This is a genomic window from Mesorhizobium sp. KR2-14, from assembly GCF_040049255.1.
Lineage (GTDB): Bacteria > Pseudomonadota > Alphaproteobacteria > Rhizobiales > Rhizobiaceae > Pseudaminobacter.
The window spans coordinates 112,032-169,702 of the sequence record NZ_JBDZDR010000006.1 but is presented as its reverse complement, the minus strand read 5'-3'; the positions used below and the strand labels follow the sequence as shown (position 1 = coordinate 169,702).

Here is a 57,671-nt window from a genome sequence, read left to right as displayed (position 1 = left end):
TTGCGGCGCGTCGGTTACCGCCCAGGGCGCCTGGCGGGTGCCCTCATGAAGATTGGTGAGGCGGGTTACGACGTCGAGCAGCCGTTCGGCATCACTGAAGAATTCGACTGGTCCGCTTGCTTGCACGGCCATGTAATTCCAGGTGGGGACCACCTTTCCATGTTCAGCCTTGGATGCGTACCAGGAAGGCGAGACATAGGCGTCCGGGCCCATGAAAACCGCCAGCCCATGACCGATGACATCAGCCTGCCACTGCGGGTTCGGCCGCGCGAGATGCGCGTAGAGGACGCCGCTTTCTCCCTCATTCGCATCGAGAAGCATCGGCAGCGGAGTGGCCATCGGGCCCTCTGGCGTTGCGGTGATGAAGCTTGCGAGCGGACATTGCCGGATCATTCCGTAAAGTTCGGCCGCGTCGGTCACAGCGAAGGCAGGCGGGGTATACATTTGCGCTCCTTGATTTGAACGCATCATTCCAGTCAACCGCCACAAAAGATGCAGCCAGTTTCGGAGGGTTTCGTTGGGCCACTTCGAGCGGCGCATCTGCCTGTCTTGGCGCTACATGGCGCGAAGCTCCCGTCCAGCCGGCCGAGGCAGAGTGTTGGCGGCGGCTGGCCTTGAGCCGGTCCTGGCCTATTTTTCCGGGTCAACCATGGACGCGACCGGAGGCAAGTCATGAACGGGAAGCAAATGGCAATCCTGGCTGCCCTTGCAGCAACAACGATGGTCCTGCCGGTGGTGCCCGCCGAGGCGGCCCGGGCAGTCGTTACACGCAGTGTCGATGTCCGCTCCGGACCCGGCCCCAAGTACCGTGTCGTCGGGCGTCTGCGCAGCGGGGAGAGAGTGAACGTTACCCGATGTGCCTCCTCGCGCCGCTGGTGTCATGTCGAGTCCCGGCGCACCCGCGATGGCTGGGTCAATTCGCGGTTCCTGGACCGTGTGCGTGGCGCCCCTAGGCGCTCCGGTGGCATTTGCTTCTTCGGCGCGCATGGGCAAATCTGCCTCGGCCGATAGCACCGCCGGGCGTTCGGAACTTCATCTGTCGCATCCGCGCTTCGGCGAGCGGCTGCCGGCCGTCTCAAAGCTGCAAGATCGCTCTGCCGGCAATATCGGGCGCTGGCCACCTTTCCGCGCCGGGCGGCTCCCCTAGTTTTAACTGAACATCACCGCGAGCCCGTTGGCCGCCTACGTTGGATCAAACTCCAACCAATCCAAGCTTCACATGGCGGAGGAGACCCGAGGATGGATCCTATTCACGCCCAAACCGGTGTAGCTCAGCCGAGCGCGAAAAGAGGCCGCCGGGCAGGCGCGGGCACTGGGGCTCCAAACCTGGCGATGGAAGGCGAGCCGAGCGCCAGGTCCATCGAACTGCTTTGCATCAACACCATCCGCACATTGTCGATGGATGCCGTGCAGCAGGCCAATTCCGGTCATCCCGGCACGCCGATGGCCCTGGCGCCGCTGGTCTACACGATCTGGCAGCACTTCCTGCGCTTCGATCCGCAAGACCCGATCTGGCCGAACCGCGACCGCTTCGTGCTCTCCAACGGGCATGCCTCGATGCTGCTCTATTCGATGCTGTTCCTGACCGGCGTGAAGGCCGTGGATGCGGAATATGAAGAGCTCGGCCGGCCCTCGGTTTCGCTCGAGGACATCGAGCGGTTTCGCGAGATCGGCAGCAAGTGTCCCGGACATCCCGAATATCACCTGACCACGGGCGTCGAGACCACGACGGGCCCGCTGGGGCAGGGCTGCGCCAACAGCGTGGGCATGGCGATCGCGGGGGACTGGCTGGCAAAGCATTTCAACCGGCCCGACTTCACCATGTTCGACTACGACGTCTACACGGTCTGCGGCGACGGCGACATGATGGAAGGCGTCTCCAGCGAGGCCGCCTCGCTGGCGGGGCACCTGATGCTGGGAAACCTGTGCTGGATCTATGACAGCAACCGGGTGACGATCGAGGGCCACACCGACCTCGCCTTCACCGAAGACGTGGCGGCGCGCTTCCTCGCCTATGGCTGGAACGTGCGCCGGGTGGGAGACGCCAACGACACGGAGCGCATCGCCCAGGCGCTCGAGGCGTTCCGGCACACCAAGGACGTGCCTACGCTGATCATCCTGGAAAGCCATATCGGCTACGGCGCCCCGCACAAGCAGGACACCGCCGCCGCCCATGGCGAGCCGCTCGGCGTGGAAGAGATGCGTCTCGCCAAGCGAACCTATGGCTGGCCGGAGGACGCCCATTTCCTGGTGCCAGACGGCGTGCGCGAGCATTTCCGCGCCGGCATCGGCAGGCGGGGCAAGGAGCTCCGCAAGGCGTGGCAGGAGAGGTTCAAGGCGTATCGCGAACACTATCCGCAGCTGGCCGACGAGCTCGACCGGATGCAGAAGCGCAAGCTTCCCGAGGGGTGGGACGCCGACCTCCCCGTCTTTCCGGCCGATGCCAAGGGTCTCGCCACCCGCGACTCTTCGGGCAAGGCGCTCAACGCCATCGCGCCGCGCTATCCCTGGCTGATCGGCGGCTCGGCCGACCTCGCGCCATCCACCAAGACGCTTCTCAAATTCGAACAGGCGGGAGACTTCGAGGCGCACGAATATGGCGGCCGCAACTTCCACTTCGGCATTCGCGAGCATGTCATGGGCGCGGTGCTCAACGGGCTGGCGCAGTGCAAGCTGCGTCCCTACGGATCCACCTTCCTCATCTTTTCCGACTACATGAAGCCGCCGATCCGGCTGAGCGCGCTCATGCAGCTGCCGGTGATCTTCATTTTCACGCATGACTCGATCGGCGTCGGCCAGGATGGCCCGACGCATCAGCCGATCGAGCAACTCGTCGCCTTGCGCAGCATTCCCGGCCTGATCACGCTGCGGCCGGCCGACGCCAACGAGGTCGTCGAGGCCTGGCGCGTCATTATCGCGCAGAAGCATCAGCCCGCCAGCCTCGTGCTGACCCGTCAGGCGGTGCCGACTTTCGACCGTACCCGCTACGCCTCGGCCAAGGGCGTCGCGCGCGGCGCCTATGTCATGGCAGACGCCGGGAAGGGCAAGCCGGACGTGATCCTCATGGGCACGGGCAGCGAGGTCGCGCTCTGCATCCAGGCCTACGAAAAGCTGAGGCAGGAGGGCGTTGCGGCGCGCGTCGTCAGCATGCCGTCATGGGAACTCTTCGAGCAGCAGGATCAGGCCTACCGCGACAGCGTGCTGCCGCCCGACGTCAAGGCGCGCGTGTCGGTGGAGGCGGGCTCCAAGATCGGCTGGGACCGCTATGTCGGCGAAACAGGGACCAAGATCGGCATGCACACATTCGGGTCTTCGGCGCCGCTAAAGGACTTGCTCAAGAAGTTCGGCTTCACGCCCGACGAGGTGCTTGCCGCCGCCAGGGAGCAGATGGAGGGCCGAGGAGACAGAGACCATGAATAACCCGCTCATCCAACTCGAAGCTTGCGGCCAGTCGCCATGGCTGGACTACATGAAACGCAGCCTGATCGACAAAGGCAAGCTGGCAGCGCTCATCCGGAAGGACGGGCTGAAGGGCGTCACCTCCAATCCCACCATCTTCGAGAAGGCGATCGGCGAAACCGACGAATATGCCGACTCGCTCAAGCGGTTCCTGGCCAATTCCGACCACAGCGTTTCCGCCATCTACGAGCATCTGGCGGTGGCCGACATACGCGCCGGCGCGGATGTGCTGCGCCCGGTCTACGACCAGACGCGGGGCCGGGACGGCTATATCAGTCTGGAGTGCTCGCCCTACCTTGCCAATGACACCGAGGCGACCATCGAGGAAGCCATGCGGCTGTGGGCGGCGGTGAACCGCCCCAACCTGATGATCAAGGTGCCGGCGACCCCGGCGGGCATTCCGGCCATCCGGACCCTGACCGGCAGGGGCCTGAACATCAACATCACCCTGCTGTTTTCGGTGAAGGTCTATGAGCAGGTGGCCGAGGCCTATATTTCGGGGCTCGAGGACCTGCAGCGCGCCGGTGGCGATATTTCCAGGATAGGTTCGGTCGCCAGCTTCTTCGTCAGCCGCATCGACACCGCGGTGGACAAGCGGCTGGACGGGCTGGCGGACAAGGAAGCGGCTCAGCGCCTGCACGGCAAGGTGGCAATCGCCAACGCCAAGCTCGCCTATTCCCTCTACAAGTCGATTTTTGCCGAAGAGCGCTGGCGCCGCCTGGCTTCGGCCGGGGCCATGACGCAACGCCTGCTCTGGGCGTCGACCAGCACCAAGAACCCGGCCTATCCGGACACCATGTATGTCGAAGCGCTCGTGGGCCGCGATACGGTGGACACCATCCCGCCCGCGACCATGACCGCCTTCCGCGACCACGGCAAGGTGACGCCCGACGCCATCGAGCAGGACGTTGCCGGCGCCCGCGCAATGCTCGCCAGGCTGGAGGCGCTCGGCATTTCGCTGGACGAGGTCACGTCGGAACTGGTCAAGGACGGCGTCCAGCAGTTCGCCGATTCCTTCGACAAGCTGTTTGGCACCATCGCACGCCGTCGTCGCATGCTTCTGGAGGGCGACACGCCAAGCCTGGAGATCACGGCGGGTTCGGCAGAGATGACTGCCGCCTTGCGGGAGGAGACCGAAAAGTGGCGCAAGTCCGGGCGCATGCGCAAGCTCTGGGCCGGCGACAAGTCGCTGTGGGACAATACCGACGAGGACCGATGGGTCGGCTGGCTGCATGTCGCCGAGCGCGAACTGGCAGGCATCAAGCGGCTGCAGGATTTCGCGGACGGGGTGAAGCGGCGCGGGTTCAGCGACGTCGTTCTGCTGGGCATGGGCGGCTCGAGCCTTGGGCCGGAGGTTCTTGCCCAGACATTCGGGCCGCAGCCCGGCTGGCCGCGCTTCCACATGCTCGACAGCACCGACCCCGCGCAGATCAAGGCGGTGGAGCGCGCGATCGATCTCGGGAAAACGCTGTTCATCGTCTCGTCCAAGTCCGGCAGCACGCTGGAGCCCAACATCTTCCTCGATTATTTCCTCGACCGCGTCGCGGCGCTTCGCGGCATGGACAGGGCGGGCGAGCACTTCGTCGCCGTGACCGACCCGCGTTCGCCTCTGGAACGTCGCGCCAGGCGCATGAATTTCGCCCACATCTTCCACGGCGTGACCTCCATCGGCGGGCGCTATTCGGTGCTGTCGAAGTTCGGGCTGGTGCCGGCAGCCGCGATGGGTCTCGACATCAGGCGCCTGCTCGAGACGGCGTTGCACATGGAGCGGGCTTGCGGTGCCGACGTGCCGCCGGCGGAGAACCCAGGCGCACGGCTGGGCATCGCCATGGGCGTCGCCGCCACCCGCTTCGGGCGCGACAAGGTGACCATCATCGCGTCACCTCAGATCGACGGTCTCGGCGCCTGGCTGGAGCAGCTTCTGGCGGAGAGCACCGGCAAGCACGACCGTGGGCTGATCCCGGTGGCCGACGAGCCCCTGGCCGAGCCGCGGCGTTATGGGCGCGATCGCTTCTTCGTGCATATCGAACTGGAGGCGCAGGCCGATCCGGCCCAGCGCGAGATGATGAGGGCGCTGGAGCGGGCGGGCCATCCCGTCGTGCGCATCAGGCTGAAGGATCGCTGGCATGTCGCCCAGGAGTTCTTCCGCTGGGAGGTCGCGACCGCCGTGGCCGGCGCGATCATCGGCATCGACCCGTTCGACCAGCCGGACGTGGAGTCGAGCAAGAAGAAGACGAGCGAGCTAACCGCGGCCTACGAGAAATCACACCGTCTGCCGGAGCAGGAGCCTGTGTTCCGCCAGAACGGTGTGGCCATCTATGCCGACCCGCGCGACGCCAGGGAAATCGGCACGCACCGGACGCTGTCCGGCTATCTGCGCAGCCACTTCCGGCGGGCGCGCTCGGGCGCGAAGGCCGGCGACTACATCGCGCTGCTGGCCTACATGCAGCGCAACGAAGCACACAAGCAGGCATTGACGGCGATGCGCACGCGCATTCGCGACAGGACCCACGCCGCCACCTGCCTCGGCTTCGGTCCGCGGTTCCAGCATTCCACCGGCCAGGCCTACAAGGGCGGGCCGAATTCCGGCGTGTTCCTGCAGATCACCTGCGACGATCCCGCCGACATCGAGGTGCCCGGCCATGCCTACAGCTTCGGCGTTGTGAAGGCCGCCCAGGCGCGGGGCGACCTCGAGGCGATGGTGGAGCGCGGCCGCCGCGCATTGCGCGTTCACCTGAAAGACGTCGACACCGGGCTGGCGGAACTGAAGCACGCAATGGAGTCGGCGCTCAGATAAGGAGCGAGACGGATGCAGATCGGCGTAGTGGGACTTGGCCGCATGGGCGGCAACATTTCGCGCCGCCTCATGCGGGCGGGGCATCGCTGCGTGGTGTTCGACACCAATGCTCAGCCGCGCGAGGCGCTGGCGAGGGAAGGGGCGACCGCCGCGGGCTCGCTGCCGGAACTGGTGCAGGCACTGAAGGAGAGGCCGCGCGCGGTCTGGCTCATGCTGCCCGCCGGCCAGATCACGGAGGAGACGGTGACCGCGCTGGGCGGTCTGCTGGGGGCCGGCGACATCGTGGTCGACGGCGGCAACTCGTTCTACAAGGACGACATCCGCCGTGCGAAGCAGCTGGCGAGCAAGCATATCCAGTATGTCGACTGCGGCACCTCCGGCGGCATCTGGGGCATCGATCGCGGCTATTGCATGATGATCGGCGGCCCGAAGGAGGCCGTGGATCATCTCGATCCGATCTTCTCGGCGCTGGCCCCGGGCCTGGGCGACATTCCGCGCACCCCCGGGCGCGGCGAGCGCGATAGCCGCGCCGAGCGCGGCTATATCCATGCCGGTCCCTGCGGCGCCGGGCATTTCGTCAAGATGGTGCATAACGGCATCGAATACGGCCTGATGCAGGCCTATGCCGAAGGTTTCGACATATTGCGCGGCAAGGATTCGGCCGACCTGCCGGAGGACGAACGCTACGAGCTGAACGTGGCAGATATCGCCGAGGTCTGGCGGCGCGGCAGCGTGATTTCCTCGTGGCTCCTGGATCTCAGTGCGGCGGCGCTGGCGAAGGATCCTCAACTTGGCAAGTTCTCCGGCTATGTCCAGGATTCCGGCGAGGGCCGCTGGACGCTGGATGCAGCCATCGAGGAAGCGGTGCCGGCCAGCGTGCTCAGCGCCGCGCTGTTTGCCCGCTTCCGCTCGCGGGAGAAGCACACTTTCGGAGAGAAGCTGCTCTCGGCCATGCGATTCGGTTTCGGCGGGCATGTCGAGGGCGCCGAGCCCATCGACCCCGAACCTCGCGCGGCGGAGTAGGGGCGTGGCCAACCACCGGCCGGCGCCGGAAAGCGCGCCCGCATTTGCGGTCGAAGCCGGGCCGCGCCGCTCGCCGAAACCCGCAGACCCATGCGCCATGGTGATCTTCGGGGCCAGCGGCGACCTCACCAAGCGCCTGATGGTGCCGGCGCTGTACAATCTCTCCCGCACCGGCCTGCTGCCGCAGCACTTCGCGCTGATCGGCGTGGACAGGGCGCAGGGAACCGCTGAAAGCTGGCGTGCGCATCTGCTCGACATGCTCAAGAGCTTCGTCGGCAATGCCGATGCCGGGTTCGAGATAGACCGGATCGACGAGGAAGCCTGGACCCGGCTTGCCGACAGGATGTCCTATGTCCAGGGCGACCTGACCACGGCCGATGTGTACCAGAAGGTCCGCGCCTCGCTTGATGAGGCCGAAAGCTCCCAGGGCACGCAGGGCAACGCGATGTTCTATCTCGCCGTCGCCAGCCAGCTGTTCGGGACCGTGGTCGATCGGCTGGGCGAGGCAGGGCTCACCGACGAGGAAGTTGGCGAGGGAAAGCGTTCCCATTGGCGCCGCGTGGTTATCGAAAAGCCGTTCGGCCATGACCTGGAGTCCGCACGCGAACTCAACGCCCGCATCCTGCGCACCCTGACGGAGGACCAGATCTACCGGATCGACCATTTCCTGGGCAAGGATACGGTGCAGAGCATCATGGCGTTCCGCTTCGCCAATGGGCTGTTCGAGCCGATCTGGAACCGCGACCGGATCGATCATGTGCAGATCACCGTTGCCGAGACGGTGGGCGTGGAGCGGCGGGGCAAATTCTACGAGCAGACCGGAGCGCTGCGCGACATGGTGCCGAACCATGTCTTCGCGCTGCTTTCGATGGTGGCAATGGAACCGCCGACCGGCTTCGGCGCCGCGTCGGTCCGCGACAAGAAGGCGGAGGTCTTTGCCGCCATGCCGGCCGCCAGTCCGGAATGGGCGGTGCGTGGCCAGTATCGCGCCGGGACGGTGCTGAGCAAGCCGGTGAGGGCCTATCGCGACGAGCCGGACGTGGCGCCGGGCTCCAACGTCGAAACCTATGTCGCCATGCGGCTCGAGATCGACAACTGGCGCTGGGCCGGCGTGCCTTTCTATCTGCGGACGGGCAAGCACATGCCGCAGCGGATCACCGAAATCGCGCTGCGCTTCAAGCAGGCGCCCTCGGCGGTGTTCCAGGACACGCCGATCACCTCGCTGCGCCCCAACTGGCTGGTGCTGAGCATCGCGCCAGAGGAGGGGATTTCGCTGCAGTTCGAAGTGAAGTGCCCCGGTCCGGTGGTGGATCTCGCCGCCGTGAAGATGGACTTCCGCTACAACGACTGGTTCCCGAAGGAGCCGAATGTCGGATACGAGACGCTGATCTATGACGTCATGATCGGCGACCAGACCTTGTTCGTGCGGGCCGACACGGTGGAGCAGACATGGCGCATCGTGCAGCCGGTGCTCGACGCCTGGGCGGCGCAGAAGCCCGATTTCCCGAACTACGATTCCGGCGATGAGGGGCCGAAGGCAGCTGACGAATTGCTGAGGCGTGACGGGAACTGCGTCTGGCGGCCGGTGAAGTCATCACCTGCCCGCAAGGCGTGAAGGATGAGCGGGGCTGCCCGTTGTCGCGGGCCCTTTTGGAAACGCCCGGCAGGCACTGGCACTGCCGGGCGTCGTAGTTCTGCAACCGGGCCAAAACCCGGCGGCCGCTTACCAGGACGGGATCAGCGCGCCCTTGAACTCTTCGTTGATGAAGGCCTTGATGGTGTCGTCGTTATAGGATTCGACAAGCGTCTTGGCCCACGGCGCATCCTTGTCGGCGCTGCGCACGACGATCACGTTGGCGTAGGGCGATTCCTGGCCTTCGATGGCGATGGCGTCGGTCTTCGGATGCAGGCCGGCTTCCAGCGCGTAGTTGGTGTTGATGACCGCCGCATCGACGTCGTCGAGCGAGCGGGGAAGCTGGGCGGCGTCGAGTTCGGAGAACTGGATGTTCTTCGGGTTCTCGGTGACGTCGGCGGGACCCGCCTTCAGACCGGCTTCCGGATTGACCTTGATGAGGCCTTCCTTGGCCAGCACCAGAAGCGCGCGGCCGCCATTGGTCGGGTCGTTCGGGATGGCGACGGTGGCGCCTTCGGCGAGTTCGCCGAGGTTCTTCACCTTCTTCGAATAGACGCCCATCGGCGTGGTGATGGTCTTGCCGATGCTGACGAGATCGAAACCGCGATCGGCGATCTGGTTGTCGAGATAGGGCTGGTGCTGGAAGGAGTTGGCGTTGAGGTCGCCGTCGGCGAGCGCCTGGTTGGGCACCACATAGTCGGAGAATTCCATGATCTCGATGTTGAGGCCCTTGGTGGCGGCGATCTCCTTGACCTTTTCCATGATCTGCGCGTGCTCGCCCGGCGTGACGCCGACCTTGATGTCTTCGGCCAGCGCCGGAACGCTGATGAGGGCGGCGAGTGCCACTGAGGCGAGGAACTTCATCATGTGTATCTCCTTGATGTTACACGACTTGGGAGGGAGGGTTTGAAATCAGCTCTTGCGGTTGCGCTTGTCGAAGCGGCGGGCAAGCGCATCGCCCGCGCTCTGGACCAACTGCACGAGAACGATCAGCACGATCACCACGGCCAGCATCACTTCCGGCATGAAGCGCTGATAGCCATAGCGGATGCCCAGATCGCCGAGACCGCCGCCGCCGACCGCGCCGACCATGGCCGAATAGCCGATCAGGCTGACGATGGTCATGGTGAAGGCAAGCAGGATGGCCGGCCGGGCCTCGGCCAGCAGCACCTTGAACACGATCTGCATCGGCGTCGCGCCCATGGCGCGGGCAGCCTCGATCAGCCCCTTGTCGATCTCGCGGATCGCCGCTTCAACCAGGCGGGCAAAGAAGGGAATGGTGGCGATGGTCAGCGGCACGATGGCCGCCGTGGTGCCGATCGAAGTGCCGGTCAGAAGCCGGGTGAACGGGATGATTGCCACGACCAGGATGATGAACGGCGTTGACCGCGCGGCGTTGACGACAAGCCCGATCACGTAATTGAGCTTTGGTGCCGGGAAAAGCTCGTCCTTGCCGCTGGTGGCCAGGAAGATGCCGATCGGCAGGCCGATCAGCGCCCCGACCAGGCCGGACACGGCCACCATGTGCAGCGTCTGCAGCAGCGACTTCCACAGCAGGCCGAAAAGCATTTCAGGCGACATAGCCGAGCACCTCCGTGGACAGGCCGGTTGCGGCATAGAAGCGGTTGGCGCGGTCGAGAATCTCGGGCGCAGCCGGATAGGCGACGACGAGGGTGCCGAAAGGCTCGCCGGCGATCTCCTCGATGGACCCGGCGAGAATGTTGACCTCGCCGCCGATCTCGGTGACCAGCCGCGCCGTGAGCGGCTGGAAGGCCGTCGCGCCGAAGAAGGTGAGCCGCACGAGGATGCGGTCGCCGGCGGAAGGCTCGGCCCTCAGGCCGGAGCGCAGCCATTCCGGCAGGCTGGTGCCCAGCGTGGACGACAGCAGGATCTTCGTCGTCTCGTGTTGCGGGGCGGTGAAGACGTCGAATGTGCGCCCCTGCTCGACGATGCGGCCGCGGTCGATGACCGCGACATGCGAGGCGATGGCCTTCACCACTTCCATCTCATGCGTGATCAGCAGGACCGTCAGGCCGAGTTCGGCATTGATCTGCTTCAGCAGCGCCAGGATCGACTGCGTCGTTTCCGGGTCGAGCGCCGAGGTGGCCTCGTCGGAGAGCAGCAGCTTCGGCGACGTGGCGAGCGCCCGGGCGATGCCGACGCGCTGCTTCTGCCCGCCCGACAGTTCGGACGGATATCGCGCCGCCTTGTCGCCGAGGCCGACGAGATCGAGAAGCGGCTCGACCTTCTTCCTGATCGCGGTGCGATCAAGACCGGCAATCTCCAGCGGCAGCGCGACATTGTCGAATGCGGTGCGCGAGGACAGCAGGTTGAAATGCTGGAAGATCATCCCGACCTGCCGCCGCAGGCCGCGAAGCCCCGCCTCGGTCAGCCCGCCGACCTCGGTGCCGTCGACGACGACCCGGCCCGAGCTTGCCTTTTCGAGCCCGTTGACGAGCCGGACGAGGGTGGACTTGCCGGCGCCGGAGCGGCCGATGATGCCGGTGATCTCGCCGCGGCCGACGGCCATGTCGACGCCATCAAGCGCGGTGAAGGATTTCGCGTCATTGCCGAAGCGTTTGGTCACGCGCTCGAACGTGACCATGGGGGAGGCTTCCGCGGGCTCGTGCCGGACGGCATCGGCCGCGACAGTGGGGAGTATCATTTTCAGCTCAAGGGTTCAGTCAGGTCACCATGGCGAATAGCATCGCCGCCGCGTCATGCGAAGACGCTGCACATTCGTTGAGCCGTGACTTTCCGTAGCATGCTGTCGCCCTTGGTCTGGTCGGGGTGGTTCCTATGGGATGCACCATTGCCCCGCCGCGCCGGGATTTGACAGGAATGAAATTTCCAAAACCGACAAATTGGGGAAATGTTTTCTCGGAGGCCTCGAAATCGGGCGGGTTGCGATGCCGCAGCGGTCCGACGTGGGCAACAGCCCACGGGGACCGCGAAATCGCTGACGTGCGATTATTCCCTGCCGGCCGACACCGCCTCGAACGTCTCCTCCAGGATCGCGACCAGATGGTCGGCATTGGCGCGCGTGAAGATCATGGGCGGGCGCATCTTCAGCACGTTGTCATGCGGCCCTTCGGTGCCGATCAGCGCGCCGCGCCGACGCACGCCATCGCAGATCTTCTTGGCCAGCGCGGTCGCAGGAACCTTGCTGCGCCGGTCCTCCACCAGTTCGATGCCGAGGAACAGGCCCATGCCGCGCACGTCGCCGATGGCCTCATGGCGTGCCTGCATGTCGCGGAAGCGTTCGAGCAGATAGGCGCCGATCTCCGCCGCGTTGCGGCGCAGGTCGCCCTGCTCGATGACGTCGAGCACCGCCAGGCCGGCGGCGCAGGACACCGGATTGCCGCCGAAGGTGTTGAAATATTCCATGCCGTTGTTGAACGACGCCGCCACCTCGCGCGTCGTCACCAGTGCTGCCATCGGATGGCCATTGCCGATCGGCTTGCCCATGGTGACGATGTCGGGCACCACGCCTTGCGTCTCGAACGCCCACCAGTGGCTGCCGACGCGGCCGAAGCCGACCTGCACCTCGTCGGCCACGCACAGGCCGCCGGCCGCGCGCACCATGGCGTAGACTTCCTTCAGATAGCCCTGCGGCAGGAAGACCTGGCCGGCCACGCTGGGGATGGATTCGGCAAGGAACAGCGCCGGCGCGCGGCCCTGGCCGCGCATCGCCTCGATCTGCTCGGCCACGCTCGCGGCAAAGCGCCTGGCGTGCTCCTCGACCGGCCAGTCGGCCGGGGCGCGGTAGCTGTCGGGAATGGCCGCCTCGAACACATGCGGCATGCGGCCATTGCCGCCCTTGCGCTTGTACTTGTAGGGGCTGAGATCGATCAGCTCCTGGGTGGTGCCGTGATAGGCCCAGTCGAGCACGATCGCTTCTTCGCGGCCGGTGTGGTTGCGCGCCATGCGCAGCATCAGGCTGTTGGCCTCGCTGCCGGAACAGGCGAAGGAAGCGACGCACAATTCCGGCGGCAAGGTCGCCGTCAGCCGCTCGGCATAGGCGACGATGTTATCGTGCAGATAGCGCGTGTTGGTGTTTAGCCTGGCGGCTTGCGTGGCGATCGCCTCGACCACATGCGGATGCGCATGGCCGACATGGCAGACATTGTTGAAGCAGTCGAGATAGGCGCGGCCGCGGTCGTCTATCAGCCAGGCGCCGTCGCCGCGCACGAACTTGATCGGCTCGGAATAGGAGATGGAGAGGTTGGGCAGCAGGCTGGCCTTGCGCGCAGCCACGATTTCCGGGCGGCTGCGGCCCGTCTGCGCGAATGTCTCGGGCGGCAGGCCGGCGAGTGTTGCGGCATCGGGGAACAGGCTGCGCCAGACGTCGAGATAGCGCGCCTCGCCCACACCCAGTATGTCGCGTGCGGCAAGCTCCGGATCGGCCGAAATCTGCAGGTGCAGGTGCGGCGCCCAGCCGCCGTTTTCGGCATGGTTGCCCATTTCGCCCACCAGCGCGCCCGCCTCCAGCCTGTCGCCGGGCTTCAGCCTTGCCGCCGCTTCATGGGCAAGATGCCCCCACAGGGTGACGAAGGGCGGGCAGCCTTCAGGCTCGTGCAGCAAGGCCACCAGCCCGCCATAGCCGAGCGGGTCCTCTTCGATCTCGACGCTTTTGACCACAGCGGCCAGCGGCGTGTGGAGCTTCGTGCCGGCCGGCATGAACAGGTCGAGACCGAGATGGTGGATGCGCCGCTCGCCCTCCACGAAGCGCGAACGGAACATGTCGCCCGAATAGACGGTGCGCGCCTCGCCCCAGGGGCCGATGCCCAGCGTTATGCCATGTTCGGCCGCATGGGCGTCCCACCACGCCGAGGCCGCTTGCGGCTCGGCCGCGGCGGAGGCCACCGTCATGGGATGATCCGCCTCGCCATAGGGCACCAGCGCCTTGGCCAGCGTGGCCGGGTGCGGGCGGACTATCGGCGCGAAATTCCTGGCATTGCGGTCGATCCAATCGATGATCGCGCCTGCGCCGACTGCTGCGTCGAAGCCGCAGGCCTGGCGCAGGATTGCGGTCGCGAAGCGCGGATTCATCGCGTCCAGCCGCCGAAGCAGCCGCCAGGCCGGCGCCTCGCTGATCGCCAGGTAGGGATTGTCGGCAGTCCGCTCCCGGCGCTGCGCCGAAAGCGTGACGCTGATCGCCAGCCGCGCGGCGATCAGGTCGAACAGCAGGTCGACCTCCTCCTCGCGCAGCGGATATTCGGCATGGAAGCCGGCTGCGATGCTTGCCGCAGCGCCAATCGGGTCGTCCTGGTCGAGCATCGCATAGGCGCAGGCCACGGCGACCTCGGCGATGACGACCGTGTGCAGCGCGTCGCCGAAATCGATCACGCCCGCCACCTCGCCGGGCTGCTGCGGATCCACCAGCACGTTCCAGTCGTTGGCGTCGTTGTGGATCACCTGCGCGCGCAGCGCCGGCAAGCGTGGCGCCACGGTCGCGTCGAACCGGTCGAGGAAGCGCGCCAGCAGCGCCCGATCGGCGGCATCGGCGACATGATGCAGCCGCGCGCGGGATTGGTCGGCGCGGCGCACGTCCCAGTCGAGCACCCGCAGGGCGCCGGGATGGATGAAGCCCTGCAGGGCGCGGTCCATGCGGCCGAGCATGCGGCCAAGCGAATGAAGCACCTCGGACGTGCGCTCGCTTTCGGCCAGGGGGCTGCCGGGAAGCCACGAGACCATGCGCAGCGCGTGGCGGGTACCTGCCGCCGTGGTGACGGTGGCAAGTGCTGCACCCGAAGCGGCCTTGCGCAGGCGCGGCAGGGCAAGCTGCGGCGCGACCGCTCCGAGATGCTCGAGCAATGCGGCCTGGAACTCGCTCTCGACGGCGGGCTCGCTGGCGTTGATGATCTTGAGCGTCCACTCCCCCGCATCTGAGACGAGCCGGAAATTCTGGTCGCGTTCGCTGTCGAGGCGGCTCAGCTCGCCCGCGAGGCCAAAGTGCTCGCTGGCCAGCCGGCCGGCCTGTTCGCGCGAAAATTCGGGTGCCGGATGGTCGAGATCGGTCATGGAAGCCTGAATCAAAGTGAGGATGTCGGATAGTTTGGCACGGGCGTGCAAATCAGTCAGGTAAAACCCTTCAGGCCACGGGCGCCAGCCGCACGCAATGGTCGCCGGCCATCGTCATGAGTCGCGAGGGCTGCGGCGCGCTGTAGACGTCTTGCCTGTCGAATTCCTTCGGATAATAGTCGTAGCCCGAAGGCGGCCGGGGCGCCTGCGCCTCGTCGACCAGGTTCTTGCCGGAAAGCTCGGCGAAGGGGTCGGGAATGGCCCCGAGCAAACGTCGCGTATAGGGATGCATCGGGTTGGCGAAGATGCTCTCCCAGCGCCCAGTCTCGACGATCTGGCCGAAATACATCACCGCCACGCGGTCGCTCATATGCTCGACCACGCTGAGATCGTGGCTGATCATGATGTAGGAAAGCTCCAGCCGCTCCTTCAGCTCCAAGAGCAGGTTGATGATCTGCGCGCGGATCGACACGTCGAGCGCCGAGACCGGCTCGTCGAGAACGACCACCTTGGGATTGAGTATGAGCGCCCGAGCAATTCCGATACGCTGGCGCTGGCCGCCGGAAAACTCGTGCGGAAAGCGCTTGGCCTGATCCGGCTTCAGGCCGACCAGCCGCATCATCTCCTCCACGCGGCCCTCGACCTCGCTTCCACCCATGCCGTGCAGCCGGAGCGGCGCGGCAAGCGAGGTGAAAACCGTCTGGCGCGGATTGAGCGAGGCATAGGGATCCTGGAAAACGATCTGCGCCATGCGCGCACGCTCGATGCGGGAGGGCTGCACCTTGCCGGTGATCGGGCTGCTCTCGAAATGGATGCTTCCCGACGTCGGCGCCTGCAGGCCGACGATGGACAGCGCCAGCGTGGACTTGCCGCAGCCGGATTCCCCCACCACAGACAGGCACTCGCCCTTGTTCAGCGTCAGGCTGACATTGTTGACCGCTCGAACAAGCCTGCCAGAGCGGCTGAAGACGCCGCCCTGTACCGGGAAATGGACGCTGAGGTCCTCGACCCGCAGCAGCGGTTCTGGCGCGCTATTCATGATGGAAGCACCTGACGAAACCGTTGTTCCCGAGATCGACCTGGGCCGGCTGGGTGCTGGCGCAGATCGCGGTGGCCCGCTCGCAGCGCGGTTCGAAGCGGCAGCCCTTTGGGAAATCAGCGATGGAGGGCACGACGCCCTCGATCTCCTGCAGGCGCTTGCGGCCATGGGCGCCGCGCGAGCCGAGCCGCGGCAAGGAGCCGAGCAGGCCCCTCGTATAGGGATGCGCCGGCGTGCGGAACAGATCCGCCACCGCCCGCTCCTCGGCCATGTGGCCGGCATACATGACGCCCACGCGCCTGCACATCTTCGCAATGACGCCGAGATCGTGGCTGATCATCAGCACGGCGGTGCCGCGCGCATCGCAAAGCTCCTGCATCAGTTTCAAGATTTCGGCCTGCACCGTCACGTCGAGTGCGGTGGTCGGCTCGTCGGCGATCAGCAGATCGGGATCGCAGGCGAGCGCAATGGCGATCATCACGCGCTGGCGCATGCCGCCCGACATCTGGTGCGGATAGTTCTTCACCCGCTGGTCGGGCGCGGGCACCTGCACGCTCGCCAGCGCCTCGACGGCCTTTTTCTCGGCCTCATGCCAGGTCGCGCCCTGATGCAGCACGAACATTTCCGCTATCTGCCGGCCAACCGGAGAGAGCGGGTTCAGCGCGGTCATCGGCTCCTGGAAGATCATGGCGATGCGGTTGCCCCTGAGCTTGCGCATCTCGCGCGCCGAAAGGCTGCGCAGATCCTGACCCTTGAACCGGATCGAGCCGCCGGTGACGGCCAGCGGCCGCCGCAGCAGGCCGATAACGGCAAGCGCGGTGATGCTCTTGCCGCAGCCGGATTCGCCCACCAGCCCGAAGGTCTCGCCCCGGTCGATCGAGAAGGAGACATCTTCCACCGCATTGTGCCGGCTGTCGCCCGACCCGATGTCGATCCGGAGGTCCTGTACTTCCAGCAATGCCCCGCTCATGCCCGCCTCGTCCTCATCTGCGGGTCCAGCCAGTCGCGCAGGCCGTCGCCTAGAAGATTGAGCCCAAGCACGGTGAGGAAGATTGCGACGCCGGGGAAGACGGCCGCCCATGGCGCGATCACGATCAGCTCGCGCGCATCGGTCAGCATGTTGCCCCAGCTCGGTTGCGGCGGGCGGATGCCGAGGCCGAGATAGGAAAGCGCCGCCTCGGCGAGGATGGCGTCGCCCATGCCCAGCGTGGCGATGACCAGCACAGGTCCGATCAGGTTGGGCAGTATCTGGGTGGCCATGATGCGGGCATCGCCATAGCCAAGCGTCTTGGCCGCCTGCACATAGCCCTGGCTTTTCAGCGACAGCGTCGAGCTCCTTGCAATGCGACAGGTCCATGACCAGTTGGTAAGGCCGAGCGCGATCAGCAGGCTGACCAGACCGGGGCCGAGGATCGCCATGATCGCCAGCGCGAAGATCAGCGAGGGGATCGACAGCATCAGATTGGTCAGGCCATTGACGAGATCGTCCCACCAGCCGCCGAAATAGCCGGCCGAAATGCCGAATATCAGTCCGATCATGGTGTTGATGAGCTGCGAGCCGATGCCGACGGTGAGCGACACCTGCGCGCCGTAGAGAATGCGGGTGAAGACGTCGCGCCCTTGCGCATCGGTGCCGAACCAGAACTGCGCATCGGGCGGCAGTTCCGCATTCATCAGGTCCGCGTCCATGACCGGGTTGTAGCTCGCCAGCCACGGGGCCAGCACCGCCGCGGTGATGATGAGGGCGCACAGCACGCCGCCGATGACGAGATTGAGTCTCAGGCCCATCGCGCTCACCCGTGGCTGATGCGCGGATCGATGACCGCATAGAGGACGTCGACCAGCGTGTTGACGAGAAGGAAGCAGAGCACCAGCACGAGGATGCTGCCCTGCACCACCGGTATGTCGCGCAGGCTCACGCTGTCGATCAGCAGCGAGCCGAGGCCGGGCCACGAGAACAGTTTCTCCACCACCACGGCCTGGCCCATCATCGAGCCGAACTGCAGGCCGAGCGTGGTGATGACCAGCACCAGCGCATTGCGCACCACATGCCATTTCACCAGCCGGAAGCTGTTCATGCCCTTGGAGCGCGCGGTGCGGATGAAGTCGGCGTTCATCACCTCCAGCACGGCCGCCCGCGTGGTGCGCGCCAGCAGCGCCAGCGGCGCCACGCCGAGCGTAAGGGCGGGCAGGATGAGATTGCGCAAACCTCCATCGCCATAGCCGAAGCTGGGCAGCCAGCCGAGCGTCAGCGCAAACAGGTACATGAGCAGAAGGCCAAGCCAGAACTGCGGCAGGGACAGGCCCGAGATCGCCCCCACCATGGTGACGCTGTCGAGGACGGAGCCGGGCCGGAGTGCGGCGATGAAGCCGAGCGGCAGGCCGATGAAGATCGCCACGCACATGGCGGCGAAGGCAAGCTTGAGCGTCGGCCACAGCCGCTCGCCGATCATCGCCGATACCGGCTGGCGCGTGCGGAAGGAGGTGCCGAGATCGAACTTGGCGAGGCTCCACGCATAGTTGCCGAACCGCACATGGACAGGCTGGTCGAGGCCGAATTCCTGATTGATCCGTTCGACCAGCTTGGGGTCGTTTCTGCCGCGCCCGTCTGCGAACATGCTGGAAGCGATGCTTCCGGGCACAATGCTGAAAATCACGAATATCAGCAGCGACACCGCGATAATCGTCGGGATCATCTGCAGCAGGCGGCGCAAGGCGAAACGTAGCACCGGTATTGTTCTCCTCCACCTGCGATGCGGCGGGCGCGAACCCTGGCGGGAATCCGGGCCGTCGCATCGGGGGTTTCATGGGCACCGAAGTATGGCGCCCTGACCCGCCGCGCGCGGCGGGTGCGAGGCGGCGAAAGCCGGCAATGGATCTTGCCGGCCCCGCCAGTTCAGCCGCGCTTACCGGGCCGGCGCGGTGTCATCGACCCAGAGCTTTTCATAGGACTGGATCGCCATTTCCATCGCATTGGGCTGCACGCCATGCAGCCAGGGCTGATAGGCCATGACTGCCTTGTTGTAGTTGAAGAACCACACCGGCGCCTCTTCCTGCAGAAGGTTGTTGGCCTTGCGCAGAAGTTCGTTCTTCTCGTCTTCCGTCGCAGCCTGACGCGCGGCCTCGATCAGCTTGTCGTAGTCCGGGTTGTTGAACTTCGTGTAGTTGCAGGAAGCCTGCGGCATCTTGGAATAGAAGCAGCGCAGCGCCGTAAGCGAATCCGGCCCACTTTCAGACGACCACATATAGGCCTGGAAATCGCCGCCCGGCACGGCTTCCGACAGAACCGAGCTTTCCACCGGCTTGGCCTTCACCTTGATGCCAACCTTGTCGAGCATCGGAATGATGGCTTCCACGATGGTCAGGCCCCAGCTTTCGTTCTGGGTGGCGGTCAGCTCGAACTCGAAGCCGTCCGGATAGCCGGCCTCGGCCAGCAGCGCCTTGGCCTTTTCGGGATTATACGGATAGGGCTTGGCATCCTTGTCGTAGGCCGGCGAGGACACAGGCAACCAGCCCGAAGCCCGGTAGGCCTTGTCCTTGGCCAGCCGCTTGATGATCAGGTCGGAATCGATGGCGTAGTTGATCGCCTGGCGCACCCGCTTGTCCTGGAACGGCTTGAAGTCGGGATTGAAGCCGACATGGCGCGTATAGACTTCCGCCACCTCGATGATGTTCTTGGCCAGTTCCGGGTCGGCCTTGTAGGCGACATACTGCGCCGGCCCGAGAACCGAAACGTCGACCTCCTTGTTGCGGAAGGCCACGTCGCGCGCCGAGGCGTCGCCCATGATCATGATGTTGATCTTGTCGGCATAGGGCTTGCCCGCGTCGTAATACTTGTCGTTCTTCACGACGGTAAGGCGCGAACCCGGCACATATTCGGAGAACTTGTAGGGCCCGAGGCCGACCGGATTGGTGAAGTAACCTTCCTTCTCCGCCGCGCCGGCCGGATAGATGGCGGTGTAGTTGGTCATGAGCGCGTAGCCCGGGTCGATCGGGTCGGTCAGCGTGATCGCCAGCGTGAAATCGTCGATCTTCTTGAGGCCGGAAATCTCCTTGGCCTTGCCTTCGTTGTATTCGGTCGCGCCAGCGATGTTGCTGACGTATTGCGCGGCCGGATAGGCCTTCGCAGGGTCCATGATCCGGGTGTAGGTGTAGATGATGTCGTCGGCGGTCAGCTGCTTGCCGTCGTGGAAAAAGGCATCCTGGCGCAGCTTGTAGGTGTAGGTAAGCCTGTCGTCGGAAACCGAGGCGTCGGTCGCCAGCCCCAGCACAGGCTTGCTGTCATTGGCGTCCCAGTCGTAGAGCGAGCGATGGATGGCCTTGGTCCAGAATTCGTCCTGAACCTGCGCCGACGCATGGATGTCCAGCGACGAGAAGCTGGAGCCATAGGGCGCGACGAAGTTGATGACCCCGCCCGAACGCGGTTCTTCGGCCGTCGCAAAGGATGCGGCTCCGGCGAGCAAGGATGCCGAGAGCGTCGAAATGATTGCCAGTTTCTTGAGCATGTTCCCTCCTTTGTTTTTCTTCACGCGGGCGGCTTCTGCCGGCGCGCGATTCTCCCTTCCCATGCGGCGCATCTTTCTCCCTTCGATGCGCCGGCATTCCTGCGGCCATTCGGCCCTGTCGCTATTGTCTTTCGAAAACCACCTCGCCGCCGCGCAGCGTCATCACGCACTGCGTATCGTTCAATATTTCCTCCGGCTTGGCGGTCAGCATGTTGCGTGAGAACACGGCGATATCCGCCACCTGCCCGGACACGAGCCTGCCCTTCACATGCTCCAGCTTCTGCGAGAAGGCGCCGTATTCGGTATAGACCTGCAACGCTTCCTCGATGGAGACGCGCTCGCGCGCATCCATCACCGTGCCCTTCCAGGTTTCGCGCGTCACCATGCTGTAGATGTTGGGGAACGGGTTGGGGTGGCAGACGGGCGAGTCGCTGCCCGTGGCCGGCTTGAAGCCGAGATCCTTCCAGGTCTTGAGCGGGTAGCTCGACAGTGCCCGCTCTTCGCCCAGCACCGAGACATAGGCATCGCCGAAATCGTAGATGAACACCTGTTGCGGGCAGGGATATATGCCCGCCGTCAGCATGCGCCGGTGCTGCTCGTCGGTGGAAAAGCCGCAATGCTCGATGCGATGGCGGCGATCCGGATCGGGCCTAGCTGCCAGCGCCTTCTCATAGGCCGTGATGAGCTGGCCGATCGCCGCGTCGCCGATGGCGTGGCAGGCAAGCTGGTAGCCCTTGGCATGCGCATCCATGACCAGTTCTTCCAGATGCTCGTCGGTGAGGATCTGCACGCCGGTGTTGTCGTCGTCGCCGAGATAGGGCCTGCTCATCCAGGCGGTGCGGCCGCCGGCTGAACCGTCGAGGAAGATTTTCACGGCACCGACCTTGAGCATGTCGTCGCCGACCCCCGACACCAGCCCCGCTTCGTAGCACTGAGGCACGATCGAGGTGCCCGGGTCGCCCAGCAGCACCAGCCAGGTACGCACCGGCAGCCGGCCGTTCAGCTTGGCGAGATTGTAGGCCCTGATCTCGTCGAAGCCGCCGACATGGCCGACTGCCGCATCCATGACGCTGGTTATGCCGTAGGAAAGCAGCATGTTGCCGGCCGCCTCGATGGCGTCGATCATCTCCTCGGTGGTGGCCTGCGGGATCGCCTTGCGGATCAGCCCTTGCGCGTTTTCGGCAACCATGCCGGTCAGCACGCCGTTCTTCTGTTCCAGCAGCCCGCCTTCGGGCACCGGCGTGCTCTCATCCACGCCGGCAAGCTCGAAAGCCCGTGAATTGAAGATCGAGACATGGCCGCAGGCGCGCACCAGCATGACCGGATGGTCGGGTGCGGCCGCGTCCAGTTCCGATTTGTGCGGATGGCGGCCGACGTCGAGCTTGGTCTGGTCGTATCCGCGCGCGCGGATCCAGGTGCCGGGCGGAACAGTGGCGGCCCGCTCCCTGATCTGCTGCAGAAGGCTGTCCAGCGTCGGCGCCTTCTGCGGCGTGGCGTCGAGCCAGCCGAGCGTCAGGCCCACCGAGATCAGATGCAGATGCGCGTCGTTGAGGCCCGGCATGGCGAACCGGCCGTCGAGATCGATGAGGCGGGTGCCACTGCCCTTGAGCTTGAGGATTTCATCCGCCGGTCCGGCGGCAAGCACCTTGCCTTGCCAGATCGCCAGGGCCCCGACCACGCCCTCCTCATAGCCGCACCAGATCGAGCCATTGTGCAGAATTGTATCGGCCTGCAAAAACTGCGCTGCTGACATTCAGCAGTTCCCCCCGAAGTCATGCCGTGTTGTACGAAGAGCAACCTTCCATCATAACCAAATACAATCAAGCCGTTGAATCGCCCAAACTAGGGCAAAATTTTTCGGGACCGCGCCGCACGGTCCTGGTGCGGCGCAGCCGCCCCTGCCATCAAACGACGAACCTGATCGCGCGCTGGATGTCGAAGAAGTTGGTTGCTCCGAAGCGAAGCGTGCGCGGCGCCGGATGCTCCATTCCCGGATACCAGCTTCCCCGATAGGCTTCGACGGGATTGGTGTACTCGACGACGAGTTCGAAGCTTTCCGCCAGTTTTGGCAGGCACTTCGACAGGTCTCGCGACAGGGCGGCCTCGACGCCTTCGCGAATGGCCTTCACCGCAGCCTGCGGCGAGAGGGAGGACGTGGCGGGGCCGAAACCTTGGCTCGTGGCGACTGTAGCTATGGCCGGCACCAGCGCCTTCGCTTCCTCGCACATGCCTGCATCGCCGGCGAGGAACACCGAAGGCACGCCATAGCGCGCCGCGCAAAGCGCGTTCAGCGTGTATTCGGACGCGACCTCGCCATTGATCAGGAGCCTGGAGACAGTTCCGGTCATCGTGTGCGCGAGCGGATTGGTGTCGGTACCTGCCTTGTTGTGATAGCCGGTATAGAGAGCCGCATCGAAACTCTCATCGATGCCGAACATCATGGAATCCGGATGCCCGCTCCAGCCGCGGACAATGCGCACATAGTCAGGTAGCCTTGAAAGAATGAGGTTGCGCGCGGTCGAATGGGCATCCTTGACCACCACCTCGGAAGCGCCCGCCGCCCTGGCCCCCTCGCAGGCCGCGACCAGCTCGTCGGTCATGTATTCCCGGAACTCGGCATATTCGGGATGCCCCTTCTTCGCTTCGTCCCAGTTGGTGATGCCTGCCGTGCCCTCAATATCGGCACTGATGAAAACCTTCATGATATTGCTTTCCCTAATCTCAAATAGATGCCCGCCCCTTGATCACAGCAGCCTGTCGACCCTCTGCGGCGTGACCTTCACAATGGTGACGTGTTGGTGGAATTCAGCACGGATTCGCTTCGCGTGAAATGGGTAATCGATTGGCACTGACTCCGGGGGCACGACCGATCGGAGTCCGAAGCTAAATCCGTTGGCGGGCCGCACTAATCCTCCTGGCGGGGCATATCGGCTGACCCTGTGCCGGCTTCAGGTTCCGGGGGCGCTGTCTCCTGTGGCTCCACTTCGATGGTCGCGGTCATGCCTATGACAAGGCGCACGTCCGGCGGAATGTCGTCGATATGCACGCGCACCGGCACCCTCTGGGCCAGGCGAACCCAGGTGAAGATCGGATTGACCGTGGCAAGTCCGCTCTTGCCGGGCGTCGCGTTCGACACGACGATGCCGTGCGCCACGCTGTCGACATGGCCGCGCAGCATCTCCTTGTATCCGAGCAGCCAGATATTTGCCGGATCGCCGTTCCGGATGAGCGGAATTGCCGTTTCCTCGAAATAGCCGTCGACCCAGAACGAATCCGCGTCGACGATCGAAAGAGCTGTCTGGCCCGTGGTGGCGTAGTCCCCCTGCCGGACCAGCAGGTTGGTGACCCATCCGTTCACCGGCGAGCGAATTTCCGTGCGCGCCAGATTGAGCTTGGCGCGGTCCAGGTCGGCCTTCGCCTTTTCGATGTTTGCCGAGGCCATGTTGGCGCTGGCGACAAAGGTTTGCTTCTCCTCGGCCGTCGCTGCCAGATCGCTCAGTTTGAGCCGGCGGGCGGCCTGTGCCTTCTTGTTTTCGAAATCTGCCTGCGCCTGATCAACGGCCGCATTGCCCATTTCAACGGCCAGCTGATAGTCGCGCGGATCGATCTTCATCAGCAGGTCGCCCTTCCAGACCCGCTGGTTGTCCTTCACGGCAAGCTCGGTGATGTTGCCCGACACCTCCGGCGCCAGCGTGACCACATAGGCTCTGACCGTTCCGTCCCGCGTCCACGGGCTCTCCATATAGTTCTGCCATAGAAGCCACACGGCTACGGCCGCGACTGCCGCAACGGCCAGGGTTGCCAGTATGGGCAGCAGCCGCAGCCGGCGGCGCAACGACTTGCGTTCGTCGGCAACAGGCGGCGACGGTTCCAGGCGCAGCGATTGCGCTGGTCGTTCGGAAGGTGATGGGGAGCCGTGCAACATGCCATTGCGCCTCAAGCATAAACCTTCAGATTGCCCAGGATCAGCACGGCCGCCGTCAGCAAGATGAGGAAGATGGAGAATTCGAAAAGGGCCGGGTGCCAGATGCGGCGCATCAATCCGGCCTCGGTCATGATGATGCGCAATGCGATCGTAACGGCGGCGGCGAGCGCCATCAGCGGCACCAGCGGCGATATCAGAACGCCGAACACGTCGATTTCCACGAAGCTCACGACAGTCGGTCCCAATGATATTCGCGCTGGCGATCGACGGCCTCGACGATCGCAAGCAGCGCCGCCCGCACCCGCATCCGCCCCGCTGCCCCCGGCTGCGTGTCCGGAATGGCCGCCAGCTCTGCATCCGTCCTTTCGATGACGGCTCGCAGCTTCGCCAGGTCGTCGGCGGCAACGCATATCTGCACGTCCGACAGCTCGACACCGATGCGGCCATGCCGCGAAAGCCGCTGCAGCCGGATGAGCTGCAACCCCGCCGACAGCATCGAGACGAGGTAGGAGCGCAGGACCGGCTCGGCGTCGCCCGGCATCGCCGTCAAGCGCGTATAGACGCGGTTCTGCCACTGGCTGAGCGTCCATTTGCGGCGGCCCATCGCAAGGCGCCTCAGGTCGCGGATGGTGAGGTCGCACAGCCGTTGCGCTCTCAGACGCGTGGAAACGGGCGGAACGAGCGCCAGCGCCAGCACGCCGAAGCCGCAGCCGCCCAGCAGGCCCATCGCGTTGTTGAGATAGGCGATCGTGTCGTAAGAGGTCTGGTTCGTCGGCGCCAGCAGCGGAATGAAGTTCAGCGTGGCCGGCATGAAATAGGGCGAGAGGGTCGGCACGGTCGACAGGGCGCCGAGAGGCGCGAGGCCCAGCGACATGGCGAGGACGAGGCCAGGAAAGGTTTCCAGGCCCGGCAGCACCGAAAACTTGATGATCGCGGCGATAACGGCAGCCATCAGCGTGCCGATGCCCTGGCCCATGGCTGCCCTCCGGGACCGCTCCTGCATCGGCGAAAACACCATGATCGTGATCGCCGCGAAGGTTATGGCCTGCGGCCCGTTGGGCCACTCGGAAAAGATCCAGAACAGAACCGCGGCGCCGACGCCCAGAAAAACGCGAAACGCATTGACCAGGGCGGGAAGATAATCGGGCACGACGAAGCCGGAGGGCAGCCGGTCCCGAGCGCGGGCCGGATCGTTCAGCAGCGCAAGGCCGTTGTTGGCGGCCGCGAGGCCTGTGGCCGCGTCGGCGGTGCCGCGGGCGGTGAGGTAGAGCGAAAGGTCGTCGGCCCCGAGCCGAAGCAGGTTGCGCACCACCGGAACGCTGCCGTCGGCGCCGAGGCCCCCGCGCGCAGTACTCGTTCCCTCTTGCGGGCCCGCTCGCCAGCTTGGGGGCAATTGATCGAGCACGATGCGCGCGCTTCGGCGAGCTACGGCCTCGGGCGCGCTGCGCAGGTGCGTCTCCACGATCCGCACGCCTGAAAGCGCCTCGAACAGGCCGTTAAGCGCCGACCGCAGAACGGATCTTCTCTGCAGCAGCTCCGGCGCTTCCCCGACCGCCTGTTCGATGATGGGGTCGAGGGCCGCCGCGCGTCGGATCAGAGCACGCCTGGTCTCCACGCCGCGGCTATTCCGGGTGCCGGCCGAGCCAAGCACATCGGCAAGATGGCCGGCCGTTTCCGCGATCAGCTGCGAGAGCATGGCGGCTAGGCGCCGCGGTGCATCGCCGGGAGTCGTCAGAGCCACGACCAGGGTTCCGGAGACAATCCCGATGCTGATCTCGGAGGCGCGGCTCAGCGCGATCTCGAACACCCGGTCGGGCGCGGCGATAGACGTGCCGGCGATAATTATGAGCGTATAGCCGGCCAGCATGGCGGCATAAGCGGCATAGTTGCGCAACATCGTGGACAGGAAGGAGCAGGCCGCCACCCACAGCAGCATCGCAAACAGGAACGCGCTCCTTTCCTGCGGGAAAACCGCCGTCAATGCCACGGCGGCGACGGCGCCGACGGCCGTGCCGACCATGCGGAACAGGCCCTTGCGCAGCGTCGAGCCCAGAACTGGCTGGCAGACGATGCAGGCAGAGGTGCCGGCCCAGTAAGGCGTCTCCAGTTCGAGATAGAACGCCAGGTAAAGCGCCAGCGAGACCGCGACCGTCAGCCGGGCGGCCTGCAGCAACGCGGGGCCGCTCCTTGCAACCAGTCCTGCGAAGGGAGCCTGTGCGCGTGCGGCTGAGGCCACGGTGAGCATCGAACAGTCCAGGCCACGGTACAACGAGGATCATAGTCGTCCCGGCGCTCCCCACTGTCCAGCAACAAATTGGTGCTTCGGCACCGCGAGCCGAGGCGCTGCGAAGGGCGGTGTGCAGCGCCTGAGCGTCGGACGCCTGCAACTGGGCGCGACGTTCCGAAGGACAAAGATCATGACGAATTTGCATGGACTAATCCGATTGTTTTCATTGCTCCACCTTGGCCATGCTCTTGACTCCTTAGCCTAATTGGGGATCGCTGGCTGGCTCAGGGGAAGAGGAGGACTACTTGAAAAAGCTCATCGCACGACTGGCCGTCGGGGCCGCATTCGTCGCCTTCGCGGCTTCCGCCCATGCCGGGCAGACGCTCGACCGCGTCATGGAAAAGAAGGCGATGGTCGTCGCCACCAACAGCGGCTGGCCGCCGCAGAGCTATCTCGACGACAATAACGAGATGGTCGGCTTCGACATCGACGTCTCGCGGGAGATCGGCAAGCGCCTCGGGGTTGAGGTGAGCTTCGAGACGCCCGAATGGGCGACGCTGACCGGCGGCCGCTGGCAGGGGCGCTACGATCTCGGCGTCGGTTCCGTGACGCCGACCAAATCCCGTGCCCAGGTGATCGATTTCGTCGGCATCTACTATTACAGCCCCTACGTCTATGCCGTGCACAAGGACAGCAAGGCGCAGTCGGTCGAGGACCTCAATGGAAAGGTCATCGGCGTCGAGACGGCAACGACGTCGGAAGACTTCATCAACCGCCGGCTCGAGATCGACGCGCCGGGCCAGCCGCCGATCGAGTACAAGCTCGAGCCGGGCGAGGTCCGCACGTTTGCCGATTCCATGCTGCCCTTCGACGATCTGCGCCTCGGCGACGGTGTGCGCCTCGATGCGGTGATCGCGCCCGAGCAGACGGCGCTCAACGCAATGAAGAACGGCTACCCGATCCGCGTGATCGAAGGCGAATACGCCTTCCGCGAGCCGCTCGTGGTCATCGCGGAGAAGGTCGATCCGGACTGGACGGCCAAGGTCGGCGGCCTCATCGAGGAGATGAAGAAGGACGGCACGCTCGCCGAGCTCACCATGAAGTGGTACGGAAAGGACTACAGCGCAGACTGAGTCGACAGGCACGGGCCGATTCTGTGCCCGTGCCGTTCCCTTTCAAGAGACCAGGCGCGCGATGACCTATCCAGACACATACTACAAGCGGACCATGTCCGATCCCAGGCAGCGCGCGGCGCTCGCCGGCCTGGAAGAGTGCGACACCGTGATCGTCGGCGGCGGCCTGGCAGGCCTCACGACGGCGCTGCAGCTTGCAAGGGCGGGGCAGGCGGTGACGGTTCTTGAGGCCGAGAGCGTCGGCTTCGGCGCTTCCGGCCGCAATGGCGGGTTCGTCGGCCCGGGCTACGCCACTGGCACCGAGCAGATTGCGCGGATCGCCGGAGAGGATGCCGCAAGGCGTCTCCACCTGATGTCGCTCGAGGGCGTGGATTTCGTGCGCGAAACCATCCGCGCGCTGTCGATCGACGAGGCGAAGCCGCAAACCGGGCTGATGAGCGTGCTGCGCCACGACGATGGCGCCAGCCTCAAGGCCTATGTCGAGCAGACCCGCCGGGCCTATGGCAATGAGCTGGAATTTCTGGACCGCGACCAGGTTCGGTCGGTCCTGAAATCGGACCGCTACTTCCAGGCGGTGCGCGACGGCCGGTCGTTCCACATGCATCCCCTCAATTACCTGCGCGGCGTCGCCCGCGAGATCGAGCGGCTTGGCGGCCGTATCTTCGAAGCCTCGCCCGCGAAAGCCATCGACCTGCAGGGCGCGCAGAAGCGCGTCACGACGCCCGGCGGCGAGGTGCGGGCACGCAATGTCGTCTTCACCACCGGCGGCTACACCGGCTCGCTGCATGGCAGGCTGAAGCGCTCCTTCCTGCCCATCGCAACCTATGTGATGGTCAGCGAGGAAGCGCCGGATCTGATCGCTTCCGCAATCGCGACGACCGATGCCATCGGCGACAATCGCCGCGCCGGCGACTATTACCGCGTCGTCGACGGCGGCAGGCGCCTGCTCTGGGGCGGACGCATCACCACGCGCGCCGCCTCCACGCAAGCGCTGGTGCGCGAGCTGCGTGCCGAGATGGTGGGAACCTATCCCCAGCTTGCCGGCCTCAAGACCGAGCTCGCCTGGTCCGGCCTCATGTCCTATGCGCGCCATCTCATGCCCCAGATCGGGCGCATGAGCCCCGGTGTCTGGTATTGCACCGCCTTTGGCGGACACGGGCTCAACACCACGGCAATCGGCGGCAAGGTGGTCGCGGAAGGCATTCTTGGAGAGACTGACCGCTACAGGCTGTTCGAGCCCTTCGGCCTGGTCTGGGCCGGTGGCCTTGCCGGCCTTGCAGTCGCGCAGCTCACCTATTGGAAACTCCAGGCCCAGGACTGGTGGCGCGAGCGCGCTGCCTAACAGGCGGAAAGATCGAAAGCCATGCTCGGCCGATTGATACTCACCTACCCGGAAGCGTCACGGCGGGCCGCCGGCCTGTTCGTTCTCGCCGTCGTGACGCTCGTGCTCTACCAGCTTGGCATCAGTGCCGCCTGGATCGGCCACGTGCTGCCCTCTGCCGAAGCCTGGCTCGGCGAAAATCCGGCCGCCGGCAGGCTCGTCTCGGCGCTTTTGATCGCGCTCATCGTCGCCGCCAACTGGAAGGCGCTGCGGCAGCTTTCGCGCCGCCAGCAGGTGGTGGCGGTGTGGGTTGAGCTCTTCGCGCTCTTGATGCTGTTCTTCTATTCGTTCGACCTGTCTTTTGCCTTCATCGCCAAGAAGATCGGCTTCCTGATCTCGCAGGGCGTGGTCACCACGCTCTACATTTCCGCCATCTCCATCGTGATCGCCACGATCATCGCGCTTGCCGGCGCCATCGCCAAGCTGTCGACCAACGGCGTCGTCTACGGACTTGCCACCTTCTACACGTCGCTGTTTCGCGGCCTGCCGCTGCTGATGCAGATCTACATCATCTATCTCGGGCTGCCGCAGGTGGGCTATGTCATCGGCGCCGTGCCGGCCGGCATCATGGCGCTTTCGCTGTGCTACGGCGCCTATATGACCGAGATCTTCCGCGCCGGGATCCAGAGCATCCCGCGCGGCCAGTCGGAGGGCGCGACGGCGCTCGGTCTCAGCCCGTCCCAGACGATGGCGCTGGTGATCCTGCCGCAGGCGATGCGTGTCATCATCCCGCCCACCGGCAACCAGTTCATCGCCATGCTGAAGGACTCTTCGCTGGTGTCGGTCGTCGGCGTATGGGAGATCATGTATCTCGCGCGCACCCAGGGCCAGACCGAGTTCCGCCACATCGAGATGCTGATTACGGCCTCCATGATCTACTGGATTCTCTCGATCTGCCTGGAATACGCCCAGTCGCTCATCGAAGAACGCTTCGGCCGCTTCAATGCCCGCTGAACTTGACCTCTGACGCCCAGGAGTTCGCGCCAGCGGCGGGCGAGACCCGTTCCCTGTAGCTGCTGCCCTCGCGGGTAGCGGACCAGAAGCCGATTATCGACTACAATGTCTTCGTAGGCTTCGCGCGGCGTCTGATCCGGACGCCCCAACACAGGAGCAGAAGGCCATGAGCAAGAAGATCTATTGCGCATTCGGCACCGACATCGACTCGGTGGCAGGCTGGATCGGGTCCTATGGCGGGGGCGACAGCCCCTCCGACATCCAGCGCGGCATCTTCGCGACCGAAGTCGGCGTGCCGCGCTTGCTGCGCCTGTTCAGGAAATACGACCTGCGCACGTCCTTCTTCATTCCGGGACATTCGCTGGAGACCTTTCCGAAGGAGATGCAGATGATTGTGGATGCCGGCCACGAGATCGGCGCGCACGGCTATCTTCACGAAAACCCCGTGGCCATGACACCCCAGCAGGAAGAGGACGTGCTGGTGAAGTCGATCGAGCTGATCGAGAAGCTGACCGGCAGGGCGCCGCGCGGCTATGTGGCGCCATGGTGGGAGATGTCCTCCTCGACCGCGGCGCTCCTCAAGAAATACGGTTTCAGCTACGATCACAGCCAGGGCTATCGCGACTTCCAGCCCTTCTATGCGCGCGTCGGCGACGAATGGAACGTCATCGATTACACCAAGAAGGCCAGGGACTGGATGCACCCGCTGAAGCACGGCAAGGAGATCGACCTCGTCGATATCGCGGCGAACTGGTACGTCGATGACCTGCCGCCGATGATGTTCATCAAGAAGTCCCCGAACAGCCACGGCTTCGTCAATCCGAGGGATATCGAGGAACTGTGGCGCGACCAGTTCGACTGGGTGTATCGTGAGATGGATTATGGTGTCTTCGCCTTCACCATCCATCCCGATGTGTCGGGCCGTCCGCAGGTGCTGCTGATGCTCGAACGGCTCATCGAGTACATCAACGGTCATGAAGGCGTCGAATGGGCGACCTTCGAGGAAATCGCCGATGATTTCCGCAAGCGCTATCCGTTCGAGAGCGACAAGCGTCCGGAGGTGATCTGATCCGTGTGCAGCGCCTGTGGTTTTCCATCGCTGCCGGGCCACTGGACCGATGCCGGGGCATTGCACCCCGGCAGTCGGCTGCGACTTCGCTTCACGCGTCTGGCCATCATCAACAGGCTGCTGGCGCCCTATCGGCTGACCGCCCATGACGATGGCGCGACGCCGGGGCTTCAACTGATGGCGCCCGGCGGCGAACGCGTGCTGGTGGCAGATCTCGAGGCACTGTGGATGGAGGCGGCGCGGCTGGCCGGAACCCCCATCGATCCGCTGTCAGTCCGCGCGCTCGGCGATGAATGAACAGCGACGCCGCGACGGCCGCCTGCCGCTGACCATCATCGGCGGATTTCTGGGTGCCGGCAAAAGCACCTGGCTGCGACATCAGTTGCATGAGGAGCGTTTCGGGACGGTGCACCTGATCGTCAACGAGGCGGCGGAAACCCCGGTCGACAATCTGCTGCTGGGAAAAGCCGAGCAGGTCGAGGTGCTGGCGGGAGGGTGTGCCTGTTGCGAAGGCCGCGAGGCGCTGATAGCCGCGCTTCGGAACATTTGCGGCAATCAGGATGCGCTCGACAGCCGGAGAATCGATCGCATCCTGCTCGAAACCAGCGGACTTGCCGATCCGGGCGCGATTGCCTTGGCCTTGTCCGAAGACCCGATCCTGGCACGCCGTCTGGCTGTCGACGGCGTGATCGTGCTGGTGGACGCCCTGCACGGGGCGCAGCAGCTTGCAGGAGAAGAACTCAGCCGGCGGCAGGTGGAGGCAGCCGAAAGGATCGTCATCACCAAGTCGCGTGGCATCCCGCCCGGGCAGGTTGCGCGGCTGACGCGCACGCTTCGTCTGATCAACCCGGCAGTCGCCGTGGAAGGCGCTGAGCTTGGCGTGCCGCTGGAGCTGCCCGCAGACCTCGATGCCCAGCCCTACGAACTCCCTGAAATAGCCGCGCGCGCGGAGCCGATAAAACCCTATCGCCTGAGCATTGCCGAGGGCGGCGGCTGGGCGAGCCTTTCGGTGTGGCTCTCGGCATTGCTGGCCGCACGCGGCAACGACATCGTACGGGTGAAGGGCGTGGTGACGAGCCCCGATGGTCGCCTGCTGCTGCAGTCGGTGCGCCGTGTCGTCCAGGCGCCGGAAATACTGCCCGAGCCGGAAGGCGCCGACAGGGGTCCCGCTCCACAAGACGATATCATCGTGTTGATCGGGCGCGGCATGGACGAAAAGCTGCTCGCGCGTTCATGGGAGAGGTTTGTGCTGGGGTAATCGTCCCGTCAGGCTGCCCATGAACACGGGGGGAACCTCGATGAGGGGTGTCTGGCTCGAACCCCGGTCGATGATGTCGAACACGGCATTGAGCATGCCCGGCACATCCTGGCGGACCATCTCGATGTCGTCGCCCAGCAGCGCGGCGAAAGGGTCCCAGTCGAAGCAGCCGATGATCGGCGGCCGGCCGTCATAGCGGCCCGATCGCCTGATCCAGCGCATTACCCCTTCCAGCGATATGGTCGAGTTGACGAACATGCCCGCTGGCAGGTGCCCCTCCCGACTTGCCAGGGCATCCAGAGCATTTTCCGCTTTTTCCGGCGCATAGCCGCAGGTCAGGATGTGGCTTTCGTCGACTTCGACGCCCGCTTCCGCATGGGCGGCGCGGAAGCCGCGCACGCGCTCGGCGGTGTTGTGGTCGCTGCCGCGCCCGCCGATGAACAGGAGCGGCGAGGCCTTGCCCAGCTTGCGCTCGCAATTGGCCAGAATGCGCCGGGTCAGTTCCCTGGCGCCGGCGAAATTGTCCGAGATCACCGAGGGCGCCCGCGATCCGGGCAGGTCGAGGTTGAGGCTTCTGGCGCCGGATGCGGTGCAGATATCGGTTATCCGGTCGGGGTCCGTGGCGCCGGTCGCGACCAGCCATTCGACCTGGTAGGAAAGCATGGTGCGCGCTGCCTCGATTTCGAGTTCCGGGTCGCGGCGCGTGCAGGTGATGATCGGAAACAGCCCCCGCTCGCGCGCCATGCTTTCGAAGGTCTCCACGATCGAGCCGAAATAGCGGTTGTCGTATTTGGGGACGATCATGCCGATGATCTTCGACTTCTCCCGTCGAAGCAGGCTCGCCTGCATGTTGATGGCATAGCCCTGTTCTTCCGCCAGCCGCGTGATCTTGTCTGCGAGCTGGCTGCTGATCCTGCGCTTCTTCCAGTTGCCGTTCAGAACTGCGCTGACTGCGCTGGCCGACGTGCCGGCCAGCGCGGCCAGGTCATAAATGGTCGTTTTCTTGGTCTGCTTGTCTCGATTCACGAATACCCGCCTCCGGTTCGAACGCTAGCTTGACATCATTGGGGGAAGGTGGCAATTTTTTGCTACATCGATTGAGCGGCGTAGCTCAATCGATGTAGTTGGTTGGCTGTTGAGGGTCGACCGGGAGGCGTTCAGGAAGAGTTCACGATCATGGCCTGGTCGGTAACGCGTCGACCTGGCCAGGTGGTCTGCGCTCTTTTCACCGATCGAAAGGTGGCCGAAGCTTGGGCACGAAACCGGAAAAGCCTCTCCCGACACGGGTTTTCGCTCTTTCAAGGAGGACATTATGAAATTTCGCACTTTGTTGATGGCAACGGCAGCCGCCGGCGTCATGTTCGCGGGCTCGGCCCAGGCTCAGGAAACGGCGACGGTCGCGTTCCTGATGCCCGACCAGGCATCGACGCGCTATGAGGAGCACGACTATCCGGGCTTCAAGGCCGAGATGGAAAAGCTCTGCGCCAGCTGCACCGTCATCTACCAGAACGCAAATGCCGATGCGTCCCTGCAGCAGCAGCAGTTCAACTCGGTGATCGCCCAGGGCGCCAAGGTCATCGTGCTCGATCCGGTCGATTCCGCGGCTGCCGCCGGCCTCGTCGAGATCGCCCATTCCCAGGACGTGAAGGTCATCGCCTATGACCGCCCGATCCCGGAAAAGGCCGCCGACTTCTACGTTTCCTTCGACAATGAAGGTCTCGGCTACGAGATCGCCAAGTCGCTGGTGGACCATCTTAAGGCAAGCGGCGTGGCCGAAGGTTCGGGCGTGCTGCAGATCAATGGTTCCCCGACCGACGCGGCCGCCGGCCTCATCCGCGACGGCATTCATCGCGGCCTGAAGGACTCGGGCTTCGAGACGCTCGCCGAGTTCGACACCCCGGAATGGGCCCCGCCGAAGGCACAGGAATGGACCGCCGGCCAGATCACCCGCTTCGGCGATCAGATCAAGGGCGTGGTCGCTGCCAACGACGGCACGGGCGGCGGCGCCATCGCGGCCTTCAAGGCAGCAGGCGTGCAGCCGCTTCCGCCGGTCACGGGCAATGACGCCACCATCGCCGCCCTGCAGCTGATCATCTCCGGCGACCAGTACAACACCATCTCCAAGCCGTCGGAGGTCGTTGCCGCTGCCGCCGCCAGGATTGCCGTGCAGCTGGTCAAGGGCGAAACGCCCGAGCCGAAGACCACCCTCTACGACACGCCGTCCGAGCTGTTCGTGCCGGCCGTGGTGACCGCCGAGAACATCAAGGCGGAGATCTTCGACAAGGGTATCCAGACCGCCGAGGAAGTCTGCACCGGCGAATACGCCGAGGGTTGCAAGAAACTCGGCATTATCCAGTAATATCCTCCCGAGAGTGTCCGGCCGGGCTTGTTCCGGCCGGGCACACCCAAACGTCCAGAAGAGCGTTCAGCCATGGTGCGAGAAGACACTGCACTGCCCGAAAAAGGCAGCCCCATTTTGCGGTTGAGCAATGTTTCCAAGAAGTTCGGAGCGGTGTCGGCGCTCACCGACATCGAGCTTGAAGTCCATGCGGGCGAGGTCGTGGCCCTGGTGGGCGACAACGGCGCCGGCAAGTCGACGCTGATCAAGATCCTCGCCGGCGTGCACCAGCCCACCTCGGGCAGCATCGAATTCTGCGGCCAGCAGGTTTCGCTCGACAGCCCCAGCCGCGCGCTCGAGCTCGGCATCGCCACGGTCTTCCAGGATCTCGCGCTGTGCGAAAACCTCGACGTCGTCGCCAATCTCTTCCTGGGCCATGAGCTGTCGCCGTGGAACCTCGACGAGGTGGCGATGGAAGTGCGGGCCTGGACCCTTTTGAAGGAACTCGCCGCGCGCATCCCGTCGGTACGCGAGCCCGTCGCCTCGCTGTCGGGCGGCCAGCGCCAGACGGTCGCGATCGCGCGGTCGCTGCTGCTCGATCCCAAGATCATCATGCTCGACGAGCCGACCGCCGCCCTTGGCGTCGCGCAGACGGCGGAGGTGCTGAACCTGATCGAGCGTGTGCGCGAACGCGGCCTCGGCGTCATCATCATCAGCCACAACATGGAGGATGTGCGCGCCGTTGCAGACCGCATCGTGGTCTTGCGACTCGGGCGCAACAACGGGGTCTTCAGCCCCGACGCCTCCAACCACGAGCTTGTCACCGCCATCACCGGCGCCACGGAAAACGCCGTCTCGCGCCGCCACCACCGCAAGACAAGCCAGAACAACGATTTGAGCGGGACCACCGCATGACACAGAAGATTTCCAACGATACGCCGCCCCAGGCCCTCGACCGCAGCGACGAGCGCGTCAAGCATGACGAGGGCATGTTCGACATGGTGCGTGGTTTCTTCGACCGCATACGTTCGGGCGATCTCGGCATGTTGCCGGTCGCCGTCGGGCTGGTGGTCATTTCGACCGTCTTCAGCCTCCTCAACCCGGTCTTCCTCGCGCCGAACAACTTGGTGAACCTGCTGTTCGATTGCGCCACGGTCGGGGTCATCTCGCTCGGCATCGTCTGTGTTCTGCTGCTCGGAGAAATCGACCTTTCCGTCGGCTCCATGAGCGGCCTCGCATCCGCCGTCGTCGGCGTGCTGTGGGTCAATTCCGGCTGGCCGATTGCCGGCGCCATCTTTGTGGCCTTGCTTGTGGGTGCGGCCGTCGGCGCGCTTTACGCGCTGCTTTACAATCGGCTCGGCATGCCGAGCTTCGTGGCGACCCTTGCCGGCCTGCTCGCGCTGCTGGGCCTGCAACTCTACATTCTGGGGCCGACCGGCAGCATCAACCTGCCCTACGCCTCGCCGCTGGTTCGTTTTGGCCAGGTCATGGTCATGCCCGATTGGGTGTCGCACACCCTGGCGCTCCTGCCCGGGCTTGTCATGATTGCGGTCGGCATCAAGAACCGTCGGCGCCGCAAGGCCGTCAACCTGTCGTCCCGGCCGCTCGGCGCCGTGGTCATAAAGGCTGTCGTGCTGACGGTCGCGCTCGAATTCGCCGTCTACTACCTCAATCTCGGCCGTGGCGTGCCGTGGATGTTCGGCCTGTTCGTCGCGCTGGTCATCGTCCTCAACTATGCGCTCACCAAGACCAAGTGGGGTCGCTCGATGTTCGCCGTCGGCGGCAATCGCGAGGCGGCCCGCCGCTCGGGCATCAATGTCCGCCGGATGTATATGAGCGCCTTCATGCTCTGCTCCACGCTTGCAGCCCTTGGCGGCATCCTGGCGGCCTCGCGTCTCGCTTCATCGAGCCAGCAGGCCGGCGCCGGCGACGTCAACCTGAACGCGATCGCGGCAGCCGTCATCGGCGGCACCAGCCTGTTCGGCGGCCGCGGCAGCGCCTATTCCGCGCTATTGGGCATCATTGTCATCCAGGCGATTTCCAACGGCCTCACGCTTCTCAATCTCAGCTCGTCCCTGCGCTACATGATCACGGGCGCGGTGCTTGCCATCGCCGTCATCGTCGACTCGCTCGCCCGCCAGTCCCGCGTCAGCCACGGCCGCGCCTAACAATTTCCAGGAGAGATTCGCCATGGCAGAACTCATGAAGGGCAAGGTCGCCGCAATTACAGGTGCTGCGTCGGGCATCGGTCTGGAATGCGCCCGCACGCTGCTTGCCGAAGGCGCGACCGTCGTGCTGATCGACCGCGCTGAGGACAGGCTCGAGGCCCTGTGCAAGGAACTCGGCGACCGCGCCAGGCCGCTGGTGGTAGACCTGCTCGCGCCCGAGCAGGTCTCCGGCATGCTGCCGCGCATCCTGGAAGTGGCGGGCGGCCTGGATATCTTCCACGCCAATGCCGGCGCCTATATCGGCGGTGCGGTCGCGGAAGGCGATCCCGACGCCTGGGACCGGATGCTGAACCTCAACATCAATGCCGCCTTCCGCTCGGTCCATGCGGTGCTGCCGCACATGATTGCGCAGAAGTCGGGCGACATTCTCTTCACCAGCTCCATCGCCGGCGTCGTGCCGGTCGTCTGGGAGCCGATCTATACGGCGTCCAAGTTCGCCGTTCAGGCCTTCGTGCATTCTACTCGCCGGCAGGTAGCGCAGCACGGCGTGCGCGTCGGCGCTGTGCTGCCGGGCCCGGTGGTCACCGCCCTGCTGGACGACTGGCCCAAGGCCAAGATGGAAGAGGCGCTCGCCAATGGCAGCCTGATGCAGCCGAAGGAAGTGGCCGAGGCGGTGCTGTTCATGCTTTCGCGGCCCCGCAACGTGACGATCCGCGACCTCGTGATCCTGCCCAACAGCGTGGATCTCTGAGAGCGGCTGCAAGCCGCCCTCGATATTTGAAGACCTTTTGAGAGCTTGGGACCCATGAGCAACACACCGGGCACGCCGGCGCCGGAGGGCGCAACCTACGTCATCGGCGTCGATGTCGGGACAGGAAGCGCGCGTGCCGGCCTGTTCGACCTCAGCGGCCGAATGCTGTCCACCGCCAAGCGCGACATCTCGCTGTTCCGCGAGCCGGGCGCCATGGTGGAGCAATCCAGCACGGAGATCTGGCAGGCCGTGTGCGCCATCGTGCGCGAAGCGGTGTCGTCTGCCGGTGTCGATCCGGCCTGCGTGGCCGGCCTCGGCTTCGACGCCACCTGCTCGCTCGTGGTGCTGGGGGAGGGCGGCAGCCCGCTCCCGGTCGGCCCTTCTGAGGACCCCGAACGCGACATCATCGTGTGGATGGATCACCGCGCCGTCGCGCAGGCCGAGCGTATCAACGCGCTTGGCCATGACGTGCTGCGCTATGTCGGCGGGCGCATCTCGCCCGAGATGGAGACGCCGAAGATCCTGTGGCTGAAGGAGAACCGCCCGCAGGTCTTCGATGCGGCCTGGCAGTTCTTCGACCTTGCCGATTTCCTCACCTGGCGGGCGACAGGCGACCTCGCCCGCTCGACCTGCACGGTCACCTGCAAATGGACCTATCTTGCCCATGAGCAGCGCTGGGACCCGACCTATTTCCGCAAGATCGGCCTCGACCAACTCGCGGATGAAAACTTTTCGCGCATCGGCACCCGGATCGTCGAACCCGGCTCCCCGCTGGGGCAGGGGCTGACGCAGGAGGCCGCGCAGGCCATGGGTCTCAGGCCCGGCACGTCTGTCGCCGCTGGCATGATCGACGCCCATGCGGGCGGCATCGGAACCGTCGGCATTGGCGGGCGGCCCGAGCGCAACCTCGCCTATGTCTTCGGCACCTCCTCCTGCACCATGACCTCCACGGCGGAGCCGGTTTTCGTGCCCGGCGTCTGGGGGCCCTATTACTCGGCCATGGTACCGGGCATGTGGCTGAACGAGGGCGGCCAGAGCGCGGCAGGCGCCGCCATCGACCAGCTTCTGCGCTTCCACCCGGCGGCTCAGGAAGCGGCAGCGAAGGCTGAAGCGAAAAGCGTGGCCCTGCCGGTCATGCTCGCCGACCTTGCGGCGGAACGGGCGGGCACGGCATCCGAGGCGGTGCGTTTGTCGACAGGCCTGCATGTGGTGCCGGAGTTCCTCGGCAACCGTGCGCCCTTTGCCGACCCTCACGCCCGGGCCGTCATCGCCGGCCTCGGAATGGAGCGCGACCTCGATAGCCTGGTGGCGCTCTATGTCGCCGGCATCTGTGGCATTGGCTACGGGCTGAAGCAGATCATCGACACCCAGGCCGCCGCCGGCGCGCATGTGGACCAGATCGTCATCAGCGGCGGCGCCGGCCAGCATGACTTCGTCCGCCAGATCCTTGCCGACGCCAGCGGCAAGCCGGTCGTCGCCCCGAATTCGGACGAACCCGTCCTGCTCGGGTCGGCCATATTGGGTGCGGTTGCTGCCGGCGCGTTCCCCGATGTTCGCGAGGCGATGGCGAGCCTTTCCGGCACCGCTCGCGTCTACCGCCCGGCCGAAGGGCCGCTGGGAGAAATTCACTCCGCACGCTTCGAAGCGTTCAGGGAACTGCAGGACACAGCCCGCCGGGTGCGCGACTGCTGAAGTATCTTGGCCCCGGACCTGGTGCTGGGCGGGCCTATCAGGCCCCGGCAGCCTTGGTAGCCTTGGCCCTGTCGCGCTGCCACATGACTAGTCCGGCGATCAGGATCGTGCCGATGATAAAGATGAAGGCGGCGGCGGCGATTGCCGGGCTGATGTTTTCGCGGATGGTGGAAAACATCTGACGGGCAAGGGTGCGCTGGTTCGGCCCGGCGACGAAGAGCGTCAGCACCACCTCGTCGAGCGAGGTGGCGAATGCGAGCACCGCGCCGGTAAGCACGCCAGGCATGGCAAGCGGCAATGTTACCCGCCGAAAGACGGTGAAAGGGCCGGCGCCGAGGCTTTCGGCGGCGCGTTCGACCCGGCGGTCGATGCCGGCAAGCGCCCCGGTGACGCTGACGATGACGAAGGGGATCGCCACCACCGTATGGGCGAAGATGACGCCGAGATAGGTGTTGGCGATGCCGAGGCGCACGAACAGCACCTGCATGCCGACCCCCAGCACCACCGCCGGCACCACCATGGGCAGCAGGAACAGCGTCTTCACCGTCGTCGGAAACGGGATGTCGCGGCCGCGAAGGCCGAGCGATGCCGCGGTGCCAAGGACCGTGGCGAGCACCGTCGTGCCGAGGCCGATGATCAGGCTGTTGACGATGGAGCGCCGCCAGGCGTCGGCCGCCACCAGTTCCTGGAACCACCGCGTCGAGAAGGCGGGGATCGGGTAGGTGAGGAAGGCGCTCGACGTGAAGGCGAGCGGCAGGATCGCCAGGAGCGGCGCAACCAGGAAGGTCACGACCGCGACGGCGAAGACGAGTTTCGCGCTTTTCAGCATGCTCAGCTCCTCCTCGCATCCTCGGCCGACAGCCGGCCGTAGACGGCGTAGAGCGCAATGGTGACGACGAGCAGGATGAGGCCGAGCGCGCCCGCCATGCCCCAGTTGGCCGAGCCGGTGGCGTAGAAGGCGATGACGGAACTGATCATCTGGTCGCTCGCGCCGCCGATCAGCGCCGGGGTGATGTAGTAGCCGATGGCCGACATGAAGACGAGCAAGGCGCCGGAGGCGAGCCCGCGGAAGCTGAGCGGCAGTAGCACCCGCAGGAACGCGCGCAAAGGGTTGGCGCCGAGCGAGGCGGCCGCCGGCATCAGGTTCTTCGGAATGGAGACAAGCACGCTGTAGACCGGCAGGACCATGAAGGGCAGCAGCACATGGGTCATGGCGATGACCACGCCGACCCTGTTGAAGATCAGCGGGACGGGCCCGCTGGTCAGATGCAGCGCCTGCAGCGCGTCGTTGATGAGCCCTTTCTCCTGAAGCAGGATGAACCATGCGGCTGTGCGCACCAGAAGCGAGGTCCAGAGCGGCAACAGCACGGCGGCGAGCAGCAGGTTGCGCTTCCAGCCGTCCATCGTCGCGACCAGCATAGCGTAGGGAAAACCGATGGCTGCGCAGGCGAGCGTGACCAGACCCGCGATCAGGAAGGTGCGCAGCATGATGACCCGGTTGGCCGAAGCATCGGCCGGCAGGGCAACGACGTTGCCGGAAGCGTCGCGGGTAAGATCGAGCGCGGCCAGCAGGTTCCGGTCCGTCGTGGGCGAGAGGGCATCGGAGATCGCCAGCCAGAATTCAGGCTTTTCCCAGCGCGGGTCGATTGCGGCGAGGTCCGGCGGGGTTTCGGAGCCCTGCACGGCGGAGATGGTCTTCCCCATCAGCGTGCGGAAGCCGGACTGGGCGCTGTTCAGCCGCCGCACCATGTCGCCCACGGCCTGCGTATCGGTTGCGGCCTTCAGGTCGGCCGCGATTGCGGCCTTCATTTCCGGCGTGGGCGGCGATGCCCGGTCCCAGCCCGCCATGGCGCCGGCCGTTTGCGGCAGGATGCGCAGCACTGCCGTGTCGGAAACGGCTTGCGACATCATCGTCACCAGCGGCCAGACGAAGAACAGCGCGATGAAGAGGAACAGCGGCAGGATGAGGGCAAGCGCGCCGGCGCTTCTGCGGCTAGGCCCTTTCATGGCGCGATCACCCGGCAATCGGCGGGCTTGAACTCGGCCACCACCTCGGCGCCGGGCTGCCACTCCCGCGACTTGCGGTCGAGCCGGACGACGAAGCCATGCGCGCTCCCGTCGAGCTGCACGCGCAGATGATCGCCCTGGTAGACGCAATCGGCGATCCTGGCGGCGATGCTGTTGCCGGCCGCCGCCGTGCCGTCCTTCAGCTCGATGCGTTCCGGCCGGATCGACAGAAGCACGTCCTGGCCGGGGCTCACAGTTTCGGAAAGCCCGGCGATGACATGCCCGCCTCTCTTCAGCGCGATGCGGGCTTGCGTGCCCGCCACGCTCTCGACCGTTCCTTCGGCCAGGTTGGTCTCGCCGATGAACTCGGCCACGAAACGGGTACGCGGTTCGTCATAGATCTCGCGCGGCGTGCCGATCTGCTCGATCTTGCCCTTGTTGAGCACGGCGATCCGGTCGGACATGGTGAGCGCTTCCGACTGGTCGTGGGTGACGAAGACGATGGTCAGGCCCAGCCGGTTATGCAGCGCGCGGATGTCGAGCTGCATCTGCTCGCGCAGCTGCTTGTCGAGCGCGCCGAGCGGCTCGTCCATCAGCACCACGCGCGGTTCGAAAACCAGCGCGCGCGCCAGCGCCACGCGCTGCTGCTGGCCGCCCGAAAGTTGCGACGGCCGCCTGTCGCGCAGCGCCGAAAGCTGCACCATGTCGAGCGCCCGCGCCACGCGCTCGGCGGTCTCGGCCTTGCCGATGCCGCGCATCTGCAGCGGAAAGGCGACGTTCTCGCCCACGCTCATATGGGGAAAGAGCGCATAGCTCTGGAACACCACGCCCATGTCGCGCTTGTAGGTTGGCAGGTGGTCGACCGGCTCGCCGTCGACCAGAACCCTGCCCTTGGTCGGGGCCTCGAAGCCCGCCAGCATCATCAGCAGCGTCGTCTTGCCGGAGCCAGACGGCCCGAGCAGGCTGACGAACTGGCCCTTGGCGATGTCGAGGTCGAGATTGTCGACGACGCACAAGGATCCGTACCATTTGCTGATGCCGTCGAAGCGGATGCGAATGTCAGTCAAAAGCCCTCTCCAGGATAGGGTCGCGGCAAGGGTCCGTTCCGGCAGGGGCGGACGGATGCCGGCATGTCAATTCTGGCAACGCTCGGCGCCTGCCGGCCTCGCACCGGCCTGCGCCCGGACGGCCAGGTGCAAAGCGGGCCGCAGCCCGCCTGGCACCTCGCCGGTTGGCGTGGGCCTGGCTACTGGGCCAGCCAGGCGTTGAAGCGCTGCGTCAGCGCCTCGGAGTTGTCGATCCAGAAGTTGACGTCGAGCGGAATGGCTTCGGCGAGGTTGTTGGTGTCGGTCGGCAGCTCGGCCGCATATTCCGGCGCGACCTTGCCGGCAGCCTCGAGGTTCGGAAGACCGTAGGCGACATAGGCCGGCAGCTTGACCTGGTGGTCGGGCTGGCTGGCGAAGGCGATGAAGTCCTGCCCGGCATCCTTGTTCTCGGCGTCCTTCAGCACGACCCAGCTGTCGATCGCGTAGATGCTGCCCGGCCAGACGACCTTGAACTGCTTGCCTTCGGTGCGGTTGATGCCGGTGATGCGGCCGTTATAGGCCGAGGCCATCGCCACTTCGCCGGAAGCCAGCAGCTGCAGCGGCTGGGCGCCGGCCTCCCACCAGACGATGTTGGGGCGAAGCTCGTCGAGCTTCTTGAAGGCGCGGTCGATGCCTTCCGGCGTCGACAGGACCTGGTAGACCTCGTCCTTCTTCACGCCATCGGCAAGAAGGGCGAACTCGAGCGTATATTTGGCGCCCTTGCGCAGCGAGCGCTTGCCGGGGAATTTTTCCACGTTCCAGAAGTCGGCCCAGGAAGCGGGCCCTTCCGCGAGCTTGGCACCGTCATAGGCAATCGCCGTGGACCACACGATGGCGCCGACGCCGCATTCGTCGACCGCGTCGGGCAGGAACTTGTCCTTGCCGCCCATCTTGTCCCAGTCGATCTTCTCGAACAGGCCGTCGGCGCAGCCAAGGGCCAGTTCCTCGGCCTCCACCTGCACCACGTCCCAGTTGGGCGTGCCGGCCTTGACCTTCGCCTGCAGAACGCCGAAGCCGCCGTCCCAGGCTTCGTCCAGCAGCGGCTTGCCGGTCTTTTCGGCATAGGGCTTGAAATAGATCTCGCGCTGCGCGTCCTGGTAGTTTCCGCCCCAGGAAACCACGGTCAGGTCTCTTGCGTAAGCGGAAGTGCCTGCAAGGCTCGCCGCCGCAAGGAGTACGCCGCCGAATACGGCCAATTTGTTGTATTGCTTCACTTTATTCCCCTCTTTTATTTGATGGCACGCCGGCATAGGGCAGGCATGCTCGCGCGAAATCTATCGCTCGATCGAGCTGTCCGGCAAGGCTGCCATGCTCATATTAGTGCATGATCCGGGCCGGCCAGCAACGGGGGGAAATATGTTCGAATGTCGCAGTAAAGCGGCCGCAAAAGGCTGTGTCAGCGGCCGAGCAGATTGTGCCCCACGGTCTGGAGGTGCGCCAGCATCGCCTGCCTTGCGCCGTCGGGGTCGCGTTGCATGAGCGCATCCACGATCGCCTGATGTTCGCGGCAATAGGCCTGCCGGCGCTCTTCCGAGAAGGAGCGCTTCTTCATCTCGAACCATGGCGACTGGTTGCGCAGGACGCGCATGAGATTATGGATTTCCTTCAGGAACTCGTTGCGCGAGCAGGCGAAGATGCGGTGGTGGAACTCCGCGTCCCAATGCTCGAAGGTCGGCATATCCGTGCTGTCGCAAGCCGTCTGGTGGGCTTCGCGCACGGCGTTGAGCTCGCTGGTGCTGGCGTTGGTTGCGGCGAAGGAAGCGGCGGCCGGCTCCAGAAGCTGGCGTATCTCCATCATGTCGGCAGGGCTGGTGCCCTCCATGCGCGACACGATCGCAGCCAGCGAATCCGGGTCGATGACCGTCAGGAACGTGCCTCGCCCGACATGGCGGACGACCGCGCCTTCGTCTTCCAGCATGGCCACCGCCCGCCGAACCGTGTTGCGCGCGACGCCGAATTCCTGGGCAAGATCGCGCTCGGGCGGCATGCGGCCGTCTTCCTGCCAGGCACCGGCGGAAATCCTCTTCTTCAGCTCCAATGCGATGCCGGTAGCTGTCAGGCGAGACATGAGCAGATCCTTATGTGATCCAATAGTGAACCATTTATGGCTGGGCCAATCACTCCCGTCCCGAGGCTCATACATGCGATTTCACCGGAATTCCACCCATTTCTCAGCGTGTTGTTCCATTTCCGGGTGAGGGAGGCGTGATTTTCTTTCCCGCCGCGAAAAAATTCCACTTGCGGGCTGAACCAATGAGCGCTAGCGTAACTGGAATAACTACGAATTGGTTCATTAATGGACTAGGGGGAGAGAATGAGGGTTGCGACATTTTCCATCGCCGGCGAGCGCCGCGTCGGTCTTGTCGACCCCGACGAGGGGGTGATCCTGCCGTTCGATTTCCCGGTCGAGCGGGCGCAGGAAGGCATTCTCGCCCTGATCGAACATGATGGCGTGGCCTTGCCGCGTACGCTCTCGCCGCTGCCGCTTTCCAGCGTGGAACTGGAAGCGCCCATCCCGCAGCCGCGCCGCAACATCTTCTGCGTCGGCAAGAACTATTACGAGCACGCGCATGAATTCGCCCGCAGCGGCTTTGATTCCAGCGCCGCAGCGGGGGCGGTGCCGAAAGACCCGATCATCTTTTCCAAGGTCCCGGATTCGGTTGTCGCGACGCATTCAAGCGTGCTGATCGACACGAAGGTTTCGTCGGCGATCGACTACGAGGCCGAGCTTGCCGTCATCATCGGCAAGGAAGGGCGCGGCATCTCCGGGGAAAACGCGCTCGACCATGTCTGGGGCTATACCATCGTCAACGACGTGACCGCGCGCGACCTGCAGGGCAGATACAGCCAGTGGCTGATCGGCAAGTCGCAGGACACGTTCTGCCCGATGGGCCCCTGGGCGGTGACCAAGGACGAATTCGACCTTCAGAACGCCGGCATACGCTGCTTCGTCAATGACGACATGCGGCAGAATTCCAAGATTTCGCTGCTGATCTTCGACATCCCGACGATCATCTCGACGCTTTCGCAAGGCATTACGCTGAAGCCCGGCGACATCATCGCCACCGGCACGCCGGCCGGCGTGGGCATCGGCTTCGACCCCCCGAAATATCTCAAGGCGGGCGATGTGGTCCGCATCGAGATCGACGGCATCGGCGCGCTCGAAAACCGCGTCTCGGAGCGGGCGCAATGACCACGGTCACCGTTGGCCAGACCGTCGTGGAAGTCACCGGGGAGGGGTTCCCGGTGGTGATGATCCACGGCCTGGGCGGAACGTCCAACATGTTCCAGCCGCAGATGCAGGCACTGTCGGGCTATCGCGTCATCCGGGTCGATCTTCCGGGTTCGGGCCGCTCGGCGCGGCCGCTCGATCCGCTCACCATCGAGATGATGAGCGAGGCGGTCATACGCGCGATGGATGGGGTGGGGGTGAGCCGGGCGCATTTCGTCGGCCACTCCATGGGCACCATCGTCTGCCAGCAGGTTGCGGCCGGCAAGCCGGAGCTGGTGGCTTCGCTTTGCCTGTTTGGCGCACTGGCCGAGCCGGCGGAGGCCATGCGCCAGGGGCTGGCGGCGCGCGCCAGGCTCGCGCGCTCGGGCGGCATGTCCGACATCGCCGACCAGGTCTCGGCCAATGCGCTGTCGGCATATACGCGGGAGAATTCGCCGGCGGCGGTGGCCTTCGTGCGGGAATCGATCACGCGGCAGGACCCGGAATCCTATGCCCGCACCTGCGAGGCGCTGGCCAAGGCAAACGCAGTCGATGCGCGCCGGATCAATGCGCCGACGCTGCTGGTCACCGGCGACGCGGACGTGGTCAGCCCGATGAGCGTCGGCCAGGCGCTGGCCGACAAGATCAAGGGCGCCGTGCTGTCTCCCATGGACAGATGCGGCCATTGGGCTACGGTTGAGCATCCGCGCGAGTGCAACCAGAAACTGACGGAATTTCTAAGGCGCGCAGACCGGTGATCTGACGACGAACACCGGCGCACAGAGGGCGCCTTGCCACTTTTGGGAGGAAGAGATGGCAGACGATAGCTGGAGCGGAAACGGCTCGGGTAGCACGCTGTTCACCAATGTGCGCATCCTCGATGCCACCGGCGAATATCCTTACTCCGGCGAGGTGCTGGTCCAGGGCAATCGCATCAAGCAGATCACCCGCGGTTCGTCGCGCTTCGGCTCGCCATCGTCGGCCTATGGCGGCACGACCGTCATCGACGGCATGGGCGCGACGCTCATGCCCGGCATGATCGACGCCCACCTGCATCTTTCGTGGAACAACGCGCCCGGCATCGATCCCATCCAGATGATGGAGACCGAGGAGCACATGCTGGTGACCATGGAAATGGCCAAGCTGGTGCTCGATGCCGGCTTCACCGCCGGCCGGGGCGCCGCGGCGGCCAAGCCGCGCCTGGACGTGGTGGCAAAAAAGTTCATCAATCAGGGCCGCTTCCCCGGCCCGCGCTATCTGGCGGCGGGGCCGGAGATCACCACCGTGGGCGGTCTCGGCGATTCCGCGCCCTCGCATATCCCGCATGAGGGCCTGAACCTCGGCCTCGTCGTTTCGGGCCCGGAGGAAATCCGCCGCACGGTGCGCACGCTGATCAAATACGGCGTCGACTCCATCAAGCTCAACCTCTCGGGCGAGTCCATCACCGGCATGGGCGCCGAGGAAACGCCGATGTCGGAGGAAGAGGTGGCGATGGCCGCGCAGGAAGCGCGCTGCCGCAACAAGGTGCTTTCTGCCCACGCCCGCTCTTCGGGCTCGGTCAAGCAGTGCATCCGCCACGGCATCCAGAACATCTACCACGCCTCCTTTGCCGACGAAGAAGCGCTCGACCTGCTGGAGGCGGCAAAGGACAGGCACCTCGTGGCGCCCGGCATGGCATGGCTGATCAACACGGCGCGTCATGCCGAGCAATGGGGCATCAAGCCCGGCTCGGCGCTCGCCATGGAATATGAGCGCGAGCTGGAAATGTGCATCGACACGATGAAGAAGATGCATCGCCGCGGCATCCGCATCTGCATCGGCGGCGACTATGGCTTTGCCTGGACGCCGCAGGGCACCAACGCCAAGGACATCCAGACCTTCGTCGAGATGCTCGGCTTCTCGCCCATGGAAGCCATCATGGCAGGCACGAAGTATGGCGGCGAGATCATGAACATGGGCGACGAGCTCGGCATGATCAAGGAAGGCTATCTCGCCGACATTCTGCTCATCGACGGCGATCCGACGGCCGACGTGCGCATCCTGCAGGACAAGAACCGCATCCTCGCCATCATGAAGGACGGCAAGTTCCACAAGGCGCCGCGCATGAACGAACAGCGCCGGCGGCTGACCGCCTAACGGAGAGGTCTTCCATGTCGGCGCTCCACGTTACCCCCCTCTGTCCTGCCGGACATCTCCCCCACAAGGGGGGAGATCAGCTGTCACTACAGCTTTCGCCACTCTTCGACCTTGCAGGACAGGCGCCGCAAGCCGAGCTGCAAATCTCCCCCCTTGTGGGGGAGATGTCCGGCAGGACAGAGGGGGGCGCGAAGGAACGCGACAATCCAAGGCGCATCTCTTTGAACTCGCGGTGCGATGCATGAGTATTCTCGACCAGCCATCGACGCAGCCAATCTTCACCCGCCGGCAGGCTTGGGGGCTGTTCTGGCTCCTCGCGGCCGCGCTGTTCGCCTGGCTGATGCTTGCCGTCTGGCCGGACTGGCTGAACTCGATCCTCACTTCGAAGAAGGCCTTCGTCAGCGCCGTTCTCAACGGGGTGACACTGGCAGGGCTCTACTTCCTCGTGGCAAGCGGCTTCACGCTGGTCTTCGGCCTGATGCGCAACGTCAATCTCGCGCATGGCTCGCTCTATCTGCTCGGCGCCTATATCGGCTACGAGGTGGCCACCCGCACTGGCTACTGGCTGCTCGGCGTGGCGGCCGGCTTCGTCGTGCTGGCGCTGGTCGGGCTCGTCATGCAGGTCTTCGTCTTCCGGCGGCTCGAGGGCGACGATCTGCGCCAGACGCTGGTGACGATCGGCATCTCCATTGTCGCGGCCGACCTGATGCTGGCGGTATGGACCGGCACCACCTATCAGATCGTCACGCCTGCATGGCTCGACGGCGCGGTCGCCTTGCCGTTCGTCACCGCGGTCAAGTCCAGCGGCGAGGCCGTGTTCCTGCGCTATCCGTTCTACCGCCTCGTCGTGCTCGCCGTGGCCATCATCATCGGCGTCGGGCTCTGGCTGATGCTCAACCGCACGCGGGTTGGCATGATGATCCGCGCCGGCGTTGACGACCGCGCCATGCTGTCGGCCTCGGGCGTGAATGTGCATGCCGTGTTCGCCATCGTCTTTGCCATCGGCGCGGGGCTGGCCGGCTTTGCTGGCGTCGTCGGCGGCTCGGCGCTTTCGGTGGCGCCCGGCGAAGACGTGCGCTACCTGCTCGCCTCGCTCGTAGTGGTGATCGTGGGCGGCATGGGCTCGATCACGGGAGCGGCCATCGGCGCGCTGTTGATCGGGCTGGCCGAGCAGATCGGCCTCGTCTATTTCCCCACCTATGGCATCGTGCTCACCTTCGTCATCATGGTGGTGGTTCTGGCCGTGCGGCCGCAGGGCATCATGGGGAAGGCGCGATGACGGCCCTTGCCCCGACCGACAAGCCGGCCGCCGCGCAGTCGATCCTGGAAAGGATCGGCGCGGGCAACATCGTGCTTCTGGTGCTGCTTGCGCTCTATCCGGCGGTGGCGTCGAACTTCTTCCTGACCCAGATCGGCGCCTATTCGCTGATCTTCGGCATGATCGCGCTCTCGCTGATGCTGCTTGCCGGCTATGGCGGCATGGTCAGCCTGGCGCAGATTTCGGTGGCAGGCGTCGCCGGCTACACGGTGGCGGTGTTCGGGCTTAACAATTCCGGCGTGCACGGTTTTGGCTGGCCGTTCTGGATCGTGGTGCCCTTCGCGACGCTGATCGCAGCGATCGCTTCGGCGCTGATTGGTGTCATCTCCAATCGCACCGAAGGCATCTACACGATCATGATCACGCTCGCGATCGCGACGGCCTTCTTCTATTTCACCCAGCAGAACTATTCGCTGTTCAACGGCTTTCCCGGCTACACCGGCATTCGCGCGCCGGAGTTCTGGGGCGTCAACTGGCGCGACCCGGTGCCGTTCTACTATCTGTGCCTCGGCTTTGCGGTGATCGCCTATGCGGCCGTGCTCTACGGGTCGCGCTCCACCTACGGGCTGACGCTGCAGGCAGTGCGCGACAATCCGCGCCGCATGCGCGCGCTCGGCTTCAACGTCACCGCGCACAAGGTTGTGGCCTATTTCTACGCCGGCATCATCGCCGGCCTGGCTGGCGTGCTGCTGGTCTGGTTCAACGGCCGCATCTCGCCCGGCACCATCAATGTCGGCGCCGCCATCAATGTGCTGATCATCGCCGTGATCGGCGGCATGCGCCATCCCATCGGGCCGTTCCTCGGCGCTGTCGTGGTGGTTCTGATGCAGACATTTGCCATCGATATCGTCGGCGCCGAACGGTTCAACACGCTGATCGGCCTGTTCTTTCTGGTGATCGTTTTCGTGTCGCCAGACGGTCTTCTTGGGTTGTGGGGAAGGATCAAACCACATCTGGCCCAGGAATCCTTGCGCTCGGGTCCATGAGGAAACGGGCGGCTTCAGATTGATCCAAAGACAACCAGGGAGGGAAGTAATCATGAGGATCCATCGTCGAACACTTTTGGCACTTGCGCTGGCTACCGGGCTCACTGCCCCGTCGCTCGCACTCGCGGAAGACTCGATCAAGATCGGCCTTCTGGCGACCTTCGAGGGCCCCTTCACCGTGCTCGGCGAAGACGGCGAGCGCGGCGCCATGACGGCGCTTGAAGAAGTCGGCGGCATGGTTGCGGGCAAGAAGATCGAGATCGTCAAGGGCTCGTCCGACGCTTCGCCCGACAGCGCTGTGCGCGCCGCGCGCAAGCTGGTCGAGCAGGACGGCGTGAAGGTGCTGGTCGGCCCGCTCTCCGGCGACGAGGGCATCGCCGTCAAGGACTATGCCAAGACCCATCCCGACGTGACCTTCGCCAACGGCGCCTCCGCCGCGCAGGACACCACGCTGCGCGATCCGGCACCGAACTTCTTCCGCTTCGGCACCGATGGCGCCCAGTGGATGGCCGGCCTCGGCACCTACGCCTACAACGACAAGGGCTACAGGAAGGTCGCGACCGTCGCGGAAGACTACTCGTTCCCCTACACGCAGGTGTTCGGCTTCATGGCCGAGTTCTGCAAGGCGGGCGGCACGGTGCCCTCGAAGTCGTGGGTGCCGATCGGCAACAAGGACTATTCCTCGGTCATCGCGGCCATCCCGGATGATGTCGACGCCATATATGTCGCGCTCGGCGGCGCCGATGGCGTGAACTTCCTGACGCAGTACCAGCAGGCCGGCGGCACTGCACCGCTGATCGGCGGCTCGATCACCGTCGACCAGACCATCTTGACCTCGAAGGGCAAGATCCGCGACGTCCTGATCGGCACGCCCTCGGCCGGCCCGATCGCCGACACCAACGACACGCCCGCCTGGAATGCTTTTGTCGAGGCCTACAAGAAGCAGCCCAACGCCTTCCCGTCGCCGTCGCTGTTTGCCCACGCCTATTATCTCGACATGAAGGCGATGCTGATGGCGCTTGAGGAAGTCGGTGGGGATACTTCGGACGGCGGCAAGAAGCTGCAGGAGGCGCTGGCGAAGGTTTCCTTCGAAGGCCCGACCGGCAAGGTCTCGCTCGACCACAACCGCAACGCCATCGCCGACATCTATCTGACGGAAGTGTCGGAAGGCGCCGACGGCAACCTCTACAACAAGCTGGTGAAGGTGGTGCCGCAGGTGAACCAGACCCTCGGCATGCCGGAAGACGAGTTCCTGAAGCTCGGCGTTGTCGGCCGCGACAACCCGTCCTGCCCGTAACGTCAAGCACAAGGCGACCGCCAGTGGCCGAGATTTCAGTAGCATCCCGCCTGCAAGGCTCCGGCGCATACGCGCTGGAACTGGAAGGCATTGCACGTCATTTCGGTGCACTGGTGGCGTTGACGGGTGTCAACATGAGGATCGCGGCCGGCGAGCGGCGCGCGGTCCTCGGCTCCAACGGCGCCGGCAAGACGACGCTGTTCAACGCCATCACCGGCGACTTCCTGCCGACCGCGGGGCGCATCCGCTTCTTCGGCGAGGACATAACCGACCTGCCGCCGCATGAGCGCATCCGCCGCGGCCTGCGCCGGACCTACCAGATTTCGCAGCTCTTCAAGGGGCTGACGGTTCTGGATTCGATCTTCCTGGCCTGTCGGGGCGTATCGCGCCGGCGCTTCTCGGTGCTGCGCCCTTCGGCCAGTGACGTGAACATGGTGCAGGCGGAATCGATCCTGAACGCCGTGCATCTCGAGCGCGACCGCGATGCGCTGGTGGCCACGCTTTCGCACGGCCAGCAGCGCCAGCTGGAAATCGCGCTGGCGCTTGCGGGTGCGCCGCGCTTCATCCTGTTCGATGAGCCGGCCGCGGGCCTGTCGCCCACCGAACGGCGCGACCTCGTCGCCATCCTCAATGCGCTGCCCAAGCACATCGGCTACATCATCATCGAGCACGATCTTGATGTTGCGCTGCGCGTCTCCGAATATGTGTCGATGATGCACAACGGGCGGCTGTTCAAGGAAGGCACGCCGCAGGAAATCGAAGCCGACCCGGAAGTGCAGGAGATCTATCTCGGGGGCAAGCATGGCTGAACGTGCTTCTTCTTCCGGCAAGGCGGGCAAGGCCGTCCTGCGCATTGACGATCTGCAGGTCTATTACGGCGAAAGCCACGCACTCCAGGGCGTCTCGCTGACGCTCGAAAGTGGTGTCTTGTCAGTCGTCGGCCGCAACGGCATGGGCAAGACGACGCTCTGCAACACCATTGCCGGCTTGAAGCGCGCCCGCTCCGGCTCGATCCGCGTCAACGGTCGCGAGATTTCTTCGCTGGAACCGCATGAAATCCATCGCCTCGGCGTCGGCTATGTGCCGCAAGGGCGGCGCGTGTGGCCGAGCTTGACGGTGGACGAGCATCTGCGGCTCTCCGCCGGCAGCCGGAGAGATGCGGGCTGGACGGTCGAGCGCGTCTACCAGACGTTTCCGCGCCTTGCCGAGCGCCGCAACAATGGCGGCTCGCAGCTTTCGGGCGGCGAGCAGCAGATGCTGGCGATCTCGCGCGCGCTGCTGAGCGACCCCAAGCTGCTCGTCATGGACGAGCCCACCGAGGGCCTGGCGCCGGTCATCGTCGAACAGGTCGAGCAGATGCTGATCACGCTCGGCCAGGAAGGCGAGATGGCGATCCTGGTCATCGAGCAGAATATCGGCGTGGCGACGGCGGTTTCCGACAGCGTCGCGATCATGGTCAATGGCCGCATCAACCGCATCATGGACGCCAAGGCGCTGGCCGCCGACCGCGACCTGCAGCAGCGGCTGCTCGGCGTCGGCCGCCATTCGGAAGAAGAGGCCGTTTCGCCGGCGGAAGTGGCACAGGCGCAGGAACATCTGGCGGAGGTCTACCGCATCGAGCGCGGCGGTAGCGAAGCCGGGCAGGCCGACCAGCCGGCGGGCGGCGCCTACCGCCCGGTGACCGCATTGCCCAACCGCTGGAACGTGCCGGTGACGGCCATGCGGCAGGCGGCGGTGGAAAAGGCCGCACCGCAGGACGACCTCAAGAAGGTCTTCGCCATCCCCTTCTCCGAGCGCATCGGGCGCACCGTGCTCGTTGCCGGAACCTTCGACACCAAGGGCAAGGAACTGCGCTTCATTGCCGACCGGCTGAAGTCGCTCGGCATTCCTGCCCGCACCGTCGACCTTTCGACCTCGGGCAAGCCGTCGAGCGTCGACGTGACGGCCACGCAGGTGGCGAGCATGCATCCCTATGGCGCGTCCGAGGTCATGTCGGGCGACCGCGGCAAGTCGGTCACGGCCATGGCCGAAGCCTTCGCCCGCTGGGTGGAGCGCGAGCCGCGCCTGGGCGGCATCATTTCGGCAGGCGGCTCGGGCGGCACCACTCTGGCCACCGCCGGCATGCGCGTGCTGCCGGTGGGCATCCCGAAGATCATGGTCTCGACGGTCGCGGCCGGCGACGTCGCCAAATATGTCGGCGGCGCCGACATCATGATGTTCCACTCGGTGGCCGACGTGCAGGGGCTGAACTCCATCACCGAGCAGGTGCTGGGCAACGCCGCGCACGCCATGGCCGGCATGGTGGCGCAGTTGCCCGACGCGCAGGCCTGGGAAGAAAAGCGCAAGTCGGCGCGTCCCGCCGTCGGCATCACCATGTTCGGCGTCACGACTCCCGCCGTGCAGGCGGTGACAAAGCGGCTTGAGGCCGACTATGACTGCCTCGTCTTCCACGCCACCGGCACCGGCGGGCGGGCGATGGAGAGCCTGGGCGACTCCCGGCTTCTGGCCGGCTTCCTGGACCTGACCACGACCGAGATTGCCGACATGATCGTGGGCGGCGTGCTGCCCGCCGACCAGGACCGTTTCGGCGCGGCGATCCGCACCGGGCTGCCCTATGTGGGTTCGGTCGGCGCGCTCGACATGGTCAATTTCGGCTCGCGCGACAGCGTCCCTGACAAGTTCAAGAGCCGCAAATTCGTGATCCACAACCCCAACGTGACGCTGATGCGCACGACGCGGGACGAGAACCGCACCTTCGGCGAATGGATCGGCGTGCGGCTCAACCAGATGAACGGGCCCGTCCGCTTCCTGCTGCCCGAGGGCGGGGTTTCGATGCTCGATGCCCCAGGCGGCGCCTTCCACGACCCCGAGGCCGACGATGCTTTGTTCGAGGCCCTCGAGCGCACGGTGCGACAGACGCCGCAACGCCGCATCCAGCGCGTGCGCGCCAACATCAATGACGACACCTTCGTGGACGCGGTGATCGAAGCGTTCCAGTCGATAATGCCCAAGCTTCAGAGGAGAACGTGATGCCGCGTTTCCAGCGATCCGCGCTGATGGAGAAATTCCAGGAGATGAAACGCCAGCGCGTGCCCATCGTCGGCGGCGGGGCGGGCACCGGGCTCTCGGCCAAATGCGAGGAGGCCGGCGGCATCGATCTCATCGTCATCTACAATTCCGGCCGGTATCGCATGGCCGGCCGCGGTTCGCTGTCAGGCCTGCTCGCCTATGGCAACGCCAATGAGGTGGTGATGGAGATGGCGCGCGAGATCCTGCCGGTGGTGCAGCGCACGCCGGTGCTGGCGGGTGTCAACGGTACCGACCCGTTCCTGATCGTCGACCACTTCCTCGATCAGGTGAAGGCGATCGGCTTTGCCGGCGTGCAGAATTTCCCGACCGTCGGCCTGATCGACGGCACCTTCCGCGCCAACCTCGAAGAGACGGGAATGTCCTACGGGCTGGAGATCGACATGATCCGCAAGGCACGTGAGAAGGACCTTCTGACCACGCCCTATGTGTTCAACGCCGACGAAGCGAAAGCCATGGCCGAGGCCGGCGCGGACATCGTGGTGTGCCACCTGGGCCTGACCACTGGCGGTTCGATCGGGGCGGAGACGGCGCTGAAGCTGAAGGATTGCCCGGCGCTGGTGGATGAGTGGTCGCAGGCCGCGCTGAAGGTCAACAAGGACATCATCGTTCTGGTGCATGGCGGGCCGGTGGCCGAGCCGGAAGATGCCGAGTTCGTGCTGAAGAACACGGCCAATTGCCACGGCTTCTATGGCGCGTCCTCGATGGAGCGGCTGCCCACCGAGCGGGCGCTGGCCGAGCAGACAAGAAAATTCAAGTCGGTCGCCTTCGGCTGACCGCAGCATATCCGGGGAGGATCAGGACATGGCCGCGCAAACCTTTGGCACTTTCCTTTTGTGGCTCATCGTGTTCGTCATCGCCGTGGTGGTGGCCGTCTACATTCTGAGATGGCTCTACCGGCGCTCGACCAAGGAAACGGCCTTCGTGCGCACCGGCTTCCTCGGCGAGAAGGTGGTGGTGAATGGCGGTGCCTTCGTCATTCCCGTGCTGCACGAAATCACCCCGGTGAACATGAACGTCATGCGCATCGAGGTGCGGCGCGAGAACCAGGCGGCGCTGATCACCAAGAACCGCATGCGCGTCGACCTGATCGCCGAGTTTTTCGTGCGCGTTGGAGCGAGCCGCGACCTCGTGGCGGCGGCCGCGCAGACGCTCGGCCGACGCACCATGCAGGATGGGGGCTTGCGCGAACTGCTGGAGGGCAAGTTCGCTGCCGCCATGCGCACGGTTGCGGCCCAGATGACGCTTGAGGAAATGCACGAGCTGCGCCGCGACTATGCCGCCAAGGTGCGCGAGATGGCCGCTGAATCTCTCGCCGCCAACGGCCTTGAGCTGGAAAGCGTCGCCATCGTCGACCTCGACCAGACCAGCCTCGAATTCTTCGATCCGTCGAACGCCTTCGATGCCGAGGGCCTGACGCAGCTGACCGAATCCATCGAGACCCGGCGTCGCATGCGCAACGAGATCGAGCAGCGCACGCTGGTCGATATCCGCAACCAGAACCTCGACACCCAGCGCAAGGTGCTGGAGATCGACCGAGAGACCGAATATGCGCGGCTTGAGCAGGAGCGCGAGGTGGAAACCCGCCGCGCCGCACAGCGTGCCGAGCTTGCCCGCGAGCGCGCCGTGCGCGACCAGGAGGCCGAGCAGGCGCAGCTTCTGGCGCGCGAGGCGGTGGAGAAGTCGCGCTTGGCGCAGGAGCGCAGCATCACCGAAGAGCGCATCCGCAGCGAGGAAGAGACCCAGCGCCGCGAGATCGCGCGCCGTCGCGCGCTCGACGAAGCCGAGCTCAAGATGCGCGAGATGACCGAGCGCGAGCAGATCGCGCTGGAGCTCTCGCTCGAAACGGCACGCATCGAGCGCGAGCGCGCCCAGAGCGAGCTGGAGATCGAACGCAAGAAGGCGCTGGAACTGGTCGAGCTGGAGCGCCAGATCGCCCTTGCCGAAAAGGCGCTCGACGTGACCAAGGCCGAGGCCGAGAAGCGGCGCGGCGAGATCGTCGCCAACCAGCAGACCGAGGCCGAGCGGATCGCGCAGGAGCGCGCGCTGGACGAGATCAGGCTCGAACGCGAGCGGCACCTGGAAGCGTTGCAGATCGCTAAGCGCCAGGCCTTCGAGGAAGCCGAGATCGCGGCCTCCGAGGAGGTGGAGCGGGCGCGCATCGCCACCGAGCGCGGCATCGAGGAGGCCAAGCTGGTCAAGGAACGCGAGCTGCGCCAGCTGGCCGTCGACCGCGACCAGAAGGTTGAGATCGCCGAGATCCAGAAGGCCATCGATGTTGCCAAGAAGACGCAGGAGCGCTCCTCCGCGATTGCTGCCGCCGAGGCCGTGCGGGCAAAGGCCATCCAGGCCGAGGAACAGGCCCTCACCGCACGCGAGAGAGAAATCGCCGAGCGCCGCAAGCTGACCGACCTGATTGCAGCCGCGCGCGAAGCCGAGCGCGAGGCGATGCGGGTGACGGCTGCTGCCGAAGCCGAGATGAAGGCCGCCAAGAGCCTGGCCGAGGCGCAGAAGATCGCGGCGACCGCGGCCGCCGAGGCCGAGAAGATCCAGGCGGTCGCTGCTGCCCAGCGCTACGAGGTGGACGCCGCCGGCAATCGCCTGCTCAACGAGGCGGAAAACCTGCTCTCCGACGAGGCGCGCGCCGGCCGGCTGCGCGGCAAGCTGCTTGAGCGGCTCGAAGGCATCGTGCGCGAGAGCGTCAAGCCGATGGAGAAGATCGAGGGCATCAAGATCCTGCATGTCGATGGCGTGAACGGCGGCACCGGCGGCAATCGCAACGTCACCGACGAGGTGATCGACTCCGCCCTGCGCTACCGCGTGCAGGCGCCGATGATCGACAACCTCATGAAGGAGATCGGCATCGAGGGCGGCTCGCTCGGCCGCATGACCGACGTGCTGCGCGATGCCAAGGACATTTCCAGCCTGACGCGCGACAAGAAGGGCAAGACCAAGAACGGCAAGGACGACAACGACGACGATCGCGATCGTTGATGCGGCGCGACGGGATCAGGGGGTAAGCCAATGCCGAAAGTCTATGTCTCCTCGGTGGTGAACGCGCCGGCGGCCGATGTCTGGCAGGTGGTGCGCAACTTCAACGGCCTGCCCGACTGGACGCCCTTCGTGGCCGAAAGCCGCATCGAGCAGAATGCCAGGCCCGACCAGATC

Annotated in this window: 47 protein-coding genes (2 of these 47 cut by a window edge); 26 read left to right on the top strand and 21 right to left on the bottom strand. The window is 65.1% G+C overall.

Annotated features, from left to right (window positions below; all coding sequences use genetic code 11):
• A protein-coding gene (locus ABLE86_RS16610) for an FMN-binding negative transcriptional regulator (RefSeq protein ID WP_348780182.1) crosses the window boundary here: on the bottom strand, positions 1-444 show its 5' portion. The gene continues 183 nt to the left of window position 1, outside the view; the window shows 444 of its 627 coding nt (coding positions 1-444); the start codon lies at positions 442-444; its stop codon lies off the left edge, out of view.
• 888 nt (positions 445-1,332) lie between these two features.
• Here ABLE86_RS16610 and tkt point away from each other — a divergent pair.
• The 4 genes from tkt to zwf all read left to right on the top strand — a co-directional run bounded on the left by tkt (position 1,333) and on the right by zwf (position 8,894).
• On the top strand, positions 1,333-3,420 hold the full coding sequence (tkt, locus tag ABLE86_RS16605; protein ID WP_348780181.1) for a transketolase: 2,088 nt from the start codon (positions 1,333-1,335) through the stop codon (positions 3,418-3,420).
• Positions 3,413-6,256, top strand: coding sequence for a bifunctional transaldolase/phosoglucose isomerase (locus ABLE86_RS16600; protein WP_348780076.1), 2,844 nt, complete (start codon positions 3,413-3,415; stop codon positions 6,254-6,256). Before tkt ends, ABLE86_RS16600 begins: the two co-directional genes overlap by 8 nt.
• A 12-nt stretch (positions 6,257-6,268) precedes the next feature.
• Positions 6,269-7,279, top strand: a complete 1,011-nt coding sequence (gene gnd / locus ABLE86_RS16595; RefSeq protein ID WP_348780075.1) for a phosphogluconate dehydrogenase (NAD(+)-dependent, decarboxylating) — start codon at positions 6,269-6,271, stop codon at positions 7,277-7,279.
• Between the two features lie 97 nt (positions 7,280-7,376).
• Positions 7,377-8,894 (top strand): glucose-6-phosphate dehydrogenase, encoded by a 1,518-nt coding sequence (zwf, locus tag ABLE86_RS16590; protein ID WP_348780180.1) that lies wholly within the window; start codon positions 7,377-7,379, stop codon positions 8,892-8,894.
• A gap of 108 nt (positions 8,895-9,002) precedes the next feature.
• On the opposite strand, the gene ABLE86_RS16585 is transcribed toward zwf, so the two are convergent.
• From ABLE86_RS16585 to ABLE86_RS16520, 14 genes are all read right to left on the bottom strand, one after another.
• Positions 9,003-9,779 (bottom strand): MetQ/NlpA family ABC transporter substrate-binding protein, encoded by a 777-nt coding sequence (locus ABLE86_RS16585; RefSeq protein WP_348780074.1) that lies wholly within the window; start codon positions 9,777-9,779, stop codon positions 9,003-9,005.
• A gap of 45 nt (positions 9,780-9,824) precedes the next feature.
• The gene (locus tag ABLE86_RS16580; RefSeq protein WP_348780073.1) at positions 9,825-10,493 is read right to left on the bottom strand and encodes a methionine ABC transporter permease; all 669 of its coding nucleotides are present in this window, start codon (positions 10,491-10,493) and stop codon (positions 9,825-9,827) included.
• Entirely contained in the window at positions 10,483-11,517 is a 1,035-nt protein-coding gene (locus ABLE86_RS16575) for a methionine ABC transporter ATP-binding protein (protein WP_348780179.1), read from the bottom strand. The genes ABLE86_RS16580 and ABLE86_RS16575 overlap by 11 nt, the downstream gene beginning before the upstream one ends.
• Positions 11,518-11,882: 365 nt before the next feature.
• On the bottom strand, positions 11,883-14,936 hold the full coding sequence (locus ABLE86_RS16570; RefSeq protein ID WP_348780072.1) for an aminotransferase class III-fold pyridoxal phosphate-dependent enzyme: 3,054 nt from the start codon (positions 14,934-14,936) through the stop codon (positions 11,883-11,885).
• 70 nt (positions 14,937-15,006) lie between these two features.
• Entirely contained in the window at positions 15,007-15,975 is a 969-nt protein-coding gene (locus ABLE86_RS16565) for an ATP-binding cassette domain-containing protein (RefSeq protein WP_348780071.1), read from the bottom strand.
• The gene (locus ABLE86_RS16560; RefSeq protein ID WP_348780070.1) at positions 15,968-16,945 is read right to left on the bottom strand and encodes an ABC transporter ATP-binding protein; all 978 of its coding nucleotides are present in this window, start codon (positions 16,943-16,945) and stop codon (positions 15,968-15,970) included. Before ABLE86_RS16560 ends, ABLE86_RS16565 begins: the two co-directional genes overlap by 8 nt.
• Positions 16,942-17,763 (bottom strand): ABC transporter permease, encoded by an 822-nt coding sequence (locus ABLE86_RS16555; RefSeq protein WP_348780069.1) that lies wholly within the window; start codon positions 17,761-17,763, stop codon positions 16,942-16,944. The genes ABLE86_RS16560 and ABLE86_RS16555 overlap by 4 nt, the downstream gene beginning before the upstream one ends.
• Positions 17,764-17,768: 5 nt before the next feature.
• Positions 17,769-18,704 (bottom strand): ABC transporter permease, encoded by a 936-nt coding sequence (locus ABLE86_RS16550; RefSeq protein ID WP_348780068.1) that lies wholly within the window; start codon positions 18,702-18,704, stop codon positions 17,769-17,771.
• 177 nt (positions 18,705-18,881) lie between these two features.
• The gene (locus tag ABLE86_RS16545; RefSeq protein ID WP_348780067.1) at positions 18,882-20,480 is read right to left on the bottom strand and encodes an ABC transporter substrate-binding protein; all 1,599 of its coding nucleotides are present in this window, start codon (positions 20,478-20,480) and stop codon (positions 18,882-18,884) included.
• A 121-nt stretch (positions 20,481-20,601) separates the two neighbouring features.
• Complete coding sequence (locus ABLE86_RS16540) at positions 20,602-22,233, bottom strand: amidohydrolase (RefSeq protein ID WP_348780066.1); 1,632 nt, start codon at positions 22,231-22,233, stop codon at positions 20,602-20,604.
• A gap of 151 nt (positions 22,234-22,384) precedes the next feature.
• Positions 22,385-23,182 carry a M55 family metallopeptidase gene (locus tag ABLE86_RS16535; RefSeq protein ID WP_348780065.1) on the bottom strand — a complete coding sequence of 266 codons (798 nt, stop codon included), beginning with the start codon at positions 23,180-23,182 and terminating at the stop codon, positions 22,385-22,387.
• Between the two features lie 203 nt (positions 23,183-23,385).
• On the bottom strand, positions 23,386-24,405 hold the full coding sequence (locus tag ABLE86_RS16530; protein WP_348780064.1) for an HlyD family secretion protein: 1,020 nt from the start codon (positions 24,403-24,405) through the stop codon (positions 23,386-23,388).
• Between the two features lie 11 nt (positions 24,406-24,416).
• On the bottom strand, positions 24,417-24,635 hold the full coding sequence (locus ABLE86_RS16525) for a DUF1656 domain-containing protein (protein ID WP_348780063.1): 219 nt from the start codon (positions 24,633-24,635) through the stop codon (positions 24,417-24,419).
• A complete protein-coding gene (locus tag ABLE86_RS16520; protein ID WP_348780062.1) occupies positions 24,632-26,650 on the bottom strand; it encodes an FUSC family protein in 2,019 nt (672 codons plus the stop codon). The genes ABLE86_RS16525 and ABLE86_RS16520 overlap by 4 nt, the downstream gene beginning before the upstream one ends.
• Positions 26,651-26,937: 287 nt before the next feature.
• Between ABLE86_RS16520 and ABLE86_RS16515 the strand changes: the two genes are divergently transcribed.
• The 6 genes from ABLE86_RS16515 (at position 26,938) to ABLE86_RS16490 (ending at position 32,427) form a co-directional block, all read left to right on the top strand.
• Positions 26,938-27,765 (top strand): transporter substrate-binding domain-containing protein, encoded by an 828-nt coding sequence (locus ABLE86_RS16515; protein ID WP_348780061.1) that lies wholly within the window; start codon positions 26,938-26,940, stop codon positions 27,763-27,765.
• Between the two features lie 61 nt (positions 27,766-27,826).
• Positions 27,827-29,107 carry an FAD-binding oxidoreductase gene (locus ABLE86_RS16510; protein WP_348780060.1) on the top strand — a complete coding sequence of 427 codons (1,281 nt, stop codon included), beginning with the start codon at positions 27,827-27,829 and terminating at the stop codon, positions 29,105-29,107.
• A 21-nt stretch (positions 29,108-29,128) separates the two neighbouring features.
• Positions 29,129-30,100: an amino acid ABC transporter permease gene (locus ABLE86_RS16505; RefSeq protein ID WP_348780059.1), complete on the top strand. Its 972-nt coding sequence runs from the start codon at positions 29,129-29,131 to the stop codon at positions 30,098-30,100.
• A gap of 166 nt (positions 30,101-30,266) precedes the next feature.
• A complete protein-coding gene (locus tag ABLE86_RS16500; RefSeq protein WP_348780058.1) occupies positions 30,267-31,169 on the top strand; it encodes a polysaccharide deacetylase in 903 nt (300 codons plus the stop codon).
• Between the two features lie 3 nt (positions 31,170-31,172).
• The gene (locus tag ABLE86_RS16495) at positions 31,173-31,466 is read left to right on the top strand and encodes a hypothetical protein (protein ID WP_348780057.1); all 294 of its coding nucleotides are present in this window, start codon (positions 31,173-31,175) and stop codon (positions 31,464-31,466) included.
• A complete protein-coding gene (locus ABLE86_RS16490) occupies positions 31,459-32,427 on the top strand; it encodes a CobW family GTP-binding protein (RefSeq protein WP_348780056.1) in 969 nt (322 codons plus the stop codon). The genes ABLE86_RS16495 and ABLE86_RS16490 overlap by 8 nt, the downstream gene beginning before the upstream one ends.
• Here ABLE86_RS16490 and ABLE86_RS16485 read toward each other — a convergent pair.
• Positions 32,401-33,453: a LacI family DNA-binding transcriptional regulator gene (locus ABLE86_RS16485; protein WP_348780055.1), complete on the bottom strand. Its 1,053-nt coding sequence runs from the start codon at positions 33,451-33,453 to the stop codon at positions 32,401-32,403. The genes ABLE86_RS16490 and ABLE86_RS16485 overlap by 27 nt on opposite strands.
• Before the next feature lie 286 nt (positions 33,454-33,739).
• On the opposite strand from ABLE86_RS16485, the gene ABLE86_RS16480 reads away from it, so the two are divergent.
• The 5 genes from ABLE86_RS16480 (at position 33,740) to ABLE86_RS16460 (ending at position 39,376) form a co-directional block, all read left to right on the top strand.
• Positions 33,740-34,786: a sugar ABC transporter substrate-binding protein gene (locus tag ABLE86_RS16480; protein WP_348780054.1), complete on the top strand. Its 1,047-nt coding sequence runs from the start codon at positions 33,740-33,742 to the stop codon at positions 34,784-34,786.
• Positions 34,787-34,858: 72 nt separating this feature from the next.
• Positions 34,859-35,680 (top strand): ATP-binding cassette domain-containing protein, encoded by an 822-nt coding sequence (locus ABLE86_RS16475; RefSeq protein WP_348780053.1) that lies wholly within the window; start codon positions 34,859-34,861, stop codon positions 35,678-35,680.
• The gene (locus ABLE86_RS16470; protein ID WP_348780052.1) at positions 35,677-36,933 is read left to right on the top strand and encodes a sugar ABC transporter permease; all 1,257 of its coding nucleotides are present in this window, start codon (positions 35,677-35,679) and stop codon (positions 36,931-36,933) included. The genes ABLE86_RS16475 and ABLE86_RS16470 overlap by 4 nt, the downstream gene beginning before the upstream one ends.
• A 22-nt stretch (positions 36,934-36,955) precedes the next feature.
• Positions 36,956-37,684 (top strand): SDR family oxidoreductase, encoded by a 729-nt coding sequence (locus ABLE86_RS16465; RefSeq protein WP_348780051.1) that lies wholly within the window; start codon positions 36,956-36,958, stop codon positions 37,682-37,684.
• 54 nt (positions 37,685-37,738) lie between these two features.
• Positions 37,739-39,376 carry an FGGY-family carbohydrate kinase gene (locus ABLE86_RS16460; protein ID WP_348780050.1) on the top strand — a complete coding sequence of 546 codons (1,638 nt, stop codon included), beginning with the start codon at positions 37,739-37,741 and terminating at the stop codon, positions 39,374-39,376.
• 37 nt (positions 39,377-39,413) lie between these two features.
• On the opposite strand, the gene ABLE86_RS16455 is transcribed toward ABLE86_RS16460, so the two are convergent.
• From ABLE86_RS16455 to ABLE86_RS16435, 5 genes are all read right to left on the bottom strand, one after another.
• Positions 39,414-40,205 (bottom strand): ABC transporter permease, encoded by a 792-nt coding sequence (locus ABLE86_RS16455; protein ID WP_348780049.1) that lies wholly within the window; start codon positions 40,203-40,205, stop codon positions 39,414-39,416.
• Positions 40,206-40,207: 2 nt separating this feature from the next.
• On the bottom strand, positions 40,208-41,383 hold the full coding sequence (locus ABLE86_RS16450) for an ABC transporter permease (protein ID WP_348780048.1): 1,176 nt from the start codon (positions 41,381-41,383) through the stop codon (positions 40,208-40,210).
• The gene (locus tag ABLE86_RS16445; protein ID WP_348780047.1) at positions 41,380-42,450 is read right to left on the bottom strand and encodes an ABC transporter ATP-binding protein; all 1,071 of its coding nucleotides are present in this window, start codon (positions 42,448-42,450) and stop codon (positions 41,380-41,382) included. Before ABLE86_RS16445 ends, ABLE86_RS16450 begins: the two co-directional genes overlap by 4 nt.
• Positions 42,451-42,629: 179 nt before the next feature.
• Entirely contained in the window at positions 42,630-43,682 is a 1,053-nt protein-coding gene (locus ABLE86_RS16440; protein ID WP_348780046.1) for an ABC transporter substrate-binding protein, read from the bottom strand.
• Between the two features lie 182 nt (positions 43,683-43,864).
• Entirely contained in the window at positions 43,865-44,536 is a 672-nt protein-coding gene (locus tag ABLE86_RS16435; protein WP_348780045.1) for an FCD domain-containing protein, read from the bottom strand.
• 246 nt (positions 44,537-44,782) lie between these two features.
• On the opposite strand from ABLE86_RS16435, the gene ABLE86_RS16430 reads away from it, so the two are divergent.
• The 11 genes from ABLE86_RS16430 to ABLE86_RS16380 all read left to right on the top strand — a co-directional run.
• Entirely contained in the window at positions 44,783-45,661 is an 879-nt protein-coding gene (locus ABLE86_RS16430; RefSeq protein WP_348780044.1) for a fumarylacetoacetate hydrolase family protein, read from the top strand.
• Positions 45,658-46,437, top strand: a complete 780-nt coding sequence (locus ABLE86_RS16425) for an alpha/beta fold hydrolase (RefSeq protein WP_348780043.1) — start codon at positions 45,658-45,660, stop codon at positions 46,435-46,437. Before ABLE86_RS16430 ends, ABLE86_RS16425 begins: the two co-directional genes overlap by 4 nt.
• 55 nt (positions 46,438-46,492) lie before the next feature.
• Complete coding sequence (locus ABLE86_RS16420; protein ID WP_348780042.1) at positions 46,493-47,815, top strand: amidohydrolase family protein; 1,323 nt, start codon at positions 46,493-46,495, stop codon at positions 47,813-47,815.
• Between the two features lie 241 nt (positions 47,816-48,056).
• On the top strand, positions 48,057-49,094 hold the full coding sequence (locus ABLE86_RS16415) for a branched-chain amino acid ABC transporter permease (protein ID WP_348780041.1): 1,038 nt from the start codon (positions 48,057-48,059) through the stop codon (positions 49,092-49,094).
• Positions 49,091-50,119, top strand: a complete 1,029-nt coding sequence (locus ABLE86_RS16410) for a branched-chain amino acid ABC transporter permease (RefSeq protein WP_348780040.1) — start codon at positions 49,091-49,093, stop codon at positions 50,117-50,119. The genes ABLE86_RS16415 and ABLE86_RS16410 overlap by 4 nt, the downstream gene beginning before the upstream one ends.
• Before the next feature lie 52 nt (positions 50,120-50,171).
• Positions 50,172-51,416 carry an ABC transporter substrate-binding protein gene (locus ABLE86_RS16405; protein ID WP_348780039.1) on the top strand — a complete coding sequence of 415 codons (1,245 nt, stop codon included), beginning with the start codon at positions 50,172-50,174 and terminating at the stop codon, positions 51,414-51,416.
• A 32-nt stretch (positions 51,417-51,448) separates the two neighbouring features.
• Complete coding sequence (locus ABLE86_RS16400) at positions 51,449-52,225, top strand: ABC transporter ATP-binding protein (protein WP_348780178.1); 777 nt, start codon at positions 51,449-51,451, stop codon at positions 52,223-52,225.
• Positions 52,218-54,446, top strand: coding sequence for an ABC transporter permease (locus ABLE86_RS16395; protein ID WP_348780038.1), 2,229 nt, complete (start codon positions 52,218-52,220; stop codon positions 54,444-54,446). The genes ABLE86_RS16400 and ABLE86_RS16395 overlap by 8 nt, the downstream gene beginning before the upstream one ends.
• The gene (locus ABLE86_RS16390; protein ID WP_348780037.1) at positions 54,446-55,279 is read left to right on the top strand and encodes a phosphoenolpyruvate hydrolase family protein; all 834 of its coding nucleotides are present in this window, start codon (positions 54,446-54,448) and stop codon (positions 55,277-55,279) included. The genes ABLE86_RS16395 and ABLE86_RS16390 overlap by 1 nt, the downstream gene beginning before the upstream one ends.
• 28 nt (positions 55,280-55,307) lie before the next feature.
• Entirely contained in the window at positions 55,308-57,497 is a 2,190-nt protein-coding gene (locus tag ABLE86_RS16385; RefSeq protein WP_348780036.1) for a flotillin domain-containing protein, read from the top strand.
• A gap of 30 nt (positions 57,498-57,527) precedes the next feature.
• On the top strand, positions 57,528-57,671 hold the 5' portion of the coding sequence (locus ABLE86_RS16380) for an SRPBCC family protein (RefSeq protein WP_348780035.1). 294 nt of this gene lie beyond the right edge of the window; the window shows 144 of its 438 coding nt (coding positions 1-144); the start codon lies at positions 57,528-57,530; its stop codon lies beyond the right edge, outside the window.

Coding starts and splice junctions, on each gene's coding strand:
- tkt (WP_348780181.1), top strand. CDS start 1,333: ATGGAAGGCGAGCCGAGCGCCAGGTCCATCGAACTGCTTTGCATCAAC.
- ABLE86_RS16600 (WP_348780076.1), top strand. CDS start 3,413: ATGAATAACCCGCTCATCCAACTCGAAGCTTGCGGCCAGTCGCCATGG.
- gnd (WP_348780075.1), top strand. CDS start 6,269: ATGCAGATCGGCGTAGTGGGACTTGGCCGCATGGGCGGCAACATTTCG.
- zwf (WP_348780180.1), top strand. CDS start 7,377: ATGGTGATCTTCGGGGCCAGCGGCGACCTCACCAAGCGCCTGATGGTG.
- ABLE86_RS16585 (WP_348780074.1), bottom strand. CDS start 9,779: ATGATGAAGTTCCTCGCCTCAGTGGCACTCGCCGCCCTCATCAGCGTT.
- ABLE86_RS16580 (WP_348780073.1), bottom strand. CDS start 10,493: ATGTCGCCTGAAATGCTTTTCGGCCTGCTGTGGAAGTCGCTGCTGCAG.
- ABLE86_RS16575 (WP_348780179.1), bottom strand. CDS start 11,517: ATGGTCACGTTCGAGCGCGTGACCAAACGCTTCGGCAATGACGCGAAA.
- ABLE86_RS16570 (WP_348780072.1), bottom strand. CDS start 14,936: ATGACCGATCTCGACCATCCGGCACCCGAATTTTCGCGCGAACAGGCC.
- ABLE86_RS16565 (WP_348780071.1), bottom strand. CDS start 15,975: ATGAATAGCGCGCCAGAACCGCTGCTGCGGGTCGAGGACCTCAGCGTC.
- ABLE86_RS16560 (WP_348780070.1), bottom strand. CDS start 16,945: ATGAGCGGGGCATTGCTGGAAGTACAGGACCTCCGGATCGACATCGGG.
- ABLE86_RS16555 (WP_348780069.1), bottom strand. CDS start 17,763: ATGGGCCTGAGACTCAATCTCGTCATCGGCGGCGTGCTGTGCGCCCTC.
- ABLE86_RS16545 (WP_348780067.1), bottom strand. CDS start 20,480: ATGCTCAAGAAACTGGCAATCATTTCGACGCTCTCGGCATCCTTGCTC.
- ABLE86_RS16540 (WP_348780066.1), bottom strand. CDS start 22,233: ATGTCAGCAGCGCAGTTTTTGCAGGCCGATACAATTCTGCACAATGGC.
- ABLE86_RS16535 (WP_348780065.1), bottom strand. CDS start 23,182: ATGAAGGTTTTCATCAGTGCCGATATTGAGGGCACGGCAGGCATCACC.
- ABLE86_RS16530 (WP_348780064.1), bottom strand. CDS start 24,405: ATGTTGCACGGCTCCCCATCACCTTCCGAACGACCAGCGCAATCGCTG.
- ABLE86_RS16520 (WP_348780062.1), bottom strand. CDS start 26,650: ATGCTCACCGTGGCCTCAGCCGCACGCGCACAGGCTCCCTTCGCAGGA.
- ABLE86_RS16510 (WP_348780060.1), top strand. CDS start 27,827: ATGACCTATCCAGACACATACTACAAGCGGACCATGTCCGATCCCAGG.
- ABLE86_RS16505 (WP_348780059.1), top strand. CDS start 29,129: ATGCTCGGCCGATTGATACTCACCTACCCGGAAGCGTCACGGCGGGCC.
- ABLE86_RS16500 (WP_348780058.1), top strand. CDS start 30,267: ATGAGCAAGAAGATCTATTGCGCATTCGGCACCGACATCGACTCGGTG.
- ABLE86_RS16490 (WP_348780056.1), top strand. CDS start 31,459: ATGAATGAACAGCGACGCCGCGACGGCCGCCTGCCGCTGACCATCATC.
- ABLE86_RS16480 (WP_348780054.1), top strand. CDS start 33,740: ATGAAATTTCGCACTTTGTTGATGGCAACGGCAGCCGCCGGCGTCATG.
- ABLE86_RS16475 (WP_348780053.1), top strand. CDS start 34,859: ATGGTGCGAGAAGACACTGCACTGCCCGAAAAAGGCAGCCCCATTTTG.
- ABLE86_RS16470 (WP_348780052.1), top strand. CDS start 35,677: ATGACACAGAAGATTTCCAACGATACGCCGCCCCAGGCCCTCGACCGC.
- ABLE86_RS16465 (WP_348780051.1), top strand. CDS start 36,956: ATGGCAGAACTCATGAAGGGCAAGGTCGCCGCAATTACAGGTGCTGCG.
- ABLE86_RS16460 (WP_348780050.1), top strand. CDS start 37,739: ATGAGCAACACACCGGGCACGCCGGCGCCGGAGGGCGCAACCTACGTC.
- ABLE86_RS16455 (WP_348780049.1), bottom strand. CDS start 40,205: ATGCTGAAAAGCGCGAAACTCGTCTTCGCCGTCGCGGTCGTGACCTTC.
- ABLE86_RS16450 (WP_348780048.1), bottom strand. CDS start 41,383: ATGAAAGGGCCTAGCCGCAGAAGCGCCGGCGCGCTTGCCCTCATCCTG.
- ABLE86_RS16435 (WP_348780045.1), bottom strand. CDS start 44,536: ATGTCTCGCCTGACAGCTACCGGCATCGCATTGGAGCTGAAGAAGAGG.
- ABLE86_RS16430 (WP_348780044.1), top strand. CDS start 44,783: ATGAGGGTTGCGACATTTTCCATCGCCGGCGAGCGCCGCGTCGGTCTT.
- ABLE86_RS16425 (WP_348780043.1), top strand. CDS start 45,658: ATGACCACGGTCACCGTTGGCCAGACCGTCGTGGAAGTCACCGGGGAG.
- ABLE86_RS16420 (WP_348780042.1), top strand. CDS start 46,493: ATGGCAGACGATAGCTGGAGCGGAAACGGCTCGGGTAGCACGCTGTTC.
- ABLE86_RS16415 (WP_348780041.1), top strand. CDS start 48,057: ATGAGTATTCTCGACCAGCCATCGACGCAGCCAATCTTCACCCGCCGG.
- ABLE86_RS16410 (WP_348780040.1), top strand. CDS start 49,091: ATGACGGCCCTTGCCCCGACCGACAAGCCGGCCGCCGCGCAGTCGATC.
- ABLE86_RS16405 (WP_348780039.1), top strand. CDS start 50,172: ATGAGGATCCATCGTCGAACACTTTTGGCACTTGCGCTGGCTACCGGG.
- ABLE86_RS16395 (WP_348780038.1), top strand. CDS start 52,218: ATGGCTGAACGTGCTTCTTCTTCCGGCAAGGCGGGCAAGGCCGTCCTG.
- ABLE86_RS16390 (WP_348780037.1), top strand. CDS start 54,446: ATGCCGCGTTTCCAGCGATCCGCGCTGATGGAGAAATTCCAGGAGATG.
- ABLE86_RS16385 (WP_348780036.1), top strand. CDS start 55,308: ATGGCCGCGCAAACCTTTGGCACTTTCCTTTTGTGGCTCATCGTGTTC.